This is a genomic window from Sphingobium yanoikuyae (assembly GCF_013001025.1).
GTDB lineage: Bacteria > Pseudomonadota > Alphaproteobacteria > Sphingomonadales > Sphingomonadaceae > Sphingobium > Sphingobium yanoikuyae_A.
Map to the genome: position 1 here is coordinate 114,747 of NZ_CP053022.1, position 57,411 is coordinate 172,157.

At 63.3% G+C, this 57,411-nt stretch carries 51 protein-coding genes and 3 pseudogenes (1 of these 54 cut by a window edge); 16 read left to right on the forward strand and 38 right to left on the reverse strand.

Going from position 1 to position 57,411, the window contains the following annotated elements; genetic code table 11:
• Positions 1–374, reverse strand: the 5' portion of a protein-coding gene (locus tag HH800_RS25770) for a TM0106 family RecB-like putative nuclease (protein ID WP_328805881.1). It extends 823 nt beyond the left edge of the window; the window shows 374 of its 1,197 coding nt (coding positions 1–374); it begins with the start codon at positions 372–374; its stop codon lies off the left edge, out of view.
• Between the two features lie 32 nt (positions 375–406).
• Here HH800_RS25770 and HH800_RS25775 point away from each other — a divergent pair, with 32 nt between their 5' ends.
• Genes HH800_RS25775 through HH800_RS25785 form a run of 3 tightly spaced genes read left to right on the forward strand, consistent with a single transcriptional unit; the run spans position 407 to position 2,063 of the window.
• Entirely contained in the window at positions 407–1,390 is a 984-nt protein-coding gene (locus tag HH800_RS25775) for a helix-turn-helix transcriptional regulator (RefSeq protein ID WP_017503349.1), read from the forward strand.
• A gap of 26 nt (positions 1,391–1,416) precedes the next feature.
• Positions 1,417–1,689, forward strand: coding sequence for a 5'-nucleotidase (locus HH800_RS29640; RefSeq protein WP_051035837.1), 273 nt, complete (start codon positions 1,417–1,419; stop codon positions 1,687–1,689).
• Positions 1,611–2,063 (forward strand): 5'-nucleotidase, encoded by a 453-nt coding sequence (locus HH800_RS25785; protein ID WP_235682151.1) that lies wholly within the window; start codon positions 1,611–1,613, stop codon positions 2,061–2,063. Before HH800_RS29640 ends, HH800_RS25785 begins: the two co-directional genes overlap by 79 nt.
• Before the next feature lie 300 nt (positions 2,064–2,363).
• Here HH800_RS25785 and HH800_RS25790 read toward each other — a convergent pair whose 3' ends face one another.
• Positions 2,364–3,848 (reverse strand): DUF2779 domain-containing protein, encoded by a 1,485-nt coding sequence (locus HH800_RS25790; protein WP_169863456.1) that lies wholly within the window; start codon positions 3,846–3,848, stop codon positions 2,364–2,366.
• Between the two features lie 35 nt (positions 3,849–3,883).
• Positions 3,884–4,402 carry a WYL domain-containing protein gene (locus tag HH800_RS25795; protein WP_169863457.1) on the reverse strand — a complete coding sequence of 173 codons (519 nt, stop codon included), beginning with the start codon at positions 4,400–4,402 and terminating at the stop codon, positions 3,884–3,886.
• Positions 4,403–4,422: 20 nt separating this feature from the next.
• Here HH800_RS25795 and HH800_RS25800 point away from each other — a divergent pair, with 20 nt between their 5' ends.
• The 4 genes and pseudogenes from HH800_RS25800 to HH800_RS25815 all read left to right on the forward strand — a co-directional run.
• The gene (locus HH800_RS25800) at positions 4,423–6,345 is read left to right on the forward strand and encodes an AAA family ATPase (protein ID WP_169863458.1); all 1,923 of its coding nucleotides are present in this window, start codon (positions 4,423–4,425) and stop codon (positions 6,343–6,345) included.
• On the forward strand, positions 6,342–6,548 hold the full coding sequence (locus tag HH800_RS25805; RefSeq protein WP_026109688.1) for a hypothetical protein: 207 nt from the start codon (positions 6,342–6,344) through the stop codon (positions 6,546–6,548). Before HH800_RS25800 ends, HH800_RS25805 begins: the two co-directional genes overlap by 4 nt.
• Positions 6,549–6,701: 153 nt before the next feature.
• A complete protein-coding gene (locus tag HH800_RS25810) occupies positions 6,702–7,988 on the forward strand; it encodes a PD-(D/E)XK nuclease family protein (RefSeq protein ID WP_017503506.1) in 1,287 nt (428 codons plus the stop codon).
• Positions 7,989–7,995: 7 nt separating this feature from the next.
• Positions 7,996–8,727 (forward strand): annotated as a pseudogene (locus tag HH800_RS25815) (integrase); the annotation flags it as partial.
• Between the two features lie 478 nt (positions 8,728–9,205).
• Here the strand turns inward: HH800_RS25815 and HH800_RS25820 are convergent.
• The 5 genes and pseudogenes from HH800_RS25820 to HH800_RS25840 form a co-directional block, all read right to left on the reverse strand.
• Positions 9,206–9,520 (reverse strand): hypothetical protein, encoded by a 315-nt coding sequence (locus HH800_RS25820; protein ID WP_169863459.1) that lies wholly within the window; start codon positions 9,518–9,520, stop codon positions 9,206–9,208.
• Positions 9,521–9,596: 76 nt separating this feature from the next.
• Positions 9,597–11,948, reverse strand: a pseudogene (locus HH800_RS25825) (Tn3 family transposase); the annotation flags it as partial.
• A gap of 91 nt (positions 11,949–12,039) precedes the next feature.
• Positions 12,040–13,458 carry a mercury(II) reductase gene (merA, locus tag HH800_RS25830; RefSeq protein ID WP_026109686.1) on the reverse strand — a complete coding sequence of 473 codons (1,419 nt, stop codon included), beginning with the start codon at positions 13,456–13,458 and terminating at the stop codon, positions 12,040–12,042.
• A 37-nt stretch (positions 13,459–13,495) separates the two neighbouring features.
• Positions 13,496–13,825 (reverse strand): heavy-metal-associated domain-containing protein, encoded by a 330-nt coding sequence (locus HH800_RS25835; protein WP_004213249.1) that lies wholly within the window; start codon positions 13,823–13,825, stop codon positions 13,496–13,498.
• 12 nt (positions 13,826–13,837) lie between these two features.
• Positions 13,838–14,233 carry a mercuric transporter MerT family protein gene (locus HH800_RS25840; RefSeq protein WP_014072602.1) on the reverse strand — a complete coding sequence of 132 codons (396 nt, stop codon included), beginning with the start codon at positions 14,231–14,233 and terminating at the stop codon, positions 13,838–13,840.
• 76 nt (positions 14,234–14,309) lie between these two features.
• Here HH800_RS25840 and HH800_RS25845 point away from each other — a divergent pair, with 76 nt between their 5' ends.
• Complete coding sequence (locus HH800_RS25845) at positions 14,310–14,732, forward strand: MerR family transcriptional regulator (protein WP_014072603.1); 423 nt, start codon at positions 14,310–14,312, stop codon at positions 14,730–14,732.
• A 167-nt stretch (positions 14,733–14,899) separates the two neighbouring features.
• Entirely contained in the window at positions 14,900–15,460 is a 561-nt protein-coding gene (locus HH800_RS25850; RefSeq protein WP_017184234.1) for a recombinase family protein, read from the forward strand.
• 84 nt (positions 15,461–15,544) lie between these two features.
• Here HH800_RS25850 and HH800_RS25855 read toward each other — a convergent pair whose 3' ends face one another.
• The 4 genes from HH800_RS25855 to HH800_RS25870 form a co-directional block, all read right to left on the reverse strand.
• On the reverse strand, positions 15,545–16,624 hold the full coding sequence (locus HH800_RS25855) for a Cj0069 family protein (protein ID WP_169863460.1): 1,080 nt from the start codon (positions 16,622–16,624) through the stop codon (positions 15,545–15,547).
• Positions 16,625–16,712: 88 nt separating this feature from the next.
• Positions 16,713–17,381: a superoxide dismutase gene (locus HH800_RS25860; RefSeq protein WP_017184236.1), complete on the reverse strand. Its 669-nt coding sequence runs from the start codon at positions 17,379–17,381 to the stop codon at positions 16,713–16,715.
• 74 nt (positions 17,382–17,455) lie between these two features.
• Positions 17,456–18,853: a chromate efflux transporter gene (gene chrA, locus HH800_RS25865; RefSeq protein WP_017184237.1), complete on the reverse strand. Its 1,398-nt coding sequence runs from the start codon at positions 18,851–18,853 to the stop codon at positions 17,456–17,458.
• 2 nt (positions 18,854–18,855) lie between these two features.
• Complete coding sequence (locus tag HH800_RS25870; RefSeq protein ID WP_025160483.1) at positions 18,856–19,806, reverse strand: chromate resistance protein ChrB domain-containing protein; 951 nt, start codon at positions 19,804–19,806, stop codon at positions 18,856–18,858.
• Between the two features lie 168 nt (positions 19,807–19,974).
• Between HH800_RS25870 and HH800_RS25875 the strand changes: the two genes are divergently transcribed.
• From HH800_RS25875 to HH800_RS29645, 3 genes are all read left to right on the forward strand, one after another.
• On the forward strand, positions 19,975–20,865 hold the full coding sequence (locus HH800_RS25875) for a DUF1259 domain-containing protein (RefSeq protein WP_169863461.1): 891 nt from the start codon (positions 19,975–19,977) through the stop codon (positions 20,863–20,865).
• A complete protein-coding gene (locus HH800_RS25880; RefSeq protein ID WP_235682153.1) occupies positions 20,862–21,266 on the forward strand; it encodes a PepSY domain-containing protein in 405 nt (134 codons plus the stop codon). The genes HH800_RS25875 and HH800_RS25880 overlap by 4 nt, the downstream gene beginning before the upstream one ends.
• A 75-nt stretch (positions 21,267–21,341) precedes the next feature.
• The gene (locus HH800_RS29645; RefSeq protein ID WP_223178489.1) at positions 21,342–21,668 is read left to right on the forward strand and encodes a Rap1a/Tai family immunity protein; all 327 of its coding nucleotides are present in this window, start codon (positions 21,342–21,344) and stop codon (positions 21,666–21,668) included.
• A gap of 326 nt (positions 21,669–21,994) precedes the next feature.
• On the opposite strand, the gene HH800_RS25885 is transcribed toward HH800_RS29645, so the two are convergent.
• On the reverse strand, positions 21,995–23,098 hold the full coding sequence (locus HH800_RS25885; RefSeq protein ID WP_169863462.1) for an IS110 family transposase: 1,104 nt from the start codon (positions 23,096–23,098) through the stop codon (positions 21,995–21,997).
• A gap of 76 nt (positions 23,099–23,174) precedes the next feature.
• Positions 23,175–26,144, reverse strand: coding sequence for a Tn3 family transposase (locus HH800_RS25890; protein ID WP_169863463.1), 2,970 nt, complete (start codon positions 26,142–26,144; stop codon positions 23,175–23,177).
• A 129-nt stretch (positions 26,145–26,273) separates the two neighbouring features.
• On the opposite strand from HH800_RS25890, the gene HH800_RS25895 reads away from it, so the two are divergent.
• Complete coding sequence (locus tag HH800_RS25895) at positions 26,274–26,918, forward strand: recombinase family protein (RefSeq protein ID WP_169863464.1); 645 nt, start codon at positions 26,274–26,276, stop codon at positions 26,916–26,918.
• Positions 26,919–26,959: 41 nt separating this feature from the next.
• On the opposite strand, the gene HH800_RS25900 is transcribed toward HH800_RS25895, so the two are convergent.
• The 3 genes from HH800_RS25900 to HH800_RS25910 all read right to left on the reverse strand — a co-directional run bounded on the left by HH800_RS25900 (position 26,960) and on the right by HH800_RS25910 (position 28,949).
• The gene (locus tag HH800_RS25900) at positions 26,960–27,682 is read right to left on the reverse strand and encodes an alpha/beta fold hydrolase (protein WP_169863465.1); all 723 of its coding nucleotides are present in this window, start codon (positions 27,680–27,682) and stop codon (positions 26,960–26,962) included.
• 119 nt (positions 27,683–27,801) lie between these two features.
• Positions 27,802–28,332, reverse strand: coding sequence for a GNAT family N-acetyltransferase (locus HH800_RS25905; protein WP_007686150.1), 531 nt, complete (start codon positions 28,330–28,332; stop codon positions 27,802–27,804).
• Positions 28,329–28,949 (reverse strand): recombinase family protein, encoded by a 621-nt coding sequence (locus tag HH800_RS25910; RefSeq protein ID WP_008832583.1) that lies wholly within the window; start codon positions 28,947–28,949, stop codon positions 28,329–28,331. Before HH800_RS25910 ends, HH800_RS25905 begins: the two co-directional genes overlap by 4 nt.
• 125 nt (positions 28,950–29,074) lie before the next feature.
• On the opposite strand from HH800_RS25910, the pseudogene HH800_RS25915 reads away from it, so the two are divergent.
• Positions 29,075–31,954: pseudogene (locus tag HH800_RS25915) on the forward strand (Tn3 family transposase); the annotation flags it as partial.
• A gap of 83 nt (positions 31,955–32,037) precedes the next feature.
• A complete protein-coding gene (locus HH800_RS25920) occupies positions 32,038–33,141 on the forward strand; it encodes an IS110 family transposase (RefSeq protein WP_015063481.1) in 1,104 nt (367 codons plus the stop codon).
• 493 nt (positions 33,142–33,634) lie between these two features.
• Here the strand turns inward: HH800_RS25920 and HH800_RS25925 are convergent, their stop codons facing one another.
• The 13 genes from HH800_RS25925 to HH800_RS25985 form a co-directional block, all read right to left on the reverse strand.
• Positions 33,635–34,384, reverse strand: coding sequence for an HAD-IIB family hydrolase (locus HH800_RS25925; RefSeq protein ID WP_004212890.1), 750 nt, complete (start codon positions 34,382–34,384; stop codon positions 33,635–33,637).
• The gene (locus tag HH800_RS25930; RefSeq protein WP_004212886.1) at positions 34,381–36,882 is read right to left on the reverse strand and encodes a heavy metal translocating P-type ATPase; all 2,502 of its coding nucleotides are present in this window, start codon (positions 36,880–36,882) and stop codon (positions 34,381–34,383) included. Before HH800_RS25930 ends, HH800_RS25925 begins: the two co-directional genes overlap by 4 nt.
• On the reverse strand, positions 36,879–37,487 hold the full coding sequence (locus HH800_RS25935) for a cation transporter (protein WP_004212885.1): 609 nt from the start codon (positions 37,485–37,487) through the stop codon (positions 36,879–36,881). Before HH800_RS25935 ends, HH800_RS25930 begins: the two co-directional genes overlap by 4 nt.
• A complete protein-coding gene (locus tag HH800_RS25940; RefSeq protein WP_004212882.1) occupies positions 37,484–38,170 on the reverse strand; it encodes a ZIP family metal transporter in 687 nt (228 codons plus the stop codon). Before HH800_RS25940 ends, HH800_RS25935 begins: the two co-directional genes overlap by 4 nt.
• A gap of 3 nt (positions 38,171–38,173) precedes the next feature.
• Positions 38,174–38,587 carry a hypothetical protein gene (locus HH800_RS25945; protein WP_169863466.1) on the reverse strand — a complete coding sequence of 138 codons (414 nt, stop codon included), beginning with the start codon at positions 38,585–38,587 and terminating at the stop codon, positions 38,174–38,176.
• A 47-nt stretch (positions 38,588–38,634) separates the two neighbouring features.
• On the reverse strand, positions 38,635–39,012 hold the full coding sequence (locus tag HH800_RS25950; RefSeq protein WP_169863467.1) for a hypothetical protein: 378 nt from the start codon (positions 39,010–39,012) through the stop codon (positions 38,635–38,637).
• A complete protein-coding gene (locus HH800_RS25955) occupies positions 39,009–39,497 on the reverse strand; it encodes an SRPBCC domain-containing protein (RefSeq protein ID WP_004212879.1) in 489 nt (162 codons plus the stop codon). Before HH800_RS25955 ends, HH800_RS25950 begins: the two co-directional genes overlap by 4 nt.
• A gap of 53 nt (positions 39,498–39,550) precedes the next feature.
• Positions 39,551–42,796, reverse strand: coding sequence for an efflux RND transporter permease subunit (locus tag HH800_RS25960; RefSeq protein WP_004212878.1), 3,246 nt, complete (start codon positions 42,794–42,796; stop codon positions 39,551–39,553).
• 3 nt (positions 42,797–42,799) lie between these two features.
• Positions 42,800–43,978 carry an efflux RND transporter periplasmic adaptor subunit gene (locus HH800_RS25965; protein ID WP_004212877.1) on the reverse strand — a complete coding sequence of 393 codons (1,179 nt, stop codon included), beginning with the start codon at positions 43,976–43,978 and terminating at the stop codon, positions 42,800–42,802.
• Positions 43,978–45,255 carry a TolC family protein gene (locus tag HH800_RS25970; RefSeq protein WP_004212875.1) on the reverse strand — a complete coding sequence of 426 codons (1,278 nt, stop codon included), beginning with the start codon at positions 45,253–45,255 and terminating at the stop codon, positions 43,978–43,980. The genes HH800_RS25965 and HH800_RS25970 overlap by 1 nt, the downstream gene beginning before the upstream one ends.
• A 60-nt stretch (positions 45,256–45,315) precedes the next feature.
• The gene (locus HH800_RS25975; protein ID WP_007406840.1) at positions 45,316–45,612 is read right to left on the reverse strand and encodes a hypothetical protein; all 297 of its coding nucleotides are present in this window, start codon (positions 45,610–45,612) and stop codon (positions 45,316–45,318) included.
• Positions 45,613–45,685: 73 nt separating this feature from the next.
• Positions 45,686–47,653, reverse strand: a complete 1,968-nt coding sequence (locus HH800_RS25980; RefSeq protein WP_004212871.1) for a cytochrome c/FTR1 family iron permease — start codon at positions 47,651–47,653, stop codon at positions 45,686–45,688.
• A complete protein-coding gene (locus HH800_RS25985; protein ID WP_004212870.1) occupies positions 47,653–48,279 on the reverse strand; it encodes a cation transporter in 627 nt (208 codons plus the stop codon). Before HH800_RS25985 ends, HH800_RS25980 begins: the two co-directional genes overlap by 1 nt.
• Positions 48,280–48,354: 75 nt before the next feature.
• On the opposite strand from HH800_RS25985, the gene HH800_RS25990 reads away from it, so the two are divergent.
• The gene (locus HH800_RS25990; RefSeq protein ID WP_169863468.1) at positions 48,355–48,774 is read left to right on the forward strand and encodes a MerR family transcriptional regulator; all 420 of its coding nucleotides are present in this window, start codon (positions 48,355–48,357) and stop codon (positions 48,772–48,774) included.
• Here HH800_RS25990 and HH800_RS25995 read toward each other — a convergent pair.
• The 8 genes from HH800_RS25995 to HH800_RS29525 form a co-directional block, all read right to left on the reverse strand.
• Positions 48,768–49,571, reverse strand: coding sequence for a PDZ domain-containing protein (locus HH800_RS25995; RefSeq protein ID WP_017503485.1), 804 nt, complete (start codon positions 49,569–49,571; stop codon positions 48,768–48,770). The genes HH800_RS25990 and HH800_RS25995 overlap by 7 nt on opposite strands.
• Positions 49,572–49,713: 142 nt before the next feature.
• Positions 49,714–50,274, reverse strand: a complete 561-nt coding sequence (locus tag HH800_RS26000) for a recombinase family protein (protein WP_004213255.1) — start codon at positions 50,272–50,274, stop codon at positions 49,714–49,716.
• Positions 50,275–50,927: 653 nt separating this feature from the next.
• Positions 50,928–52,469: a flagellin gene (locus HH800_RS26005; protein ID WP_169863469.1), complete on the reverse strand. Its 1,542-nt coding sequence runs from the start codon at positions 52,467–52,469 to the stop codon at positions 50,928–50,930.
• A complete protein-coding gene (locus HH800_RS26010) occupies positions 52,447–52,605 on the reverse strand; it encodes a hypothetical protein (protein ID WP_169863444.1) in 159 nt (52 codons plus the stop codon). Before HH800_RS26010 ends, HH800_RS26005 begins: the two co-directional genes overlap by 23 nt.
• Before the next feature lie 103 nt (positions 52,606–52,708).
• Positions 52,709–52,987: a WGR domain-containing protein gene (locus HH800_RS26015; protein ID WP_169863470.1), complete on the reverse strand. Its 279-nt coding sequence runs from the start codon at positions 52,985–52,987 to the stop codon at positions 52,709–52,711.
• 261 nt (positions 52,988–53,248) lie between these two features.
• Positions 53,249–55,888, reverse strand: a complete 2,640-nt coding sequence (locus tag HH800_RS26020; RefSeq protein ID WP_169863471.1) for an AAA family ATPase — start codon at positions 55,886–55,888, stop codon at positions 53,249–53,251.
• Positions 55,885–57,003 (reverse strand): metallophosphoesterase family protein, encoded by a 1,119-nt coding sequence (locus HH800_RS26025; RefSeq protein WP_169863472.1) that lies wholly within the window; start codon positions 57,001–57,003, stop codon positions 55,885–55,887. The genes HH800_RS26020 and HH800_RS26025 overlap by 4 nt, the downstream gene beginning before the upstream one ends.
• A gap of 15 nt (positions 57,004–57,018) precedes the next feature.
• Positions 57,019–57,303, reverse strand: coding sequence for a hypothetical protein (locus HH800_RS29525; protein ID WP_169863473.1), 285 nt, complete (start codon positions 57,301–57,303; stop codon positions 57,019–57,021).
• Positions 57,304–57,411 lie beyond the last annotated feature (108 nt).

A 57,411-nucleotide genomic window follows, 5' to 3' on the forward strand; every position in this document is an offset into this window, starting at 1 on the left:
GCCCCTTGAAAGATGATCTGCGAGCCTTGCGCCAAGGCCGCTCGCGTCTCGTCTGCATTCTGTGCAAGATCGCCACGCGCAATCTCGACTACCCCGTTGCCCGCGTCTTTCAGCTTCTCCAAATGGGCGGCCTCATGGGCATCGCCTTGTTTCTGAAGCAGGGCTGCATCCTCGGTATCTTCCCGGGGAGTGAGCGGCTCGCCGCGCATATAGGCAAGGTCGAGCGCTGTCGCATGCGCGCAGCCGACGAACCGCATCAGGTCCGTCGCTGAAAACAGGATGGTGTTCCCGATCGTCCTCACTTGGCCCCCTTGATTGCCCAACGCCACCCACGAGGGAATCACCTCGACAGGCGTTACCCTGATCCTTAGCATGCGAGGGTGTCAATCTGTGACATGGACATGCAATGACTTTCGCCAAGGCCAACGATCTTCTGCGCCTCGCTAAACTCGCCGCCTCGCGGCGTTTGGGTATCAGCCTTGAGGAGATCTCTCAGGAATTCGGCATTTCGCACCGCACGGCGCAGCGCATGACGAGCGCGCTGGAGGATAATTTCGCGAATGTCGTTGTTGTGGAAGATGATGATCGCCGCCGGCGCTGGCGCATCGAAAGTCCGATGCCCGAACGGCTGCAACCACGCCAAGAAAACACCATCGAGGCGCTGGAAATCGCCGCCCGCGCGGCCCGCGATGAGAACCGGCTTCGCCACGCCCGCGCCCTGGAAGATCTAAGAGACAGCCTGATCACGCGCCTCTCCCCACGTGATGCGCTGCGCTCCGAAGCCGATGCGGAAGCGGTGCTATCCGCTTTAGGCCAAGTGGCAAGGCCAGGCCCAAAAGTCGCGATGAGACCCGAGGTCACCGACGTTTTGATCGAGGCTCTGCGCGGACCGTTCAAGATGCGCATGGTCTATGGTGACACCGACGCGGAAACCCGGACTGTCGAGCCGCATGGGCTCTTGCTGGGCCTGCGCAGTTATCTCGTGGCGCGTCAGGCCGATAAAGACGAAAATCTGCGCCATTTCCGCTTGGACCGGGTTCACAGCGCTGAATGTCTCGATGAAAGCTTCCCGATCCAGTCTGGCTTTTCCTTGAACGACCATGCCGCTCAGGCTTTCGGCGCCTATCAGGATCCGGGCCAGTATGGTGAGGTCGTCTGGCGCTTCCTTCCCGAAGCCGCCGCTCGCGCGGCGGAGTTTCAATTCCATCCCCATCAGACCGCAGACCAACAGGCGGATGGCAGTCTAATCATCCGGTTCAAGGCCGCCGGCTGGTTGGAAATGGCTTGGCACCTCTATCAATGGGGCGATAAGGTCGAAGTGCTTGAACCGGCAGCGCTGAGGGCGCTGGTTCAAGATTATGCGCGTCCAGACTTTTCGGCCCTGCCTTGAGGTCGGTTCGAGCTAACATCCCGCCTGTGGCATGGGCGGCTGTCGGCCACACCGCTGGTTTCGTTCTACCCTGCGTCACGACGAACGACGATCTCGACACTCAGCTTCGCATAGCGTTAGATTTCGACGGCGTGCTGTTGGATGACGAAGCCAAGAGTCAATATGCGGACGGCGGGCTGCCGCTATTTCATCATCATGAGACGACGAACAAGGATCGTCCGTGGAAGGGCGGACCGCTTATGCCGCTACTCCAGAAGATTTCGAACATTCAGGAGATCAAGAAGCGGTCGGGGCGGTGAACGACGCCATGAAAGCGGCGCGGGTATCGATCGTCACCGCTCGCAATGCCCCGGCGCACGAGCGCATGATGAACACGCTCAAACACGAGGGCATCGAGGTCGACGAACTCTTCCTGACCGGCGGCATCGAGAAGAAGAACATCCTCGACGTGCTCAAGCCAAAAAATTCTTTGACGATCAGCTTGGTCGCCTGGAGCCCGCCGCAAAAAGCACCCAATGTGTCCACATCCCTTTTGCATCAGGAAACCAGGGCGAATTGGTCCGGGGGGATGCGGTATGAAAGGCTGCATATTCAGAATCGAAACCATCAATCTCGTCTGCACATGAAGGGCACTCAGCGCGATATTCTGTTGGTCATGAGAGGCCCATGTTAAACCAGCGCGCGCGGATGCGGCCGGCTGGTTCCGTCGAAGCAATCCCCTCGGGAGCATCCCTTATTGCGTTCGACGTGCTCCACGTGTGCCTTCTGTCCATTGCTTCCCGCACCGTGCGAGCGAACCCTGCCATGACATTCGGGACATCGCATTCTGCGCGTGCGTGGCATCTTCAGTGCCAACGCTATGTCTATGGGCTCCCATCGTCCATTGGCATGAAGTTCTGCAACGACGTCGGACATTAATATCGCCTTTGTTATGAGGTGGGAAAGTTTGCGGCATCGGTCTCACAAGCCGGGGCTATTGCTGGGGTGCCGCCGGGATGCATTTGCCCCTACTGGTTAAGGCTCTCGCCACGAGAATCATGGCCCAGGTATCCTGCTCACAATAGGTGCGAAGCACCTCGTCGAGGATGGATCTGCGGCCGTCGGTGGTCTGTAGGGAGATCGCTTCCAGATAGGCCGCCTGCGCCTCCCCGCCGTCTTTGACCTCGAGTACCGAGTAATCGAGCGCGCTGATGGTGGGCAGGACCTGCTTGATCGACCAACTACCGCGCTGGTCGCGGTGATACCAGTGCTCGCGAGTAATCGGCAGGAGATCGACTGTCCGGGCAGCGATACCGTTCAGGCCGTGGGCCAGATCGGGAAAGGCGAGGGCCAGATCGCGCACGACGCCTTTCTCAAACGACGCGTGATATGCGATTACCGTCGCCTCGGCCGGGATCATGTCCAGCAAGGCTCGCGCGCAGGCTTCGCGCGGATCGGTTCCTGTCAGATCGAGAAACTCATGATGCGTGATCGTTCCATCCTCTGCTTCCACGTGCAGCGAGAACTGAAACGGAATCTGCTGGTACGGGCTCGTTCCCAGCCAACGCGGCACGGCGAACGCGATCGTCTCGAAATCGAGCCAGGCGCGTGGCCAAGTCCAGGCCTCCATCGCGCGCGACGCGCCTACCGCATCATGGAACGGCACGCCGGTCCGCGTAGCGCTGACGATGTCCGCATGCTTACGCGACAGCACCGCCTCGTCGAGATGGAGCAGGTCGTCGATACCCTGCTTCTGCCATTTTTCACCGCCCCGCCTGGGCAGGATCGTCACCGGCCATTCCGGCGCTGCGGGCTCGGTGCTGGCGCACCAAGCGATGAACTCGCACGAAACCGGCTTCTTGCAGTGCCGTCCGGTAGCGCAGACCGGTTCGTCGGAAGTGAGCATGTCGCGGGCCCGTATCGCAAGCTCGTCGCGGCTCGCGACGATATCGCGGATGTAGTCCGACAATTCCGCGCGCTTGAAAAGGCCATTGTAGTCGCCCGGCCGGGTCAGCACGAAGTCTCCATCGAGATGCTGTATTGCGGCGCTGGTGATCTTGAGGCCCGCCTGCTCCATGACCCAGACCTGGGTTGCGAGGTCGCCGCAGTAGTGGTCCTTAACCTGCGAGCTGCTTTTCACTTCGATCACCTGCCATCCGCCCGTGCCATCGGGCAGCAGGATATCCGCCCGCACGACGACGCCCTCATGGGCGAAGGTCGCCTCGAAGATCGGGCCGCCATGATCGGCCTCGATCAACTCGCGCGTCTGCCGGACGGCTGCCGCAAGATTCGGAACGGCTTCCACCATTATGCCGCCGGGATATTGCGCGCAGGCCAAGTCGCCCACGTCGTGTCCGGCCTGCTGGATTCGCTCTTGCACTGCACCGATCTCACCAGCCTCTGGGCTATGCACCTTCAGCCACAAGCGGCGGGGGCATTGCTCGAAGGCAGCAATGCGCGATTTGGACAGGCCGGTCATAGACAACGATATCCTCGGGTTAAGGCTGCAAACGCTTAGAGGGCGGATGCCGCCAGGGCGATGCGCTCACGCATTGTCGCTTGGAGAGCCGCGGGCGCTTCGATGCGGATGCCATCGCCCCAGGTGAACAGGTGCTCGGCAAGCTCACGAAGGCCCCCCGCCCGGAAACGGACGACGAGTTCGTCGCCATCTCGCTCGATGAGCTGACGGGAATGAAAGCGCCAGCGCAGCGCGCGTTCGACCGCCGATGGACGGACACGCAGGACGATGTCGTGCGCATCGCCGTGGAACACGCCGATGCTGTCGGTCATCCAGCGATCGAGATCCCAGTCTTCAGGGACAACCGCCGGTTGTGAGGACAACGCGGCTTGCGCGATCCGATCGACGCGGTAATTGCGCAGCGTCCGTGCCTCACCAACCGGTTTGGCAACGAGATAGGCCAGCGGCCCAGTAGCCAGACCCCAGGGCTCGACGCGCCGGAGGCGCGGCGTGGTTTCGCTTTGACTCTGATAGGCAATGTCAAGGCAACACGAGCGGAGCAGGGCCTCCTGCAAGGTGCCGATGAGCCGGCTCCGTGTTGTCTTTCGTCCAGGAGCGCCAATCAATCCTGGAAATTCCGGCAACCCTGCTGGAAGGCGCCGAACCGCAACCTGCCTCCTTGCGTAAGCTGGCAGCCGATATCGCCATTCGCGCGCCGCGCCCTACGGACCTCGACAAACGCCTGGCATGGCTGGTGGCAGCGATCGGCCTTGATCGCGTCGAACTGGCGATCCTGAGCGTGATGGCCCGACGCGAGATCTTCACCAGCTGGCGCGAATTGTTGGACCTGTTGCCGATCCGATCGAGCAATCCCAATGTCGCTGTACTCGCAGCCGCCACCGGTCACCCCCTGGCCGAGATCGACCGGCGCCTTGCTCCCGGGGCGTCGCTGCTGCGCGCACGGCTTCTGCGCGACGACCGTGATGGAGAGTTCGACGCCTGCAACCTGCTCAAGCGGCTCGCGCGCTCGCATGTCCGCAGCGCCGATGAGATGATGGCCTGGCTGGCTCCTTCCGCCCCAGTCAGCACGCTGTCTTATGAGGACTTCGATCATCTTGGCTCGCGGCGGGATCTGGCACTGCGCTTGGTTGCGGAGGGGCGGCCAATCTCGATCCTGCTGCATGGCGAGCCTGGCACGGGAAAGACGGAGTTCGCGCGCCTGCTCGCCGATCGCTGCGGGCGCCGTGCCACCTTCGTTGGCCTTGCCGATGAGGATGGTAAGGAGCCGGACCGACGCGAGCGGCTCGCACATCTGGCGCTGCTGCGCACCCTTTGCGTCGCGAGTGGTGACCGCCTGCTGGTGGTGGACGAGGCCGATGACGTGCTGTCCCTGAACCGGCGTCGGGATGCGTCGAAACAGTGGTTGCACCGCGCCATCGAGGCGCCGGTCGTGCCCACGGTGTGGATTCTCAACGATGCGCGCGAACTGGGCCGGACCCTGCTGCGCCGCATTTCCCTGGCGATCCGCTTCGATCTGCCGCCGCTCAGAGTGCGCGAGCGCATCGTCGCGCGACAGGCCGAACGTCTCGGCCTGCCGCTCTCGCAAGGTCCGTTGCGGCGCTTGGCGGCGGTCCCTGCAAGCCCCGCGCAGCTGACGATCGGCCTCGACGTGGCGAAGTGCGGCGGCGGCATCTCCGACTCGAGCGATGCGATCGCGAGCGTGATCGAAGCCATGGGCGGCAAAGCCCGGCCGGAACGCGTACCAGATGCGCATTACGATCCACGCTGGTCCTGCGCCGACGTAGATTTGACTGGCCTTGCCGGAAGGTTGCGGGCGGCGACCGATCGTAGCTGGAACGTGCTGCTCTCCGGGCCCTCGGGGACCGGCAAGACCGCCTATGCGCGCCATCTTGCCCACGAACTCGGTCTTGATGTTGAGGAATGCCGCAGTGCCGACCTGCTCGGTCCCTACATTGGCGAGACGGAGGGCAAGATCGCCGCCGCTTTTGCTCGCGCCGAAGCGCGAGGCGCGCTGTTGCTGATCGACGAGGCCGACAGTTTCCTGTTTCGACGGGAGGCCGGGCAGCGATCCTGGGAAACTGGTCTCGTCAATGAGATGCTGCGGCAGATGGAAGACCGGCGGTCGCCCTTCATCGCGACGACGAATATGGCCGACCAGCTCGATCCGGCCGCGCAGCGGCGATTCACCTTCCGCATCGGTTTTTCGGCGCTCGATCCAGTCAGAGCACGTGGTTTGTTTCACGACCATTTCGGAACTGAATGGCCGGCGCGGTACGGTTGCATCGATGGCCTTGTGCCAAGTGATTTTGCCCTGGTCGCCAGGCGCGCCCGCCTGATGGACGAAAATGATCCAATCAGACTGGTCGATTGGCTGACCGAAGAGGCTCACGCCCGGGGAGAGGGCGCCGAGCGGCGAATTGGTTTCCACCTACCCACGGGCAGCACCTATCCCAGCCAGAGGCGCCCCCTCACTGCGAACGCAAGGAGTGATGCATGAACATCCAGTATTATCGTGACCGGCACGGCAACCGGATCGGCCACAGCATTCCGATCGGAATCATCGAAGTCGGCTATCTCAAGAACGGGCAACGGGTAGGGTATTACGATCCCAGGGTGGATGTGACGTACACGCCGTGCGGTTCACGCGTTGGGTTCGGAAATTTGCTGGTGGGCCTAATAATGCGGCAAAGCTGCTCCTAGAAAATTAATCAAGCCCCTCTGGGCTAACGCTCAATCACCGTATCTACACCGATAATTAACAGTGGGCGGCTAACCGGTCCCCCGCCAATTCGACAATAGCGCCCAAAAGAACTGGGCCTAATTACTTCGGCGAGGAAAGTGTAGGAACGCGCAATGATCAATATCAAGTTATTCTATGACAACAATCAACCTGCGATCGATTTCCTGCTCGACAATTTTGCCAAATGGCAGCCTGATTCCATCGCAAGCGCAGCGCCCGATGGCGCATTGGCGGCATTGGCCGGTGATCCGGCGTTCCAGGCAATCGCCGCGGCTACGGTGCGGCCCAACATGTTCGTCGCCACGGGCAACATGACCCGCGAATCGCATCACAGCAATTTCCTCGCCTGGCTGCTATCCCCGCGCGAAAACCATGGCTTCGGCACCGATATCTTGCGCACACTGTTTCCGATCTTCGAGCATTCGCGCGCTGAGGACATCGTCGTGCTGCGCGAACACGTCGCCGACCTGTTCGAGGACGAGGAGACCGCTGAGAAGGCCAGCGGTCCGCGCGGTTCACGACCTGACGTGCTCGTCTATGATCCGGTGGCACGCGCGATCGCCGTCATCGAGGTCAAGTTTGCGGCTAAGGAGGGTGATCGCCAGCTCGAACGCTATTTCACCTGGGCGACGCGGCATTTCGCATCCTACCATGGTGATGCACGCGGCTGGGAACAACAGCTCGTATTCCTAACCCGCCGCATCCCTGAGGCCGCGAATTGCGACAGCACCGGGGACTCGCTCGTCGTGACCAATCTCGTTTACGAGACGCTCTCGAAACAACTGGCACCGTTCGCACACAGCGGCGCCGCGGGCGCCAGCGCGGTGCAGGACTACATCGATTTCCTGGCGTTGCACGCGTGTCCGCTCGAAAGCATCCACAGCAAAGGCGCGACCTCGCTCGTCGTGGAGCACGAACCCGTGTTGCGCGCGTTGCATCGTCGTCGGCATGCGCTGCGCCGCGAAGCCCTCGGCGCGCTGGCCCCCGATCTCGCCGCACTAGGATGGGTAATCGATGCGGCGGCACTGGCCACCAATACCACTAAGGTTCGGCTTCAGTATCTCCCCGCGGATCGGGATTCGAGTTGCTGGCATGCCGAATGCGGTGAACTGGAATGGGGCATGGGCGTTTTCGTCAACGGGCCGCCTGCACTCACCGGCGAATTGCGGGCGGCTTCGTCCGCCCGGCGCGCGCAATGGGTGACCCGACTGGGCCAAGTGGTCAGCAATTCCGATCATAAAAAGCGGGTGCTTACCGTCAAACTGGCGCTGCCCGCGCAGCAACGGCCGTTCCCGTTGACCACCCATACGTTGCCGATGCTGGTCGATCACCTGCGGGTGCGGCTGCGCACCCAGGTGGCCGAGCACGTCCAGCGGATCCGCACTGATCGGCCTCACTGAGGGGTCCGGTTTGATTGTTAGTGGATTGCTCGAAAGCTGTGGTGGTGACCTGCCGGGTTTGCGGGATAGGGCGCTGCTGTCGGTCGCCTACGATACCGGCCTGCGGGCCTCCGAACTGGTGGCGGTTGAATTTTCTCACATCATTGAGGCGATAGACCCTGAGGCGCGCCTGCTGATGATTGCGCGCAGCGAAGGCGATCAGGAAGGGGAGGGGGCGACGGCCTATCTCTCACCGCGATCCGTGCGGGCGATCGCGGCCTGGCGGGCGGCAGCGCGGATCGAGGTAGGGACGATCTTCAGCCGTGTGCAGGTGCGGCGTTACAAGGCGCGCAAAGCCGTGCCGGGGCGGCGGATCGAGAGCATTTCTGGGCGCGAGGCATGGGATCTGCGCAAGACGCTGCCCAGGCCCGCCGTAGCGGCAAGGATCGAATATGATGTAGGGCAGGGGGCGCTGCATCCTGGCTCGATCGGGCCGATTTACCGGGCGATCATTCAGCGCGCGTTTGATGCTGGGGTGCTGCCCGATCTAACGAAGGATGACCTGGACCGGCTCCTGAAGGGGGTGAGCGCGCATTCCACGCGTGTGGGGCTGAATCAGGATCTGTTCACCAGCGGCGAGGATCTCGCTGGCATCATGGATGCACTGCGGTGGAAATCCCCTCGCATGCCGCTTGCCTATTACCGTAACCTTGCCGCCGAGCATGGCGCGGCAGGACGCTTGATGACGAAGATGGAATGACTTGGCCTGCGACTTTGCTGCCGTTCGCAAGCGATGGATCGGAGGGCAGCTCTTGTCAGAACCCGATATTCATCGATCGTTTGGCCGGCAGGATGACCAGGGGCCGACAATCCGCAGGGGTTCGCAGCCGGTGGCAACCGGCAAACGGGCCGTCGTTGACCCCATAAGCTATATAGTAAAACGATCCGACACTAGGAGGCCGAAAAAGGTCAGCATCGACTTCTCGTGCCGCGCCGCCCTGAAAGCGATCATGCCGATCAGCCCGGCGGGCAATCGCTCGATTATGATGATAGCAATGGCCGCCGCCCATTAGGCCGAGCCAAGCGGCGAGAGGAGGCCATGGACCAGCGAATCGCCGAACAGGATGAGCACGACTATCATCGCACCGGCGCAGTTCGAGGTACTGCTTCACTCCCCGCGAACCACTGGCCGCGAGTATCGTTGTCACGGTTGCAAGGAGAGAGCGATGGCGCAGGATTCAGCTTGGGTGGCAGTCTCGGAGTTTGTGCGCAATCCCGGCATGGTCGGCTCGGCCGTACCGGCGAGCGCGCGCATGGTTCGCCGCATGCTCGCCCCGCTCGACTGGCAGCGCATCAGCATTCTGGTCGAATATGGTCCGGGCACGGGGCGTTTTACCTTCGAAGCGCTGGAGCGCATGCGGCGCGATGCCGTTCTTCTGGCGATTGAGACCGGCGAAAGATTCGTCAAAACTTTGCGGCAGCGCTGCGACGATCGCCGGCTCATCGTCGTTCAAGGAACGGCGCAGGACGTCAATCGCCACCTTGCCGAGCATGGACTGGGCGAGGCCGACTGTATTTTAACGGGCTTGCCCTTCTCGACGCTCGAGCCGGGCGACGCCGATGCGATCAAGCGATCGAACCCAGCTTGCGGTCGCCAATATCGCGCAGCCGGGGCGCGAAGCGGAACCCGAGTAGGTGGCAGAGTGCGAAAACATGATCGGTGGCGCCGCCGGTATCGGTATAGTGCTCATGCAACGGAAGGTTGCCGGCGCCCAGGACAAGCCCGTCGAGCACGTAAGGCGCTTCACCTGCCGTCGCGGACATGATCCGTGATCCGAATGATGCGAAGTGATCGGAAAGGTGAGAATAGATTTTCACGCCAGGTTCGGCGCCATATTTGGCATTGACGTCCGCCGCCCCTGAACGGCTCCGCCCCGACCGGAAGAACTGGCCATCGGATGACGAACTGGTGCCAGCGCCCCAATGCCGCGCGAAGGGTAATTCGTGATGGGCTGAGATGATCATGGCCAGCGCGGCCTGATAGTTCTCGGGTGAAAGATACCAGTTGTGGGTCCATGCGAGTTGGGCATAGCTGACGCCTTCGCTGGCATTGGCCATCCGCTCCAGCCCGAGGTTGGTGCCATCAGCCAGAATTGCGGCGAGTACCGTGCTGGGGTTGTCGTGCTCCTTGCCTGAGCGCAGGTCACGGAATGCGTTCAAAAAACCAGTGCGTTCGGCGACTTCAAGCAGCAGCTCGGTGATGCGCACGCGGGGAAGCAGGGTATCGAGCTTGCGATCGAGGGCTTCAGCTTCCGGTGGGGTGACAGGCGGCATTTGCTGAAGCTTGAGCCGGTCTCGTTCGAGCGACACTCCCTCAAGCTTGTTTGTTTTCAACTGCTTGGCAAATCGGCGCAGCCGCCAGTCAAGATTTCGTGCCCGGTCAGCGAGGTAGGATGCAGCATTTGAATCGAACGGAAGCACATCCGCCACTTTGGCGGCGTCGCGCCGACCCAGCAAATAGGCATCGAAGCGCTGATAGTTGCGGGTTCCCTCGATCCATACATCACCGGCGCGCAAACGATCACGCAAGGTTGCCATGATCGCAATTTCATAACGTCGGCGGTCGATACGGCCGCTTTCGGTGATGAGACGCTTCCACTGCCGATTGGGGAATGGCAGTGGAACGCCATCGGGAAGGTCGCGCGACTTTCGTGTGTTCGCATCGCGAATGACATCGATGGCTTTGATCAGTGCCGTCCCTGTTCCAGACGCCTTGAAGGTGAAGGCGTCCAGAAATGCCGGGCTGAAACGCCGTAGCGTGGCGTAACGCTCGGTTGCCGTTACCAGTGCGTCCTCGCCGGCAAGATCAGCAAGGGCATCTACTTGGGCCTTTGCCGCAACAAGCCGGTGCCAGCCCACCGCTTCGTCAATCAATTCGAGCGGATCGCCGCCATTCTGGACAGCCTCATCAAGTGCTGTAATCGTGGCGCCAAACAGCCGCATGAGTTGCCCCACCGACTGAATACTATCTTGGTAGCGACGCTCGCGCCCACGCCGCGCGCGCGTGAACATGCCGCCGATAAGTCGGTCAAACATTTGGATCGCGGCATCGGCAAGTCTGGCCTCAAGGTCGATCACTGCGGCCGTCAACGTCGCCCGCCTGCGATTGACGCTGTAATCCGAAAGCAGGAATGCCGGTGCCACGCCGCCCTCGCGGACAAATTGGGCAAAGCGGAATTCCGGAATGGCGCCCCCAACTACCGGGTGGATACCTATGCCGCGAACATAGCGCAGGCGCTCAAGCAAGCCATTGATATTGGCCGCAGTCGGGGCTTCTTCGAAATTACGCAACCACGCCAGCGGTGTCATGCCGAAATCCGGGTTGTTGATTACGAGTTCGTCTAGCCGTGTCAGTTCAGCAGAGCTGAGGCCTTCGACGATTGCGGCTGCGGCAGCTTTGCGTGCGCGTGCCCGGCCAGCAAGACCGGCGCGTTCCAGTGTGTCGCCTGACGGAAGAATGAACCGCTCACCCTTCAGGCCAACCATGAGGGCGCGAACAATCGGTTCACCTCTGTCTGTATACTCGGCGGCTTGCGCGGCAAGATTCAGGGCAAGTGCCAGGTCGCCGCGTCGAAACGGGCGTATGCCAAGATAACGCGCCACGAGATCGGCATGATCGGTACGGGTTTGCGCGCGCTGACCATATGCAGAGAAGGAGGAAGGATCGACGAATAACTGTGCCGCGAGGTACTGAAGAATGACGTCGGGAAGCCCGATCTCGGGTTGCAGACCAAAGCCGGGATGTCGCATCAAAGCGATTTGTGCAGCCAGACCGAGGCGATTTGCTGGACCATAGCGGCGCCCAACCAATTCAACATCTTCCGCAGAAAGGGTATAATGCCCAATGATCGCGGTTTCTTGGACAGGAGGATCGAACAGGCGCCGGCGCTCGTCTCCGGTCAGAAGTCGGCGTCGTGCCATTTTGCTCTCCCGCTGAGGCGAATAACAAAATTGACACCAAAGCGGCTTGCACTGGAGGGAGGCCATTCGTTGCCGGTTGATCCCCGAGCAATCACCCGGCGCAGCAAGACAGTTTGGCGACATCCTTATCAAACGTTTGGGCCGCCAGTTTGAGGCCTTCCACAGTGGTCAGGTAAGGAAATATCGTTGCACCCAATTCCAGGGTGGTCATGCCGTGTTTGATCGCCAGCACCAGTGTCTGGATCGAATCCGCGCCTTCGGGTGCCATGATCTGGCCGCCCAGCAAACGGTCGTTCGCCTTGTCGGCAATCAGTTTGATGAGACCCCGCGTATCGCGTGCTGCCAGTGCCCTTGGCACAGCATCGAGCGGGAGCAGCGAAACCTTGATGTCCAGGCCTTGCGCCCGTGCTGTCGTTTCAGTGAGGCCGGCGCTGGCGACTTGCGGGTCGGTGAAGACGACGGATGGCATGGAGGAATTGTCGTAGCGGTATTGGTTGCCCGTCACCGCGTTGCGCGCGGCCAGTTTTGCGCCATAGGCGGCCATGTAGACGAACTGGTCCCGTCCCGTTACATCGCCCGCCGCGTAAATGCCTGGAACCGACGTTTCGAGGTGGTCATCGACGACGATTCCACCATTACGGGCAAGCACTATGCCGCGCTCCTCCAGCCCAAGCCCGTCGCTATTGGGTCGGCGTCCGGTGGCGATGAGCACCTGTTCCGCCGCGACGGTGTCACAATGCCCCTCGCAGGTCAATTCGACCCCGCTCTGTGTTTGGGCGATACGCTGATAGCCGACACCTGCGCAAACCCGCACGCCCTCGGCTTCCAAATAGTTTTTCAGCGCGGCACTCACTTCCGGGTCCATTTCGGGGAGCAGGCGGCTTCGGCAGCAGATGGTGACATCAACGCCCAGACGCGAAAACATCTGTCCCAGTTCTACCCCGATCACCCCGCCACCGATCACCAGCAGCGATTTGGGCAAGCGATCCAGCGCCAGCGCCGATGTGCTGGTTAGGTAGGGCACGCTGTCCATCCCCGGAATCGGCGGCACGGCGGCGTGCGCACCCATCGCCAATATGACCTTGCCGACCTTCATGGGCGCATCGCCGACAATCAGCGCACCATCGGCAAAGCGTGCCTTGCCCTCGATATAGCTCACACCGTCATAGGCGGGCAGCAGATCGACATATTTTTTTTGGCGCAGCGTCGTGACAAGATCGTCCTTCGACGCCGCCAATACGGACCAGTCATCCATCTGGACAGCGCCCCCAAGGCCGGGAAAGCGCGCGGCGGCAAGCCCACCATGCACCGCTTCGGCGGCGCGGATCAGCGTCTTGGAAGGAACGCAGCCAACATTGACACAGGTGCCGCCAATCGTGCCGTGACCGACGAGCGCCACTTTCGCGCCCAGATCGGCAGCGGCGATCGCGGCGGAGTACCCGGCAGAACCCGCGCCGATGACGGCCACGTCAAATCCTTCCTGCCCGGGGCGGTTGCAACAGTCGTTCATTGCTTATCGCTTTCTTGAGGCGCTGGCGGCGCCCCGCTCAGTTTTGAATAGCGCGCGCCGGATAACCCGCGTTGGTTGATGCAGCGGCAATCGCAGCAGCATTGGTGCGGCGCGGGTTATAGGTTGCGCGCGCGGTCTTGGCTGCGAAATCGACCGTGACCGCCGTTACCCCGGCGACGCCTTCCATCGCCTTCTTCACGGTGATCGGGCAGGTGGCGCAGGTCATGTTCTCTATGGCAAAGGTGGTTTGCTTCTGAGCGGTTGCGGTAGCCGCGGGGCGATCTTGCGCCGTGCCACTAACTGCATAGGCGACCCCGCCGCCAGCCATAGCCAGCACGGCCATAGCGATACATACTGTCTTTTTCATGGGTATTTCCTTTCAATAGAACCAGGGTGCCCACCAGTCGATGGTGAGCGCCAGGATGGCGACGGCAAGGCCCAGCCACAGCACCGCCTTGGTGGTCCAAGCCGATTGTGGACGAGCGCAGTAGGAACCGTCTTCACAGGGCGGTTTCGGCTTGAAATAGACATGCCAGAAGCCGTAGCCGAGCAGCGCGAGCGTTACGCCTGCGACATAGGGCTTGTAAGGTTCGAGCGCCGTCAGGTTGGCGATCCACGCGCCGGAAATTCCGAGCATAACCAACAGTAGCGGGACGACGCAGCAAGCCGAGGCGAGCCCCGCGCCGATCAATGCGCCCGCCGCAACCCAGTTTGCCTGCTTCGGCTCGTGGTTTTCGGTGAGGGCTGGCTGTCCCGCTTCCGGCGTTGAGACCATGGCTTGAATCCCTTGTTCCAACTGAGTGATTCGCAGTGTAGGCTCTGTAGCCACTACAGACTCAAGAGGTATTTTCATGGAGCAACAGGTCGGCATCTTGCGTGCCCAGCTTGCCCGGAAAACAGGCTGCAATCTCGAAACCATCCGCTATTACGAGAAGGTGGGATTGCTGCCGGGGCCGCCTCGCAGTTCCAACGGCTACCGCGTCTATTCGCCGGAACTGGTGCAAAGGTTGCAGTTCATCCTGCGCGCGCGCGACCTTGGCTATGCAATGGATGAGATACGGTCATTGTTGTCGCTCACCGATACCGGTGCACAAACCTGCGCGGAGGTTATGGCGAGAACCGAACTCCACCTTGAAGATGTCCGCCGCCGCATTGCAGATTTGCAGAAGATAGAGGTGACGCTGGCGACCACGTTAGCCAGATGCACTGGAGATGACGTTGCCGAATGTCCCATCCTGGAAGCACTCCAGTTTTTACCCCATCAAGGCAATTGACGCCATCTTTGAGGGATTTGATTTTGTGATGTCAGCTTGGAGTATAGCCTAACCGGACGTCAGGATGCAGCGGCGGTTTCTGTCAGGATAGGGTTATGGCAAGCATTTATTGACGCATGTTCCGCCGTGTCATAGAATTCAACCTGACATTTTGACCGGAGGCGGCGATGAAAGGCCAGAGGATCGGTTACGTCCGGGTGAGCACATTCGATCAGAATGTCGATCGCCAGTTGGACGGGCAGTCGCTCGACCGGATTTTCACCGACAAGGCATCGGGCAAGGACATCAACCGCCCCGAACTCGATGCCATGCTCGCCTTCGCCCGCGAGGGTGACACCGTCGTGGTCCACAGCATGGATCGATTGGCGCGTAATCTCGACGATCTGCGCAAACTGGTTCAGTCCCTCACCAAAAGAGGCGTCCGGATCGAGTTCGTGAAGGAAAGCCTGGCCTTCTCGGGCGAGGATTCTCCGATGGCCAACCTGATGCTCTCGGTCATGGGTGCGTTCGCCGAATTCGAGCGCGCCCTGATCCGGGAGCGGCAGCGCGAAGGCATTGCGGTCGCCAGACAACGCGGTGCTTATCGCGGGCGGAAACGTTCCCTCTCCGACGAAATGGTCGCCGAGCTGCACCGCCGTGTTGATGACGGCGAGCGCAAGGCCGTCATCGCCCGTGACCTGGGGATCAGTCGCGAAACCCTCTACCAGTATCTCCGCGCTGCCACCTGAGCCGGTTTCACCCAGCCTCGCTCACCCTTAGGCTTGTCTGATTGATACGACCAATGTCACGTCTCTTGAATTGCTTGAATCATATCAATGAGGATTGGAGGTCTCCTTCGTCAAACGAATGGCAAGAGCGCGACCGATTGCCGCTGCGGCGACTGGCTGGACGGCGCTTGGCGGAAATGGTGCAACCGAACTAGCATTGATCTCGCAAAGCGCATAGGAGCCATCGCTGATGGCTTCACCAAGGCGAAATAGGAAGTCGGCGTCCCAAAGAAGCGGAAGATCGTGGTCGGCGATCGACAGCAACCTTTGCATCTCTGGAATCCAGCGATCCTCCATCGCTTTCCGTAAGGCTGCGAAGCGCGTCACCTCCGGTCCGAACATGGCGCGGCCCATCGGCTGTGGGGTTGACGACGTTGTATCAATGGCCGTTGGCGTCATCAGCGCAGTGATCAGGTTGTGCCCAAAGCCAACCACTCGGTGCCCGCACACGTAGCAGCGGACCATGCCCTCGGACGACTGCGGCTGATAAGCCTGATCGATCAGCACGCCGCCGTCGTTTAGAAACGGCACCCACCTTTCCAAGCACTCGGCTAGGCTGATGCGCTCCGATTTGCTTCCTTGGCGGGCCTCTTGAACTTTCACCGACGTTTTCAAAGCCGGAGCGTTTCCCGCTTCGTCTAGTTGGACACGCCATACATTCCTGCCGCCGTTGCCGTAGTTCGGCTTCAGCACGCGCGGGCCTGCGGCAAGATGTTCGGGGAAACGAGCGCGAAGGCCTTCAGCGTCCACGTATCGATTGACATCGCTGCCCCATTCCATGGATCGCGTTGTGTAGAGCACTTCCTTGACGCCGATTTTGGCGATCACGTCAGGATGCGCGCTGACGACAACGCCGCACCCCGCGACTTCGCGCAGCATTGGATCGAGCTGCGAGCGGTCGCCTGAAATGTCCAACGGATTCACCCAGACCAGCACTGCGTCGCACGACAGCAGCTCGTCCCGAATCTCGCGAACCGCCTCGTCCCTGTACAGTACAGGCCTTGCGGTCGCCCCGAGCGCCCGCAAGGCCTGCATTATCGGCCACTGCCGGGCTTCATGAAAGCGATGCGTCCACTCGGCTGCTTGCCCACGCCAAAGAAGAGCGATGTTCGGGCCGGATGTCATTGTTGCATCTCCCCATCGGACCTGTCCCCTTTGTGGTCGCGAACTCAGGTGTCGCGCAGCAGTGGGTGTTAAGCCACGGCGGTCGGGTTCAGCCGCCGCCGCGCAAAGCCGCGGCATAGCGCCGGTCGACCACTTCCCAGTCGATGTTGCGGAAGAAGGCGTCGACATATTTGGCGGCGGCGGTGCCGTAATCCATGTGGAAACTGTGCTCGTACATATCGAGCGCGAGCAGCGGCACGCCGGCAATCGCACCGTGCATATGATCCCACGCCCAATGGTTGTGCAGCGAGCGCGTGTGGAGATTGTAGACGAGCACGCACCAGCCCGATCCGCCGGCAAGGCTCATCCCGGTACGGCGGAAGTCGGCTTCCCAGCGGTCGAACGAGCCGAACGCCGCGCCCAGCGCGTCGCGGATGGAACCGGCTGCCTGGCCGTTGCCGCCGAGCCCGTCGAAATAGACCTCATGGAGCACGACCGAGCCGGTGCGGTGCAGCTCCTCGCGCTTCAATCCGCCATAGACCACCGGCGGCAGGTCCGTGTCAGCGAGCGCGGCGGCAAGTCGTGTCTCGATCATATTCAGGGCCTTGACCGAGCCCGCATAATTGTTCTCGTGGTGCGATGTGATCAGCCTTTCGGAGAGGCCGTGAAGCCTGGCGGGATTGAACCTGAGCGGCTTGACCTGATGATTTCCGGCAAAGGCGGGGACAGCCGCCGGCGCTGCGGCCGGCGTCTGCGCAGAGGCTTCGTTGATAGTCATGGCGGCGGCTCCGATGCCAAGAGTTGCGATTGCACTGCGTCGGGAAAGATGGTCGATCGTCACGCGTCACTCCTTCAGATGATCATTACATATGCGGCCCCGAGGACCGAGCAGACGCCGAGCACCGGCAGCATGCCGGCCTTGAACCGGAACATGGCGAGTATCGCACCCACCGCGAGCGCCAGCGCCGGCCAGTTGACGGACGTTAGGACTGGGAGATCGATGGTGCCGGCTGCGAACGGCACTTCGCGGACTTGCTCGAACAGAGTGTGGATACCAAACCAGACCGCCAGATTGAGGATCACGCCGACCACTGCGGCGGTGATCGCCGAAAGCGCGGCCGACAATGCGCGGTTGCCGCGCAGCCGCTCGATGAATGGCGCGCCGGCGAAGATCCACAGGAAGCATGGCAGGAAGGTAACCCAGGTGGTGAGGATTGCGCCGAAGGTCGCGGCGACGAGCGGCGGCAGCCCGGTCGCTTCGCGGAAGGCCGCGAGGAAGCCGACGAACTGCGTCACCATGATCAGCGGCCCGGGCGTGGTCTCGGCCATGCCGAGCCCGTCGAGCATCTCGCCGGGCTGGAGCCAGCCATAGGTCTCGACTGCCTCCTGCGCGACATAGGCGAGCACCGCATAGGCGCCGCCGAAGGTCACCACCGCCATCTGGCTGAAGAAGGTGGCGATGCGGCTGAACACGTCGTCGGGGCCGAACGCGAACAGCAGCGCTGCGACCGGCCCGAGCCAGAGCAGCAGCAGGACGCCGGAGATGCGCAGCGACCAAGAGAGGTTCGGCCGGGCATGGTCGGGAAGGCCCTCGCCAAGAGCGGTGTCGCGGTCGTGGATTATCTCAGCGCCGGCGGGACCATGTCCGCCGCCGCCCTTGAATGCGGCGTAACCAGCGCGGCCACTGAAGAAGCCGATCAGCGCGGCGGCAAGCACGATCAGCGGGAAGGGCACGTCGAGCACGAAGATCGCGACGAACGCCAGCGCGGCAAAACCGCGCATGACGTTGTTCTTCAAGGCACGCGAACCCACCCGGACCACCGCCTGTAGCACCACCGCCAGCACGGCGGCCTTCAATCCGAAGAACAATCCCTCGACCAGCGGCACTTCGCCGAGCAGCACATAGACATAGCTGAGCCCTAAAATCGCGAGGAAGCCGGGCAGCACGAATAGCGCGCCCGCGACCAGGCCGCCCTTGGTCTTATGGAGCAACCAGCCAATATAGACAGCTAGCTGTTGCGCTTCAGGGCCGGGCAGCAGCATGCAATAGTTGAGCGCGTGGAGGAACCGCTCCTCGCCGATCCAGCGCTTCTCCTCGACCAGGATGCGATGCATCACCGCTATCTGGCCCGCCGGTCCGCCGAAGCTGAGCAGCGCGACCCTGATCCAGACGCGCACCGCCTCGCCAAAGCTGATGCCGTGCTCGTGCAGCGTCTCGACTGCGATTTCAGCGCGTGCGCTGGCCTCCATCTTTAGTCCTCTTTTCGCCGGGTGAAGTGAGCATAGAATCCGTCGAGCGCGGTCGATCCGCGCGCGATCCGCTCCTCGTCGTCGTCGGTGCCGGCACAGATGCCGGCGATAAGCGCGCTCACTCCCGGAGTTTCCGGGCGCTCGAACCGAGCATCGGCAATATCAAGGTCGTGAACAATTTCGCCGAGCGCCCGCAGCGCGGGGTCGGTCTCGAGACCGGTGAGGAACACCAAGGTCTCGAAGGAGCAGCGGTCGCCTTCGTGGGTGAACTCAGCGTCCGCCATGTCGAACCTCAGTTCGTCAGGCTCCGGCACATATCCTTTGCCCTCGACGAACTTGAAGCTCGCCTCGGGGTCGATGAAGCGGCGAATGAGCCAGGCGGACGCGATGCGATCGACATGGACATGGCGGCGCGTCACCCAAACGCGGCGCTTTAGCTCCGCCGGGGTCAGCTCGGGCGCACCGGGGCCGCTCACATCGGGATGTTGGTGAGAGCGGCGGTCCGCCTCGGTGATGGCGGCCTGTGCCGCCTGCCGACCATGCGCACCGAAAAAGTCGATCGCGGCGACCTCGTTCAGGCGTTTGCGCAGGCGGCCCACATCCGCCGCCGCGACATACTCGCCCTCACACAGCGCGCGCGCCTCGCGTGCCAACTCCTCATAGTCGGCGTCACGCGCAGCGTCGAACACTCCGCGCAGCTCCGCATCGCCCATGCCGCCGACAAGGCGCGCTTCGAGGATCAGCGCCTCGCCGCCATTTTCGGTGATCTCGCGATGCAGTTCTTCGAACAGCGCGCGCGTGTCCTCGCGATTGGGGAGCGCATGGACGGCGTTCTTGAGCGGCGCGGCCCCGATCGCCTGCAAACGCCGCCAGACCTTCACCCGCAAATAGGCAGGCTTAGCCGGAAGCTGCGGGATCAGGAGCAACCAAGGGGAAGCTTGTGTGTTTGTCATAGTTGTATCGTCACTAGCCTACAAGTGTAAGGGTTGCATCACAAGCCTCATGAGCATAGGACTGCTTATCCCGAAGAAAGAAACCGGAGCGTAATGTCGCGGCTCGCCGGCGGCGCGCTCGCATGACGTGAGGCTTTCCGTGTCGAGTGCGCTGATGAAGGATCAATTATGCTGAAAAAGACCATCGCCTTGGGATTCGCCAGCCTCCTGCTGGCAAGCCCGGCATGGGCAGCGCCGGACTGGTCGGCTGTCGACCGGGCGATAGGACGAGCGGGGGCCGAACAGCCGGGGGGCGTTCACCGCTACAGCTTCCCGCGTTCGGACCTGAGCGTCACGCTGGATGGGGTGACGATCAAGCCCTCCCTCGCGCTCGGCTCTTGGGCGGCGTTTCAGCCGATGGGCGACGAGGCGATGGTGATGGGCGATCTCGTGCTGACCCACGACGAGGTGAACCCCGTTTTGAGCCGCCTGCTCGCAAGCGGTTTTACGATCACCGCGCTCCACAATCACCTGCTCCGCCCTTCGCCTGCGACCATGTACATGCACATTGCCGGCCACGGCGACCCGGTGAAGCTCGCGGCCGCGCTCCGGCAAGCGCTATCAGCCAGTCGGACCCCGCTCGCCGCGCCGCAATCGCCTTCGGCCAGCGCAGCCGCATCGCGGCTCGACCTCGATGTGGCCGCGCTCAACCGGTTGATGGGCGGTGAGGGCAAGACGGCCGGTGGCATCCTCCAATACAGCTTTCCGCGCGCCGAGCGGCTGATGGACGGCGATATGGAGACTCCGCCGACGATGGGCACGGCGACCGCGATCAACTTTCAGCCAACCGGGGACGGCCGAGCCGCCATCACCGGCGATTTCGTACTTGTCGCAAACGAGGTCGATCCGGTCCTGCGCGTGCTGCGGACGAACGGGATCGAGGTCACGGCGCTGCATAATCATATGCTAAACGACGAGCCGCGGCTGTTCTTCATGCACTTCTGGGCCAACGACGACGCAGCCAAGCTCGCCCGTGGGCTGCGCGCGGCGCTCGACAGGATGAACAATCAGAGGAGTTGAACTCGGACGACGGCTCATTGGGCCGTAACCGCCGCCCGCCCGACCCCACGGCCCTTATGCAGGAAGTGGAATGGAACATGGGTAGCAAACGAACTCTCACTGTTGTCGCAGGCGTGGGCGCGGCCGCGCTGGCGATCGCGGGCGTGGCGATCGCGCAAAACCACGAGGCGAACGAAAACCGGATAATCGGCAAGCACAGCGAACGAGACATCCCGCTTGCTCAGGTGCCCGAGGCCGCGATGAACGCGGCACGCGCGCAACTCGCGTCAATAAGCAAAGCGGAGCAAGTCACCCGAAAGGCGGACGGAAGCACGCTCTATGAAATCAAGGGCAAGAACAGCGACGGAAAGACGATCGAACTGTTCGTCACGCCCGAAGGCCAGGTGCTCGGCCGCGAATGATGGATCAGCACGGGGCGCCGGCCGTCGAGGGCCGTGCGCCCCTTCCGAAATGATACTGCGGAATAGGAGACGAAAATGCGGCCAAGGCGATGGATATTGTTATGCGCCGCTTTGGCCGCCCTGCCTGATAGTGCGATCGGCCAAACCGAACCCGCGTCGGCGACGGGCTCGGCGTTGTTCGTAAGCTGTCAAGCGAATGAGCCGCGATGCGGCGCTTACCTCCAAGGCGTGCTCGACATGATGATCGTCGCGCGAAAAGCGGAATGCCGCGCTCCACGCTATGACCGATCGGCGCTGCGCGCGGCATATTTACGCTGGGCGGAGCAGAATAGCTATTTTATGAGTGTTCATATGGTGGCCGGAGCTGAACGCTCGTTAGCGAAGGCTTGGCCATGTCAGTAGCATCGTACCCCGCGGCGTAGCCTGCCCGGCGGCTGCCTTTGAGGGCAGGCGGAGCGTCCGCCTGGCGGTGAATTCCGCCAGCTCAACGATCCCATGTCGCGCCTCAAGCTCGCTAATTAGCCGATGTTCGCATTATGTCTGCCAAATCGTTGTCTGGCGCACAAACCTTGAGGTGACGCCTACCGCATTTCCCATTTCCGTCGTGGGCCTTCCTCTCTCTAAGCACGGGCATCGGTCGAAACCTGCCCCAACGTACGCCGAGGGTTACCCATCTTGCCTGGTCTTCGCGGCACGCCCATCAGGTCCAATAACTTGAGATGCCGTCGTCATGCGGGCTGCATACGTCGCCCGATGTCCCAGACAAATCCCACCAATTCGCGAGCGATCGCCGTGATGAGCTTCGGCAAGGGCTTCCCGGACGCAGCCAACATCCGGTAGCGCTGGCACAGTCGGACTTGTGCTTTCCAGGCGATGGCTTTGACTTCATCCGGCAGTCCCTCGACCCGGGCTCGATAGCGGCGTTCTTCCCGCGCTGGCAGTCGATAGGACCAGGCCGCCTCCACCAACATTGCTCGCGCTTCGCGGTTGCCGGTCTTCGTTATTGCGCCTCGGCGCGTCCGGGCACCACTCGACGCTTCAGACGGGACCAGCCCCAGCCAACCCATGAGCTGTTTTGGGGTATCGAACCGACCAAGGTCGCCTATTTCTGCAACTAAGGTGGCGGCGACAATCAAGCCGACACCCCGCAAGGCCTGCAGAGCCTGAACCAACGGCGCCAGCGACCAATAGGGCAATGCCTCCACCAGCATTGCATCCAGTCGGTCGCAGCGCTGCTGTGCTTCCTCGATCCGGCGGATGCTCTCGCCGAATACGAATTGCTGGTGAGGTGCATCAAACGCCTGCTCACCGAGCCAGCGCCAGTGCGCCTTGGTCCAATTGGATCGACCGGCGAACTTGCGCCCATGGCGCAGAAGGAAGCTCAACAACATCTGCCGGCCAGCAACCAAATCGTGTTTCGCCTGGCGTCGCCCACGAATCAGATCACGGATAGCCTCGTGTGCCTCGTCCGGGACCCAGATCGCCGTCAATTCACCAGACCGTAGCAATCGGGCGAGCGTCATCGCGTCACGTCGGTCGGTCTTTATCCGGTCCGCAGGTTTGCGCGGCATGACCGATGGCGCAATCACGCTACATTCCGCCCCCAGATCGACTAACTGACGATGAATTCCGTAGCCACAGCCGCCTGCTTCATAACAGAAATGCAGCGCGACATCCGGGCTGCTCAGTCGGGCCACCAGACGCCGGATCGAATCCTGCGTGTTGGGTATGGTCCCGTAGAACCGGATTTCTCCAGTCCGACCGTCATCGGCGAGCGCAACTGCAATCGTCTCTTTATGGACATCGAGACCGACAAACTTGCTGATCGACATTGTCCTTCTCCTTCCTGACAAGCTGAGCTTACGCCCCACCTGCCTCGAAGCGCGAGGCGAATGACGGTCATTGGGTCTAAGCGTCGCGGCCGGTCTGGTGGAGGCGCAAGGGCCTGAACCGTTCGCGGGGTTTGTCCATCTCACTCCACAAATAATCGCCGGTGAGGCCAATGTGCTCCCAGCCCAGCGGCGCGACATGGGCGAGCAGTTCGTCCGGCACCTCGACACCGCTGGCGCGCAAATACCGGACGGCGCGGTCGAGATAGACGGTGTTCCAGAGCGTTACGGCAGCGGTGAGAAGGGTTAGCCCGGAGGCACGATGGCGCTGGTTCTCGAATGTGCGGTCGCGCAATTCGCCGAGGCGGTTGAAGAAGATGGCACGGGCGAGCGCGTTGCGGGCCTCACCCTTGTTGAGGATGCTGCCGGTGCGACGCCGCTGTTCGGGATCGTCGAACCAGTCGAGCATGAACAGGGTGCGCTCGATCCGCCCGATCTCGCGCAACGCGCGGGCGACCGGGTTTTGACGTGGGAATCCGGCCAGCTTGCGGAGCATGACCGAGGCGCTGACGGTGCCTGCGCGGATGGAGGCGGCGAGCCGCAGCGTCTCGTCCCAGTTCTCCTCGATCGCGCGGACGTTAACCGGGCCGGCGACGAGCGGGCGTATTGTCGGCCACGGATCGAGCGGCGAAAGTCCGTACAGCCTGCGCTCGTTGAGGTCGCGGATGCGCGGTGCGAAGCGGAAGCCGAGCAAATGGCACAGGCCGAAGACATGATCGACCGCCCCGGCGGTATCGGTCGCATGTTCGCGGATTACCAGTTCGCTCTCATGGTCGAGCAGGCCGTCGAGGACGTGCGCGGCCTCGCCGACGTTGGCGGCAATGACCTTGGTGTGGAACGGCGTGAAGCGGTCGGTGACGTGGGTGTAGAACAGCACGCCGGGTTCGGTGCCGTAGCGGGCGTTGCGATCGGCGCGCGCCTCGCCCTGACCGCCGGCACGGAAGAACTGCCCGTCCGATGACGATGTGTCGCCTGGTCCCCAAACCGCAGCGAGTGGATGCGCGGTGTGGCAATCGACGATCGCCGCCAGTGCCGACAGATAGGTTTCGTCACGGACATGCCATTCCGCCGTCCAGCGCAGACGGGACAGCGTCAGCCCACGCGAACTTTCCGCCATGCGGCCCAGCCCGAGGTTGGTCGCATCGGCGAGGATCGCACCCATCAGCGCGGACTGGTCGGAGGCCGGCTCGCCGCTGCGGGCATGGACCAACTGGTCGGCGAAGCCCGACCAGGCGGCGACCTCGACCAGCAGATCGGTGATCCGCACACGTGGCAGCATCGCGTAGAGCCGCGCCTTCAGCGCCTCGACATCGTCAGACGGTGCTCGCCGGATTGGCGAGATCACCAACTGCCCGCGCTCGATCGTAACATCGACCAGCTCGCCCGTCGCGGCTGCGCGCTCCACCTCGGTCATACGCCGGGTCAGCAGGGTGCGACGATCCTCGTACCATTCAGCAAAACCAGACGTCACGGCCAGGCGAAGGCTGCCATCGGCTCGCATCGTGGCAAACGCAGGGGTCGGCAGCAGGTAATCGTCCAGCGTGCGATAGGCGCGACTGCCGTCCACCCAAATGCTGCCCGAGCCGAGCCGTTCGCGCAGGTGGACGATCACTGCGATCTCGTAGGCGCGGCGGTCGATCATCCCTTGGGACGGCTCCACGACCTTGCGCCAGCGCGGCTTGATGAAGCTGGTCGGCACCCGCTTCGACAGGACCGAGCGGCCGTCGCGGTACATCGTCCGCAGCGCCTCGATCGCGCTGAGCAGCGGATCACCCGACCGCGCGGTGCGGAAGGTGAAGGCGGCGAGGAATGTTGGGGCGAACCGCCGCACGGCGGGATAGCGCTCGATCACTTCCGCCAAACCGTCGTCGGCCGACCGGGTGAGATCCTCGGCGAAGCGGATGCTGCGTTCGAGCTGATCCCAGCCCACCCGGTCGTCGATCGCGTGGAAGGCGTCGCGTCCGGTCGCGCGGGCTTCGATCAGCAGGCGACCGAGCCGCGCATGGAAGCGGGCGGTGTCCTTCAGCATCCGTGCCTGCCCGAGCAGACGGTCCGAGCGTGTGCGATCGGCGCGGCGGAACAGGGCCCCCACCATCTTCTCGACCATGACCAAGGCGGCATCGGTCAGCGCCGCCTCCATCTCGATCATGGAGGCGACCAGCATCGCGAGCCGACGCGGGCGTTCGAGACGCCGGAGGTGCTGCGCGGTGACGATGCCGGCCGTCCGTGCGATGACGGCGTAGCGGGCGGCATGGATGCGGCGCGCCCGATCGGCTGCGATTCCGATGCCGCGCACCGTGTCGAGCCGCTCGACGATGCCTTTCAGGTTCGACGCCGATGGTGCTTCCGGCCACGCCCGTATCCAACCAAGCCGGGTGCGACCATTGTCATCGGATATGATCAGGCGTTCGAGCGCCGCTATTTGTTCGGTCGAGCAGTCGCGGATCAGCCCCGCATGCGCCGCCTTGCGTGCCTGCGCCCGTACAATGAGGGCGAGCCGTTCCAGCGTCGATGCCGCCGGCAGCACGATCCGGTCGAGCCGTAGGCGATCGACCATGCCGGCGACGATCGCCTCGCCCCGATCGGTCGAGGTGGCGATCTCCGATCCCAGCGCCAGCATCGATCGCACGTCGATCCGGTCGAAGGCGCGCAGACCGAGTTGGGCTTCGATCTCGGCGCGATGCTCGCGCAGCGTCGTTGCGCGCGCAGAATAGTCGGCGAAGTCGTCGGTTCGACAACCGATCTGGTCGGCGAGCAGCGACAGCATGGCGGCAGGCACCGGCTCACCCGGCAGCAGGCTGCGTCCCGGATGATGCAGGTAGCAGAGCTGCACCGCATAGCCGAGCCGGTTCGGTCCGCGCCGGCGCCGCGCCACCTGTCCGAGGTCATCGGGGCCAAGCGTATAGAGCCGTTCGATCGTCGCCCGGTCGGCAGGCGGATCGAAGATCGCGCTACGCTGCGCGGGCGACAATATGGTCCTGGACGGCATCGGCTTCCTGTTTGTCACGCAATAGGCAAGCGCCCCTGTTCACGGAGCATAGACCACAAGACGGGTTATGTGACATCATGGCGATCGATTGACGGGCAATGCCGCTCCGTCACGCAGACGGACGTATATGTGACAACGCAGATTGGTTACGCACGGGTGTCCAAGGCGGACGGCAGCCAGGTCCACGATCTCCAGCGCGACGCGCTCATCGCAGCCGGCGTCGATCCCGAGCATATTTATGAGGACGCCGCGTCGGGCCGACTGGATAAGCGACCGGGGCTTGATGCCTGCCTGAAGGCGCTGCGCCGCGACGACACGCTGGTCATATGGAAGCTCGACCGGCTCGGCCGCGATCTGCGCCACCTCGTCAACACGGTGGGCGACCTGACGAAGCGCGGTATCGGCCTCAAGGTGCTTGCCGGCGAAGGCGCATCAATCGACACCACGACTGCCAACGGCCGGCTGATCTTTGCGATCTTCGCCGGCCTCGCCGAGTTCGAGCGCGAGCTGATCGTCGAGCGCACCAAGGCGGGGCTGGCATCCGCTCGCGCTCGCGGCCGCAATGGCGGGCGGCCATTCAAGATGACACCTGCCAAGCTCAGGCTTGCGCAAGCCGCGATGGGCAAGCCCGAAACCAAGGTCGGCGAGCTGTGCCTCGAACTCGGCGTGACGCGCCAGACCCTATACCGGCATGTCACGCCCAACGGGCAGATCCGGCCTGATGGCGAGAAGCTGCTCGGTCGCAGAATTGTAAAACGCAACGTGCCGACCTGATCGGCAGCAATCGCTTGTAAGCAGGCACTGCTGGATCAGTGTTACGTCGGCGCCACCAGGCCCTCCAGAGCCGACACGAGCAACTCCGGCGCCGAGTAGAACGGCGAATGATCCGTTTCCAAGGTGATCACGCTGTTACAGGGCAAGTCGGCCTGGAAGGCGCGCTGGAGTTCGAGCGGGACGGCGCGGTCTTCCGTGCATTCGATGTAAGCGCGCGGTATTTTTCCGTATCGCTTCTCAGTGACGTGAACAGGGGTAACCAGTCCGCTGAGCGGCTCGGCCGAAACCTGCGCTTCAGCGCGCGCGACCCACTCGCTGGGCGTCGTATTGTAAAAGGTCGAACCCACCGCTTCCTGCCGGATCACCGTCGTGTTGTCGGGCCTGCGCTCCATCACGTCGGCCTGATGGGTGTGGGGAACGCGCGACGACGCCTGCGCAACCGACACGCCATCGGCCAACATGAAGGCCGACAAGTAGACCAGGCGATCGATGTGCTCAGGAACCCGCTCGCCCACCTCGCTGATGACAATGCCGCCACGGCTGTGGCCGACGAGGATCACAGGCTCGTCCTGCTCCCGGACAAGCTGAGCCACCTGATCAGCCCAGTCAGCCAAGGTGACAGTGGAGACGGGGGTCGGGTCGGGGCCCATGCCGAGGAGGTCCGGCGCAACGACCTTGTGACCCGATGTCCGAAGCAGAGGCGCAATGCGCTCCCAGCACCAGGAAGCGTGCCAAGCGCCCGATATCAGTAAAAAAGTGGCCACATCGTCGCTCCAAATCGTTCTTCCGAGCGATAGGATAGATGCTGTGGATCGACAAGGGGGCGTTTGCGGGAGGGGGCGGAATCCTACGCCAAGCTCGCCCAGATAGCCGGCGCGAGATCTTACTTGTTGCTGCCTTCTACGGTCGCGCCAGAAAGGCGACGGCTCAGTTCTATCCGGCGATGGCTACGCATTTTGAAGGTGTCTGGCCCAACGCGCCGATACTCAATGAAGCCGAGAGAACGCCAAAATCGCTCTGCCGCTTCATTCGCTTCCAGCACGGCCAACCGAATCTCTGTGGCACCTCTCGCAGCGGCCCAGCTTTCGACCGTCGAGTAAATTGAGCGTCCGACGCCACGACCACGCTGTGCGGCATCTACGATCATGAAGCCGAGATACCATGTGCCATCACGCGGATAATCGCGGAGGATGGCCGCGATTGCATATAGGCCGCCAGGCCCCTTCCATCCCAGGACAGCTTGATTGTGGGCGCTCTTTTCGGGCGGCACATCGGAGAAAAGCTCGCGAGCATCGTCCAGCGTGGGCGCGGCCCCGTCCTGCAACAGGAAATAGTCGCTGCAACGGTTGTACAGGTCTGCAACGTCTGCGGCGTCCGCTTGGGTAAGTTTGATCGGGGCTCCCGTCATCATCATCGCGTTTTGGCAGCAAGCACGCGCTGACCGTAATCCCGGAGTTCCCCGTTGGGACCGACATAGCGGTAGAGAGTGACGCGCTCGATCCCGAGTTCCTTGCAGAGGTCGGAAACGGACGTGTCGCGTTGGGCCATAGCAGCCTGAGCGAGCCGCACCTGGGCCTTGGAGAGGGCGAACTTGCGGCCACCCTTGCGTCCCCGCGCGCGGGCAGCGGCCAGGCCAGCCATGGTGCGCTCGCGGATCATATCCCGCTCAAACTCCGCCAGTGTGGCAAAAATGCCGAACACCATCCGGCCCGATGGCGTCGTGGTGTCGATCTGCGCGCCCTTGCCGGTGAGCACCCGCAGACCGATACCGCGATCCGACAGATTCTGCACCGTGCTGACCAGGTGGGTGAGCGTTCGGCCGAGCCGGTCGAGCTTCCAAACGATGAGGACATCGCCGTCGCGCAACGATTTCAGGCAGGCGGCAAGACCGGGGCGATCATCACGGCTACCGGATGCACGATCATCATAGATATTGCCTGGCTCGACACCGGCAGCGCGAAGGGCATCGTGCTGCAGGTCGAGCGACTGCGAGCCGTCGGCTTTGGACACGCGGGCGTAGCCGATCAGCATGGATCACAAACGAAGGTTTGAGGCGGTGACGAACATGAGCACATAAGATTGGGCTATTGTGTATCTTAACCAGCATCTCAATCAAGCTATCTCAAACCGTAGCTCGGAAAGAATAAGGAGCATGTATGCCGCGTCGCGTGACCCTGACCGATCGACAGCGCGAGGCGCTGCTTCACTTGCCGGTCGATCAAGGTGAGCTGCTGCGGCACTATACCCTCAGCGATGAGGATCTCGGGCATATCCGCCAGCGCCGGCGCGCCCACAATCGTTTTGGCTTCGCGCTGCAACTGTGCGTCCTGCGCTACCCGGGCCGGGTGCTCGCTCCTGGCGAGTTGATCCCGGCGCAGGTATCGGATTTCATCGCGGCCCAGCTCGGCCTGACCAGCGACGATCTACTCCTCTATGCCGCGCGCGAGGAGACCCGGCACGAGCATCTGGCGGACCTTCGCCGAATCTACGGCTATCGCTCCTTTTCGGGGCGGGGCGCACGGGATTTGCGCGAATGGATCGCTCGGGAAGCCGAGGCGGCGACATCGAATGAGGATCTTGCCCGTCGCTTCGTTGCGGAGTGTCGCCGCACCCGCACGATCCTTCCCGGCTCCTCGACGATCGAGCGCCTTTGCGCCGATGCGCTGGTTGAGGCCGAGCGCCGGATCGAGGATCTTATCGCCCATCGCATCACGCCAACCCTGAGCGAGAATTTGGCTCACCTGTTGGAGGATACGGTGGATGGTCGCGTCACGCGCTTCGTATGGCTGCGACAGTTCGAGGTTGGCGCAAATTCAGCAGCCGCTAACCGGCTGATGGATCGACTGGAATATCTTCAAAGGTTCGATCTTCCGGCGGATTTGCTGGACGGCGTGCCGGCGCATCGTGTGACCCGGCTTCGCCGGCAGGGCGAGCGCTATTACGCCGACGGCATGCGTGATCTGCCCGAAGACAGGCGGCTTGCGATCCTCGCTGTCTGCACCCTGGAATGGCGGTCATCGCTGGCCGATGTCATCGTGGAGACCCACGATCGCATCGTAGGCCGTCTCTATCGGGCCTCCGAACGCCTTTGCAACACCAGGATCGCCGACGAAAAGGCGGCCGTTCGGGACACGCTGAAGTCCTTTGCCGAAATCGGTGGTGCTTTGCTTGGAGCGCAGGACGATGGCACGGCCCTGGACGGGATAATCGCCACCGGGCCTGGCTGGGAACGGTTCAGAACCCTTGTCGCCACGGCCTCCGCGCTGACCAACGTGCTCGCGGCCGACCCGCTCAGCCGTGTGCTGGACGGCTATCACCGTTTCCGCCTCTACGCGCCCAGGATGCTGCGCCTGCTCGACATGCAGGCGGCGCCGATCGCCACGCCTCTTCTGGCGGCCGTTGCGATGCTGCGTAACGGGATCAAGGTCGATCCGCCGGTGGATTTTCTACGTCCCAACTCGAAATGGCATCGTCATCTTCGCGCTGAGCCCAGCGGCGACCACCGGCTTTGGGAAATCGCGGTGCTGTTCCACATCCGCGACGCCTTCCGGTCCGGTGACATATGGTTGGCGGGATCGCGCCGCTATGGCGACCTCAAGCAGCTTCTGGTCCCGCCACAGGCGATAGAGCAGACCGCGCGGCTCGCCGTGCCGCTGCGACCCGGCGAATGGCTGGCCGAGCGCAGGGCTCGACTGGATACACGGCTGAAGGAGTTTGGCCGCGCGGCGCGAACCGGCACGATCCCAGGCGGCATCATCGAGAACGGCAAGCTGCACATCGACAAGCTGAGGGCCGACACGCCCGAAGGGGCCGAGGATCTCGTGCTCGATCTCTATCAACAGCTCCCGCCCGCGAGGATCACCGATCTGTTGCTGGAAGTCGATGAGCGAACCGGATTTTCCGAGGCGTTCACGCATCTGCGCACCGGCGCGCCCTGCAGCGACCGGATCGGCCTGATGAACGTGTTGCTGGCGGAAGGCGTCAATCTCGGTTTGCGCAAGATGGCGGCGGCGACCAACACGCACAGCTTCTGGGAATTGCTGCGGATCGCGCGCTGGCATGTCGAAGGCAGCGCCTATGATCGGGCGCTCGCCATGATCGTGGAGGCCCACGCCGCCCTGCCCATGGCCGCCTTCTGGGGACAAGGGCAATCGGCATCCAGCGACGGGCAGTTCTTCCTTGCTACCGAGCAGGGCGAGGCGATGAATCTGATCAACGCGAAATATGGCAACGTCCCGGGCCTCAAGGGATACAGCCATGTGTCCGATCAATATGCGCCGTTCGCAACCCAGGTGATCCCGGCAACGGTCAGCGAGGCTCCCTATATCCTGGACGGGCTGCTCATGAATGACGCGGGCCGCCGCGTTCGCCAGCATTTTGCCGACACGGGCGGCTTCACCGATCATGTGTTCGCCGCCTGCGCCTTGCTCGGCTACAGGTTCGCCCCCCGTATCCGCGATCTCCCTCAGAAAAGACTCTATGCCTTCACGCCCAACGCGACGCCGGCCAATGTGCGAGCGCTGGTCGGAGGTAAGATCAATGAACCGCTCATCGAGCGCAACTGGCCCGACATCCTGCGCATCATGGCGACGATCGCAGCGGGGATCGTCGCCCCCAGCCAGATTCTTCGCAAGCTCGCCTCTTACCCGCGCCAGAATGAGCTGGCCCTCGCATTGCGAGAGGTGGGCCGCATCGAGCGAACCCTGTTCATGATCGACTGGATTCTTGATGCCGGCCTCCAGCGCCAGGCTCAGATCGGCCTCAACAAGGGTGAGGCCCACCACGCCCTAAAGCGCGCCATCAGCTTCCACCGCCGAGGTGAAATCCGGGATCGATCCGGCGAAGGCCAGCACTATCGCATCGCCGGAATGAACCTGCTCGCCGCCATCATCATATTCTGGAACACCATGAAGCTCGGCGAGGTCGTCAATACCCGGGCCGCCAGCGGTACCCATATCGCGCCTGATCTACTCGCCCACGTCTCGCCGTTGGGATGGGAACACATCAATCTAACCGGGGAATATCGCTGGCCCAAATCCTTAGACCCAATGACCGTCATTCGCCTCGCGCTTCGAGGCAGGTGGGGCGTAAGCTCAGCTTGTCAGGAAGGAGAAGGACAATGTCGATCAGCAAGTTTGTCGGTCTCGATGTCCATAAAGAGACGATTGCAGTTGCGCTCGCCGATGACGGTCGGACTGGAGAAATCCGGTTCTACGGGACCATACCCAACACGCAGGATTCGATCCGGCGTCTGGTGGCCCGACTGAGCAGCCCGGATGTCGCGCTGCATTTCTGTTATGAAGCAGGCGGCTGTGGCTACGGAATTCATCGTCAGTTAGTCGATCTGGGGGCGGAATGTAGCGTGATTGCGCCATCGGTCATGCCGCGCAAACCTGCGGACCGGATAAAGACCGACCGACGTGACGCGATGACGCTCGCCCGATTGCTACGGTCTGGTGAATTGACGGCGATCTGGGTCCCGGACGAGGCACACGAGGCTATCCGTGATCTGATTCGTGGGCGACGCCAGGCGAAACACGATTTGGTTGCTGGCCGGCAGATGTTGTTGAGCTTCCTTCTGCGCCATGGGCGCAAGTTCGCCGGTCGATCCAATTGGACCAAGGCGCACTGGCGCTGGCTCGGTGAGCAGGCGTTTGATGCACCTCACCAGCAATTCGTATTCGGCGAGAGCATCCGCCGGATCGAGGAAGCACAGCAGCGCTGCGACCGACTGGATGCAATGCTGGTGGAGGCATTGCCCTATTGGTCGCTGGCGCCGTTGGTTCAGGCTCTGCAGGCCTTGCGGGGTGTCGGCTTGATTGTCGCCGCCACCTTAGTTGCAGAAATAGGCGACCTTGGTCGGTTCGATACCCCAAAACAGCTCATGGGTTGGCTGGGGCTGGTCCCGTCTGAAGCGTCGAGTGGTGCCCGGACGCGCCGAGGCGCAATAACGAAGACCGGCAACCGCGAAGCGCGAGCAATGTTGGTGGAGGCGGCCTGGTCCTATCGACTGCCAGCGCGGGAAGAACGCCGCTATCGAGCCCGGGTCGAGGGACTGCCGGATGAAGTCAAAGCCATCGCCTGGAAAGCACAAGTCCGACTGTGCCAGCGCTACCGGATGTTGGCTGCGTCCGGGAAGCCCTTGCCGAAGGTCATCACGGCGATCGCTCGCGAATTGGTGGGATTTGTCTGGGACATCGGGCGACGTATGCAGCCCGCATGACGACGGCATCTCAAGTTATTGGACCTGATGGGCGTGCCGCGAAGACCAGGCAAGATGGGTAACCCTCGGCGTACGTTGGGGCAGGTTTCGACCGATGCCCGTGCTTAGAGAGAGGAAGGCCCACGACGGAAATGGGAAATGCGGTAGTCAATCCGCGGATGAGAGCATGATCAATCGTCGTCGATCGGCTCGCGGCACACCCATCAGGTGCATCATCAGTTTCAATTACACCGGACCTCAGTTTTGGTGTAGGTTCTGTGCGGCTCCGCTTCCAAAATGACGGTCATGAGAGCGTAGGATTCCGCCCCCTCCCGCAAACGCCCCCTACGATTGAGAAGCGCGGCGGAATCTCTTAGATTGATCGCTGGAGGCTTTGTTCGCGGAGACGCGCACATTGCCTTCTTTTCGTTTTAGGAAGCGCTGCCCTAAGCGACAGAAGCCAGAGCTTTGACAATGCGGCATTCCGCGATGGAGCCGACCATGTATCTTGATCCTATCGGTGCAGACACGCGATGATGGCGGTCACGACGGCGGTGGTTTCCGCGACGTCGCGCACCCTCACTGTGTCGAGGCCGATTTCAGCAGCGGGATAGTCATTCCCACCGGGGAATATCGCATCCCCAATGAACAGCATCCCGTCGAGCGGGACACCGCTCTCGGCACTCAGGCGCTTCAGGCCATAGCCCTTGTCGATCCCTGCTCTGGTCACGTCGATCGATGTCGTGCCACCGAGATTGATCGAGAGCTCCGGCAGCTTCGCGCGCAACGTGGCCTGCAACGCGGTCCTCTTCTTTCGGTCAGGATCCCACGCTTCCTTTTCCTTCAGCGGCGCTGCCTGCCCCAGGCCCGAAAAGGTGATCTGGCTGCCCCGGTCCTCGATCCGTTCGCCCCAGATACGTTCGTCGGCGAGACCGGCATCGGTCAGCGCCTGATCGAAGGCCGTGCGGATCTTCGCCTTCTCCGCGTCGTCGAACAGTTCGGCATAGACCGCGCGCCAAGCGCCATTGATGAACCGATAGAGTTTCGTGCCTGTGGTCGGCATCAACCAGAGACGGTCGAGCGCGACGCCGGCAGGAAGGCGCGAGGCGATCTGCTTTTCGAACTGCGGCCAGTCCCCGCCCGAGATCACCGCCACATCCGTGATGGCGAGCAATCGGGCGAGGATTGCGGCCATATCCTCCGATAACGGCCGCTTGCTCTCGGCAAGCGTGCCGTCGAGGTCGAAGGCGATCAGCCACTTCATGCCGCCTTCCCTGCCGGATCGCGGTAGGCGAGCAGCCTGAGCGCATTGATGACGACGAGCAGCGTCGATCCCTCATGAACCGCCACCGCTGGCCCAATGCCGAGGCCGAGGATGGTAGCAGGCACCAGGAAGGCGACGACACCCAGGCTGACGAAGACGTTCTGCCGGATGATTCCACGGGTATGGCGGCTAAGACCGACTGCGAATGGCAGGTGCGCCAGATCGTCGGCCATCAGCGCCACGTCGGCTGTCTCCAGCGCAACGTCCGACCCCGCCGCGCCCATCGCGATGCCGACCGTGGCGCTTGCCATCGCCGGCGCATCGTTCACGCCGTCGCCCACCATCGCGACCTTGTCTTCGCCGGCGAGCTTCTTGATCGCGGCAACCTTGTCTTCGGGCATGAGGTCGCCCCACGCTTCGTCGATCCCGACTTCGTCGGCGATCGCTTCGGCGACTTTCTGGTGATCGCCGGAGATCATTATCATCCGCGACACGCCCATCTCGTGCAGCCGACGCAACGCGGTCTTGGCAGCTTCGCGAGGCGTGTCCATCAGGCCGATCGCGCCCAGGTCGCGGTCCCCCTTGCGGACCACCATTGTCGTGCGGCCGTTCTCGCGCAGCTTCGCGATTGCGTCCTGCGCGCCCTGCCCCAGCGCCGGAATGCCCTCACTTCCGAACATCTCGGCCTTGCCGATCCACACCGTCTCGCCATCCACGCTCGCGGTGACGCCCCGACCGGTCAGGCTCTTGAGGTCGCCGGCAGTCGGCACGGCACGATCGTTCAGACGTTCGCGGCCGTCCTTGACGATCGCTTGGGCCAGGGGATGGTCGCTCAACGCTTCGACGGCGACAGCCAGCGCCAGCAACTCGCCTTCATCGGCGCCATCGACGGGCACGACATCAGTGATGCGCGGACGACCTTCGGTCAGCGTGCCCGTCTTGTCGAAAGCGATCGCTTTGAGCGACCCGAGGTTTTCGAGCGGTGCACCGCCCTTCACGAGCACGCCGCCCCGCGCTGCACGGGCAACGCCCGACAGGACCGCGCTCGGCGTTGCGATCGCGAGCGCGCACGGGCTTGCCGCCACCAGCACCGCCATCGCGCGATAGAAGCTGTCGCGGAACGGCTCGTCGACGACCACCCATGCGAACAGCAGGAGCACTGACAGGACCAGGACGGCGGGCACGAAGATCCGTTCGAACCGGTCGGTGAAGCGCTGCGTCGGCGACTTCTGCGTCTCCGCTTCGCTCACCATCTTCACGACCTTGGCAAGCGCGCTTTCATTGGAACGGCGTGTCACCTCGATCTCGATCGCGCCGCCGCCGTTGATCGTACCAGCAAAAACCCGGCTTTCCGCGTCGACTGCATCGGGCTTGGCGCGTGCCGCTGCGGCATCTGCGACCGGCACCTTGTCGACCGGGATGCTTTCACCCGTGACCGGGGCCTGGTTGATCGCGCTGGTGCCCTTGATGACGAAGCCGTCGGCAGGCAGGCGCTCGTTCGGGCGGACGATGGCAATGTCCCCGACGACCATCTGCTCGACCGGGATTTCGCTGGTCTGCCCGCCGCGTCGCACGGTCGCGGTTTCGGGCGCGAGCTTCGCCAGCGCCTCGATCGCCTTCTTGGCGCGGCCCATTGCATAATGCTCAAGCGCATGGCCGAGGCTGAACAGGAACAGCAGCAGCGCACCTTCGGCCCATGCGCCCAGCGCAGCGGCGCCGGCCGCAGCGACCAACATCAGCGTGTCGATCTCGAACTTCTTCATCCGGAGGTTGTCGATCGCCTCGCGCAGCGTGAAGAATCCGCCGAAGAAATAGGCTGCGATATAGCAGGCGGTCGGCAGCCATTCGGGCGCGCCAGCGACCAGCCTCTCGATCGCGTAGCCGATCCCCAGCAGCGCGCCACAGGCGAGCGCGAAGATCAGCTCGGTATTGGGGCCGAGAAATTCGGCGTGGCTATGGTCGTGGCCATCGCCGGGGCCGTGCTTCTCTTCGCCCGCGCCGTGGCCCCCGGGGCCGTGGTCGTGGCCGGCATGTTCATCGGCAGCGACCCGCTTGCCCACCCTCACCTTCAGCTTGCGAAGCGCAGCGCGCACCTCCTCTTCGGTGGTTTCGCGGCGATCATATTCGACCCGGACAGACCCGCTGGTGCTGGCGCTTGCCTGGACCACGCCGGGCAAGGCGCACAGCGCATCGCTGACCGTGCGCGCCCGACGTTCGTGGTTGATCCCCGTCACCTGCCAGATCGCATGGCCGTAGCGCTCGGTGATTTCGGCACCTGCGGCGCGCACCATTTCGCGCAACCGTGGCAGCGGCAGCTTGGCGGCATCGAAATGGATGCACAGCGCCGCTGGCGTGTTGCCGTCGAGACAGATCACATGCGCCCGCTCGACACCTTCGCGCTTTGACAGGGTTGATACGAGACGGTCCAGGCAGGCATCGGCCGCGTCAGGAAGGTCCGGCAACAACACTGGAATGTCGAGTTCGAGCTTGTCGTTCATGACGACCTCCTTTCGCTTTTCTTGGTTTCGGCGCGCGCGTCGCGCAGGATTTCGACACCGCCCTTGATGGCGATGATGGCGGTGGCGAAGCCGACCAGCAGGTCCGGCCAATTGGTACCCAACCACAGCACCAGCACGCCGGCGATCAGGATGCCGCCGTTGGAAATGAAGTCGTTGAAGCTGAAGGTGGTTGCGGCCCGGAGATTGACGTCCGGATCCTTGAGGCGCTGGAGCAGCCGCAGGCAGAGGTAATTCACGACGCCGGCGATCGCGGACATGACCATCATGGTAGGTCCGATGGGCTCGCTGCCCTGCACGTAGCGCCGTCCGACATCGATCAAGATGCCGCCCGCGAAGATCAGCAGCATGACGCCCGAAGCGACCGCGGCGCGTGTCTTCCATGTCTGGCCCCGGGTGAGCGCCACAAGGCTCAGCGCATACACAGCCGTATCGGACAGGTTGTCGACGCCGTTGGCGATCAGCGCGCTCGAGTCCGCGAAGAAGCCGGAAACGAAGAAGCCCGCAGCGATCGCCGCGTTCAGCAGCAGGACGATCCACAGTGTGCGGCGCTCCTGCCCGCCATTGTTGTCGTTGCCCGGGATCATCCCATCATCTCCTCAAGTGTCAGCAGGGCCAGGAAGCCGACGAAAAACATCGAGCTGATGAGCGGGGTGTCGGGTTTCTCGTGCGCCTCGACCAGCAACTCCTCCGTGACGAGGTAGAGCAGCGCCATCAGCCCGAAGCTGAGGAAGCCGGCGATCATCACCGGCGACAGCGCGGCGACCGGCACGGCAGCGAGCGCGCCGATCGGCAGCAGCAGGGCCAATGCCGAGACGATCACGATGATGCGCAAGCGCGAGCGATAGGTTTCCGCCAGCTCGTCGGTCAGCGTCAGTCCCAGAAATAACACTTCCAGAGTGAGCGCGATCGTCAGCAGGAGACCTGCCTTCTCGCCCGCCACGAAAGCGAGGCCGAGCACCAGGCCGTCGACCAGAATGTCGATGCCGATCGCGGCGAGTAGCGCCATCGGCCCCTTGAAGCGGGCCTCAAGAGCCTTGAGCCCCAGCATGGTCGCGACGCCCGCCGCCCCGCCGATCAACGTCGCGCTGGGCGATGCCTCATGCTTGACCTGCGGCAGGATTTCGGTCGCTGCCGCCGCGAACACGACGCCGGCAGCGAGATGCTGTAGGCCCGCCACGAGGCCAGGTTTCAACTTGGTGCGGCTCGCGACAATCGCGCCGAGCACGACCGCCAGCACAGGCGCAAGCGTATAGAGCAGTGCCTGCATTTCCTAGGACTCCTCCGGGGTTCGGTGGCAGACGCGGATCTTCCCGCGTCGCGTGAACGCGATCGATCCGCCCGCCACGACAGCCCGCGAATGGTCGCCGCGAAACTCGTCACCGGTTCGCTGCGCGCGCAGGATCTCGGTCCTGCCCTTCGGCAGCCAGGTGAAGGCCATTTTCAAGCCGTCATCGATGAAGTCGACATCGGCGCGTGTGCCGTCGTCGCAGTACATGATGCGCTGCGCGATTAGTTTCGACGTCAGATGCTTTTCATGCGCCGGCTCGGTAGGCTGGGTCGGCGCTGGATTACACGCCCCTATAACCGCCCCGGAGACGAGAACGACGCCGAGGCGCGCGATCGCCAGACCGGCCCGATTCAGGCCGCACAAGGTTGTCACATTTGAAATCGACGTGTCAGACATCGGTCTCTTCCGACGAAGCGCCCTGTGGCGTTCGAAGGCAGGGCAGTTCATCGCGTGCCTTCCCGCTCGCAGATCCGGGTACGGCCATCGCCTTCCACGATGGTGAGCTGCGACCCCTTGAAGGTCGCGGTGGCTGTTTCGCCGACATATTGCAGGCCCTGCGCTGGCGCGGTCAGCATCATCGGCGGCCCCCCGTTGGAGCGCCGCAAATCGATCTGCAGGCCGTTGTCCTTGTAATCGACGAACAGCGGTTCCCCGTCGGAACAGCGATATCTATGCCGCCCCATTTCCTCGGTCGCCACGGCGCTGTCGGACGAATGGATCTGCTGCTCCGTTGGCGGGGCTGGCGGCTTTCTTTCCGAGCACGCCGCGAGCCCGACAACGAGGATGACGGCGGGCAGCACCCGCTTACAGTGCATCATCATCGCGCCTTCCTCCTGTAGCGGAAGGGGACGCGCTGACGATTGATAGCCCGGGCAGGCTGACCTACCCGCCAGCGGAGATAGGTTGCGAGGCGATCGTCAGATTCGACCATCAGGGATCGCAGGCGGCGCAACATCATCGCCGCGAACGGCAGGGAGAGCGCCCCGCGCAGCGTGCAGCTATGCGTTAGCCTGGTGCCGCCATCGTCCCCCGCCAGCTCGTACCGCTCTTCGAGCGTGAACAGATAGGGGATGCCGCAGGACCAAGCGAAGGCGTGCGGTTTATCGAATCGATCAATCCGTGCTGGCGTCCGAATTGGCCGGGTGATGCCCTGGATCGCAAAGGTGCATTCTGTGTCGCCGAGCCGGGACGGATCATCGAGAAATACGAGCGGACTCCACGCCCGGCGATGATCCGGATCGGTGAGTGCCGACCAGATGCGCAGTGGCCCGCCGTGAAGCATCGAGCTGGTTATGGTGCGAGGCATATCCCCATCTCCCAGAGATGGGCGGGGCGATCGCGGATCGCCCCGCCCATCCATCAGGCCAAGTTGTTCACGAAGGTCTGACCGTGGTCGTCCCCTTCATGCTCCTCATTGTAGTGCTCGGGTTTCTCGATCACTTTCTGCCCGAACCGGGCATAGAGTGTCGGCAGCACGAACAGCGTAAGAAGCGTCGCCGAGATCAGACCGCCGATGACGACCGTCGCCAAAGGCTTTTGAACCTCTGCGCCGGCGCCTTCGCCCAGCGCCATCGGCACGAAGCCGAGGCTGGCGACTAGCGCGGTCATGATGACGGGTCGCAGACGCTGCATCGCGCCAACATGCGCGGCTTCCTCGCGGCTCATCCCTGATCGGATCAGATCTTGGATCGAGCTGACCATGACGAGGCCGTTGAGGACCGCGATGCCCGAGAGGGCGATGAAGCCCACTGCCGCCGAGATCGAGAAGTCCATGCCCCGCAGGAACAGCAACAGGACGCCGCCCACCAGCGCGAAAGGCACGCCGGTGAACACGATCGCGGCGTCGCGGACCGATCCCAACGCCCCGTAGAGGAGCAGCAGGATCAAGATGAAGCAAGCCGGAATGACCAGCTTCAGCCGTTCGCTTGCCGATTGGAGGTTCTCGAACTGGCCGCCCCATTCGAGATAGGTGCCGGCAGGCAGCCGGAGTTGGCTGCCGATCGCCGCCTGCGCATCCGCCACGACGGATCCGACGTCGCGGCCACGCACGTTGGCTTGCACCACCACGCGCCGCTTGCCGTTCTCGCGGCTGATCTGGTTCGGACCATCGACCACCTTGATCTCGGCGACGCTGGACAGCGGTACATAGCCGCCGCCTGCCACCGGCACCTGCACCTGTTGGAGCAGGCCGATGTCGGCACGCTGCGCCTCCGACAGGCGGATCACCACGGGGAAGCGACGGTCGCCCTCGAAGATCTGGCCCGATGTTCGCCCGCCGATCGTCGCAGTCACGGTGTCCTGCACATCCTGAGCCGTAACGCCCAACCGCGCCATCGCGTCGCGGTTGACGCGAATGTCGAGCATGGGAAGACCGGTCGTCTGCTCCACCTTCACGTCCGCTGCGCCTTGCGTTCTGCGCAGCACCGCCGCGATTTGCTCGGCCGTCCGGTTCATCTGGTTGAAGTCGTCCCCGAACACCTTCACCGCGATGTCGCCGCGCACGCCGGCGATCAGCTCGTTGAAGCGCATCTGGATGGGCTGGGTGATCTCGTAGGCATTTCCCGGAATCTTCGCGAGATTACCCTCGATCCGGCTGACCAGCTCCTCCTTGGGAAGCTCAGGATCCGGCCAATCCTTGCGCGGCTTCAGGATGACGAACATGTCGGTCGCGTTCGGCGGCATCGGGTCGGCCGCCAGCTCGGCGGTGCCCGTCTTGGAATAGACGAATTGCACCTCCGGCTGCTTCGACATCATCCGCTCGATCGGCACCTGCATCGCCTGGCTCTGCTGGACCGACGTTGCCGGAATGCGGAGCGACTGGATCAGCAAATCGCCTTCGTCGAGCTGCGGCAGGAACACCGAGCCGAGCGTAGTGAAAGCAAGCGCCGCCACCACAAGGCTTCCCACACCCGCACCGATCGTCAGCGTCGGGCGCTTCATGGCCCGGTCGAGACCGGGTTCGTAGCGCTTCTTCAGCCACGTGATGATGCGGCCGTCCTTCTCCTCGACCTTCTTCGACAGCCAGATCGCAATCATCGCCGGCACGAAGGTGAGAGAGAGGATGAAGGCGAAGGCGAGCGCGATGATGACGGTCAGCGCCATCGGTCCGAACGTTTTACCCTCCACGCCGGTCAGCGTGAGCAGCGGTACGTAGACGAGGATGATGATTGCCTGCCCGTACACAGAGGGACGGATCATCTCACGCGCAGCGGCTGCCACGGTCGCGAGCCGTTCCTTGACGCTGAGCAATCGGCCTTCATGATGCTGTTGCTCGGCAAGCCGGCGCAGCGCGTTTTCGACAATGATGACGGCGCCGTCGACGATCAGACCGAAGTCCAAAGCCCCAAGGCTCATCAGATTGGCCGAGACCCCAGCGCGCAGCATACCAAAGCCTGTCAGCATCATGGTGATCGGGATGACCAACGCCGCGATCAGGGCCGCACGGAAGTTGCCGAGCAGCAGGAAGAGCACGACGATGACCAGCACCGCGCCTTCGGACAGGTTTTTCGCGACCGTCTTGATCGTCGAATTGACCAGCTCGGTGCGGTTCAGCACCGGCTGAATTACGACGTCAGGAGGCAGCGAAGCGTTGATCGTCTTCAGTTTCTCAGCGACCGCGGTCGACACGATGCGGCTGTTCTCGCCGATCCGCATGATCGCCGTGCCGACGACGACTTCGGTACCGTTCTCCGATGCCGAACCCATGCGGATCGCCTGACCCGTCTTCACAGTCGCAACTTGTTCGACCGTGATCGGCACGCCGTTACGTGTCGCGATCACGGTCCTGGCCAACTCGCTGGCATTGCGAACGAGCGCATCCGAGCGAACAGCCAGACCTTCGCCATTGCGATTGACGAAGCCACCGCCGACGCTGGTGTTATTGCGCTCCAGCGCATTTCCCAGGTCCGTCAGCGTGATGCCGAGCGAGGCCAGCTTCTGCACGTCGGGCACGACGAGGAACTGCTTGGCGTAACCGCCAATCGAGTCGACACCGGCGAGGCCCGGTGTGGTCTTCAGAAGCGGCGTCACGATCCAGTCCTGCGCGGTGCGCAGGTAGGTCGCCTTGTCCTCTTCGGTCGTCAGTCGCTCGCCCTCTGGCGTGATGTAGCTGCCATCGGGCTGTTGGCCCGGTTCACCGGGCTTGTGCTTGTCGTCCTCGCGATGATCGAGACGAACGGTGTACATGTACACCTCGCCCAGGCCTGTCGCGATCGGACCCATTTCAGGGTTCACGCCGTCGGGCAGATTCTCTTGCACGCCCCGCAGACGCTCGCCCACCTGCTGGCGGGCGAAATAGATGTCCGTCGCGTCCGAAAAGACCGCCGTGATCTGCGCGAAGCCGTTGCGGCTCAACGAGCGCGTATATTCCAGGCCGGGGGTGCCGGCGAGCGCGGTTTCGATTGGAAACGACACCTGCTTCTCGACCAGCTCGGGCGAGAGGGCAGGCGCGCGGACGTTGATCTGGACCTGATTGTTGGTGATGTCCGGCACCGCGTCGATCGGTAGCCGGTAGAGGGAAAAGGCGCCGATGGCGGCGACGATGACGGTGAGGAGCAGGACTAGCCAGCGCTTCTCGACCGCCCAGGTTACGATACGGGCGATCATGGCTTAATCCTCGTGGCTCGCTTCGCCCTTGCCGATCTCGGCCTTGAGCGTGAAACTTCCGGTGGTGGCGATCTGTTCGTTGCCGGTCAGGCCCGACCGGACGATCACCGTGTCGCCCGACGCATCGCCGAGCTGGACCGGGGTCGCCTTGAAGCCGGTGGGCGTGCGCACGAACACGACCGACTTGCCCTCGAAACTCTGGACCGCCGTCGTCGGCACGCGGACCGCCCCGCTCCCGCCGCTGCCCGTGAGCTGCACGGCTGCCGTCACAGGCTCGCCGACCCGCCATTCGCCACCGCGATTGTCGAGGGTGGCGAGCGCAGGCACGAGCCGCGTCTGCGGATCAAGCGCCGGCGACACGAAGGTCACGCGGGCGGTCGCCTGACGGCCTGCCGCCTTCACCAGCACCGTATTGCCGGGACGCACCCGGCCCGCATCCTCGGGCTTGAGATTAAGCGCGATCGACACCTGGCTCAGGTTGGCGATGCGATAGAGTTCGGCATCCGCCGCGACCGTTTGTCCCAGCGTCACGGGGCGCGCAATGATCTGGCCCGAGATCGGCGCGGCAATGCCGAGCCGGTTGAGCCCGCCGCCGCCGACACCCGCCGCCGAAACCATGCTCTGCGCCTGCGTCAGGGCGATCCGCGCCTCCGTCGCCGCTGTGCGGGCGGCGATCAGATCCTGTTCAGGGGAGACTCTCTGCGCGAACAGCCGCTGTTCGCGCGCGAGGTTCGAATTAGCGAGCTGAAGCCGCGCCCGCGCCGCCTCGACCTCGCCCTTGATCTGCGCCGCCTCGCGGCTTTCGATGACCGCAATGGTCTGGCCGCGTCCGACCGATTGGCCGAGGTTACGGGTGAGCGCGACCACGCGTCCCGCAATTGCGGCCGAGACGACCTGCGTTCCCTGTGGGTCGCCCTCGATGATCGCGGGCAGCTCGATCGTCCCGGCCCCGCCGATGATCGGCCGTCCGACCTGGACGCCCGCTGTGGCGATCTGGTCGGCACCCAATGTGACGACGCCTTCACCGGCATGACCGCCTTCAGCACCGCCCTTTTCCGTGCCCGCTGCCGTCTCATTGGCAGCTGCGCCTTCGGCAGTTGCCTCGTTTCCGCCATCCTTGCCGCCGCAGGCAGCCAAGAGCAGGGCGAGCGACGCCGCGCCCGCGAGATAAAAGCTCTTCATCACTGATTCCCCCCATTGGGCGCACGAGCGGTCAGTCGCTCCACTTGCGCGCGGGCATTCTGGTAATTGGCAAGCGCGTCGATCGCGGCGACCCGCGTTTCGGCGAGCGTGCGTTCAGCATCGAGCAATTCGAGCTGGCCGAACTTGCCCTCGCGATAGCCGATCCGCGCGATGCGGGCGGCCTCCTGTGCAGCCGCCAGCGCCGGCCCCGACGCCGCACGAGCCGTCGTTGCGGCATTGGCCGCCTGCGCCTGCGCGTCCGTGATCGCCTGTTCGATGTCGAGCGCGGTCACGCGGCGCTGCGCATCCGCCTGGGTCCGCTGCGCGGTCGCCTGCGCAATCGCGGCGCGACCATTGTTGAACACCGGGATCGGGATCGACACGCTGAACACCGCCGCCATGTCGTTGGTCGCTTCCAGGCGGCGGATCGACGGCCCGACGTTCAGGTCAGGCACGCGATTGGCGCGCGCGAGCCGCACGCCGGCTTCGGCAATGGAGAAATCCGCGTTGGCTGCCGCCAGCGCGAGTGTGCCGGTCGTGTTGACCGGTGCCAACGGCCCATAGACGTTCACACCGGGAAGGCGATCGAGCAGCGTGTCATCGAGCAGGCCGTCGATCGGCCGTCCGATCCGACGCGCCAGATTGGCGCGGGCCGCCTCGGCCAAGCGAAGCTGCCGCTCCACATTGGCGTCGGCATTGATACGCGCGACATCCGCGCGCTGTTGCTCGAGTGGCGATGCCCGCCCTGCCTGCACGCGAACGCTCGCGGCCCGCAGCGCATCGCTGGCGATCCGGGCCTGATCGCGGGCTGTCATTACCCGGCGATCGGCCGCGACCGCTTCGACATAGAGCTGCGTTACCTGAAGCCGGACATCCGCCGCGATGATCGCGGCCTGGATCTCGGCCCGGGACAATTGCGCATTGGCGACCGCGACGCGGGCGCCGCGCTTGCCGCCTAGCTCGATCGGGATCGCAAAGCCGACCGTGGTTTCCGCGCTGCGGACCCCCCGATACGGCCCGGAGCCGATGACATTCTCGACTTGGCCTTGAACCACCGGATTGGGCCGCAAGCCGGCGACTGTGCGACCTGCACGGGCCGCGTCGATTCCAGCTGTCGCCGCTTCCGCAGCAGGGGCCGAACCGCCCGCTGCACTGACCGCTTGGTCAAGCGTGTAGACCGGCGCATCCTGCGCAACAGGCGCGGACGGTCCGACCTGCGCCTGCGCCATCGTGGCGCAAGACGCTGCGGCCAGCATGGCCGCGAGGATACGATTCATGAAAATAGGACTCCTGACGATGATCGACAGGGGCGCGCCAACGCACGCCCAAATCGGACGTCAGGCTTGGGGGGGCCTCAAATGGACCATGCCGGTGCGGCCGTCGAGCGACGCAGAGGCGGAGATTGTCGGCTTGGGCACTGTGAGGACGGGGGTATATTCCATCGTCGTGCGCGCAGGCGCGCCGACGTCGTGTCCGTGACAATAATTGTGATGATGCGGGACATTCTTGTCCGAGTCCGATGGCACCTGATCGATGTCACCGGCGGTATGGACCGTGAACTCAACGCCCGCGATGCTTCCCCCCGCCAGATCGGCGGCATGGGCCATGCCGGAGAAGCTGGTCAGGACCAGCATCAGGCATGTCAGGAAAGGCAAAAAGGCTCGCACTAGCTTGCCTCTATCACGGAAGGGTTTTCATGTCATTGCACTAATTCGAACCAAGGGTCACTGAGCCGGAACCCGAGCGGGATCGGTCGCGCCCGTTCCAGGCGAACCCGACCGCAATGGCGACCGCCATCAGGAGTTGCGCCAGCACCGATTGCCAAGTGGGAAACACGCCGAGCATCGACAGCCGTGGCACGTCCGCGAGCGGTGCGATGTTGATAAGGCCGGCTTCCTGGAGCGCGGCGACGCCTTTACCCGCCAGCACGACGGTCAGGACCGCCATGAGCCAGGAGCTATAGCGGAAGAACTGCGCGATCGGCAGCTTGCGACTGTAGCGAAGCATGGCCCAAGCGATCAGGCTGAGCAGTCCAATCGCCGACCCGGCCCCCGCGAGAAGCATCCCGTTGTCACCTTGCGCCGAAAGCGCGGCATAGAACAGGATCGTCTCGAAGACCTCGCGATAAACTACGACGAACGCCAGCCCGAACAGGAACCAGCCCGACCCGCCCGAGAGCGCCCGCGACATCTTCTCGCGAATATAGCGCTGCCACTGATCGGCCTGCGCCTTGCCGTGCATCCAAATCCCGACCGAGAGCAGCACGACCGCGGCGAACAGCGAGCCAAACCCTTCCGTCAGCTCCCGGCTCGCACCGCTGATCCCGATCGCATAGGTGGCGACCGCCCAGGTGATCCCGCCCGCGATGATCGCGCTGACCCAGCCGCCATGCACGTACCGCAGCGCCTCGCCGCGCTCGGCTTTACGCAGGAACGCGATCATGGCGACAACGATGAGCAGGGCTTCGAGCCCTTCACGCAGCAGGATCGTGAACGCGCCCAGGAACGTGGACGCTTCGGTGGCGGCATCAGGCGCGAGCGCCGCTTCCGCATCGTCGAAAAGGCCGCCCAGTACTGCGACCTTCTCCGCGAGATCATCGGGCGACGCGCCCCGGTCGATCGAGGCGCGGAACTCCCCCATCGCGCCCTCGATTCGACCCATCAGCGTCGCGTCGCGCGCGGTGAGTGTTGGCTCGATCGGCTCGAACCCATCGAGATAGGCCGACAGCGCCAGCTCTTTCGCCATGCGCGCATCGCCGCGCCGCGCAGCCGCCACGCTTTCGGCGAGTTTGGCGCGGGCGACCGCGAGCGAGCCGGGAGCCTGTTGTATCACCTGTTCGGGATGACGACGCAGGAACGCGAGCACTGGGTCAGCCTTGGCGTCGCCGATCGCCGCGCCGAGCGCGGCCGGGGTGAGCGCGACCAGGGTTTTCAGGTCCGGAATGCGCCGGCGAAGGGTCGGGTCGGATTTCCAAAGCCGCTCGCCTTCGCGCGCCTGCGCATCCGTGAAGGCGAAGCTCCCGGCTCGGAATGCTAACGCCCAGCGCTGATCGTTGGGCAGATCGGCGAAGCTCTGCATCGCGGTCCCGTCGATGCCTTGCGTCACCACCTGATAGAGCGCGAACACGCTGCGCTGGCGCGCGCGCTCGGCATCGGTGAAAGCAATCGGGGGCGTAGCGAGCTTGGCGGCGTCAGGGCCACGGCCGTTGCCCGTCATCCCGTGGCAGGACGCGCAGGATTGTCGGAACAGGGCATCGCTGGAGACGAGGTTCGGAGCCTTATCGGGCGCGAGCGGCACCGGGTAGGCGCGCAACAGATCGGCCGCGAGCCCGTGCGCCAATGTTGCCACCTGTTCAGTCGGTCCCTTTTCCGCGATCACCGCCTGGAGGTTGGCAGCCCGCTGGATGAGGGCTTGACGCTCCGGCTTCGCCGGCAGGCCCTGAAGCCGTGTCGAGACCGACGCGGCGAACTCCGTCATCTCGGCATATTCCGACGTGCTCTTGATCCGACCGTTGGCGACCGCGCCGCCATAATCGACGGCCATATAGTCGAGCAGCCGCCATGCGGTTTGCACGTCGCCGGGTTCGGCGATTGCCGCAGCAGGGATCAGCAGCGCCGCGAGCGCGGAGAGCAGCCGCAACGAGAGCATTGCCCGGATCAACGCGAGCAGACGCACTACCGCTCTCCCAATTCGCGCCGAGCGCCAGTGACGATTTCATAAGCGGAGTGGAGGAACAGGAGGGCGATGAGGCCGGCGACGGCGAGGTCCGGCCAGGCGCTTCCTGTCCACGCCACCAGACCGGCCGCGGCGATCACCGCCACGTTGGCGAGCGCGTCGTTGCGGCTGAACAGCCAGATCGCGCGAACATTGGCGTCCCCTTCCCGGAAACGCGCAAGCACCAAGGCGGACACGACATTGATCGCGAGCGCGACAACGCCGATTGTGCCCATCAGTTCGGCATCGGGCGCGGTTGCGTTCAGGGCGCGCCAAATCGCGAAACCGATTACGCCCACGCCAAGCGCACCGAGAAACAACCCCTGCGTCAGCGCGACCTTTGCCCTCGCCCGTGCGGACCAGGCAAGCGCGAGAAGACCGATAAGGCTGATCGACCCGTCCCCGAGAAAATCGAGGGAATCCGCTTTCAGCGCTTGGCTATCGGCGATGAACCCGCCGAACAGCTCGGCGACTCCGAAGCCGAGGTTGAGCACCACGACGGTCAGCAGCGCACGGCGATAGGCCGGATCGGTTTGCGCGCGCGCGGGCTCCCCGTGGCACCCGCAGCTTTCGGTAGAAGCATTCATGCGGCCTTCCTTACCACCTCCAGTCGCTGTAGAAGCAAGCGAAATGTGCGACACGTTCGCATAAGCAAGGATGGCATGATGAAGCCGGTGATGATTGGGCAGCTCGCCAGCGAGACCTCGACGAAGGTGACGACGATCCGCTTTTATGAGTCGATCGGGTTGCTCCGATCCGCCCCTCGCACGGCGTCGGATCGCAGAACCTACGATGCCAGTGACATTGAGCGTTTGCACTTCATCCGCAACGGTCGCCGGCTTGGCTTCTCCGTCGACGAGATCCGTTCGTTGATGGGGCTGGCGCAGAACCCGGACCAGGATTGTGGTGCCGCCTCAGCTATCGCTGCTCAGCACCTCAAGGATGTGGAGGAGAGACTGGCGCAACTCGCGGTGTTGCGGGATGAGTTGGCAATGCTCAGCCAGAGCTGCACCAAGGCGCGCATGGCCGATTGTCGGATCATGAAGGCGATCGGCAAAGGCCACCCTCAAGCCGATCAATAATAATCGGCCAGCCTGAGCTCGCGCACATCACCCGAGGCCATCGTCAGCTTTACGAGGGTGCCAGCAGGCCGGGAGCGCACTTGCCAGAGCTCCCCACGCGTATAGTTCGCATCGATCGAATGGCCGTTCACCGCCACGATCCGGTCGCCGACCGCCCAGCCAGCCTTTTCCGCGGGACTGTTCGCCGCCACATGAACAACGGTGAGCGCCGTTGGTGAGGCTGCGAGGCCAAGGCCGCTACGGTCCTTCAGCATCGGCAGGCGACGACGAGGACCGAGTGGCCGGAGCCACACGAATCCGGCGGTCACGTCGAACACCACGTCGAATTGAGCGATCAGCGGTAGGCCGACATTGCCAACCGTGCTGGTGGAGAGCCAAGCTCTCATCCCGAGTGTGGGGACGTTCGAGACGCCAAGCCCTTCGATGTTGATGTTCTGGATCGTGAAAGCATCGTTGATACGCACACCATCGACGCCGCCGATCGCCGCGGTCGAGACGAGCTTCCCGTTCAACAGCCCTTGATCGCGGGCATAGGCCGACGAGAGCATCAGCGCGGCCGAGCTGCCAAGATCGATCATCAAGGGCACGGGAGGCAAACCCGAGACGGAAGCTCGAATGAACAGCTCCTGCTTGGCACCGCGCCCGAGCGCGACAGCGCGCCAGTCGGGACCGGCGAGAAACGTGCCTGACTTGACGACCGCCATACGCCTTTTCGCGAAATCGAGCGCGATGCAGCTACCCGTGAACATATCGGCACCGAGGAGGATATCGATCGGTCGTCCGAAGGCCGCCGACACTGAACTCAGATCACCAACGACGGCAAAGGGTAAGCGACGGGTTTCGCGGGCGAGCTGTACGTCGATGTCGCGGACCAGCAGGCGTCACCTCAAGCTTTGTACGCTGAACAACGATTTTCCGGACATAATGTGAACATTGGTGTCAGGCAGCGGCGCGAAGGTACTGGTAGAGGGTTTCGCGGCTGATGCCCATGTCGCGCGCTATGGTCGCCTTGCGTTCACCGGCGGCAACGCGGCGGTGCAGATCGGCAATCATCTCATCCGAGAGCGACCGTTTCCGCCCCCGATAGGCGCCGCGCTGCCGAGCGATCGCAATGCCTTCGCGTTGCCGTTCGCGGATCAGAGCGCGCTCGAACTCAGCAAACGCACCCATGACCGAGAGCATCAGATTGGCCATCGGGGAGTCCTCCCCCGAGAAGGACAGGCTTTCCTTCTCAAACTCGATCCGGATACCTCGCTTGGTGAGGCCCTGGACCAGCTTGCGCAGGTCATCCAGATTGCGGGCCAACCGATCCATGCTGTGGACGACGACGGTATCGCCTTCGCGGGCGAAAGTGAGCAGAGCCTCAAGCTGGGGGCGGTTGACGTCCTTGCCCGATGCCTTGTCGGTGAAGGTCCGATCGAGCGACTGACCTTCCAATTGGCGATCCACATTCTGATCGAACGTGCTGACCCGGACATAGCCGATCCGTTGCCCCTTCACTGCGCACTCTCTCCATCAAAATGTCAGGTTGAAATCTATGATACGTAACGAAATTCGTCAACAAATTCCGTTTATCACCCTAATCTGACAGAAACCGCAGTACCGCCCTGACGTCCAGTTAGGCTATACTCCAGATTGACGTTAAAGCTTTACCTTGACTGTCACGAGCGGCGCGCCCGCATCTCCGATATCCCCCAGAGCCGCCTCCACGAACTCCTCCTATGGAATTGGAAGGCGGCAGCGCCTGGATTGACCATGGACAACGCGCCGGATTTTGATCGTTCCATTCCAAGTCCTCCTTTAAAACAGAAGGATATGGGCGATGCTAAACGTCATCTTCGTAACCGGGATCGCCGCAAAACGGCGTCACCACTCTCAAGTACGCAAACACCCACGGGCCACGTTTTTTTTTAACGGGGTATCAAGCCTCCAATAAGCCATCGGCCGCGACCCTCCCGCCCGCACCATAGCACGACCCGTTTCTACTGCGCACAGGCGGACTCAGCCGGCGACGGTTTTTTAGAAAGTCGCTGAACTCCGGCACGCGATCTTTCGTCATGACGGTCGTCACCTTGGCGATTTTGGAGATATCCTCGCACGGATCGTCGTCGATCAGGACGATGGCGGCCAGTGAAGGGCGGATCGCAGCCTCTTCATTCGAGAAGTTTGAGAACCTGTTGTTGAGTCTGATTGGCCTGGGCCAGCATCGCCGTGGCCGCCTGATTGAGAATCTGGGCCTTGGCGAGCGCAGCCGTTTCGGTAGAGAAGTCCGCATCCTCAATCCGGGAGCGGGCATCGGCAAGGTTGGTGACGCCACTCGTGGTCAGGTTCACGGTGGCTTCCAGCCGGTTTTGAAAAGCTCCCAAATTGGTGCGGGCCGTCATCACCTGCGCAAGCGCTGCATCGATGACGTTCAACGCATCCAGCGCGCCCACCTTGACGCCGCCATAGCTCTTGTAGTGCGAATTGGTATATTCGACATAACCCAACGGATCCTCGTCCAGATGACCGTCCTGGTCGGCCATATGTATGTGGCTCGTGGCGACAACATTGCCGTTGCCGTCGTACAGCCGGCGCGGGTCTTCCATGTGAGGTTGGGATGGGTTGCTGCTATTATAGTCTCCGCTCAGGCTAGTGAGCGGGGTGTCTCCATCAGCCCGCCCGGTGGGACGATCCCAGACAGGCACCATGGTGCCAGTGGCATCTTCACATAATGTAAGCGGAGCGCTGCTGACGATGCTATAGCCGCTGACCGTGACAAGGTGTGCGACTTCAGCATAGCCCGTATCATCGCCATAATTGCTATGCGGCACGTCTTGATTGGCTCTAGGGTTCAACGTCAGGTCGATGTTCTGGAGGCCGACAAAGCGGGTCCGACCATTGCCCAGCGTCACGTCCGTGCCCAGCAGGGTGAAACCATCGGACGGGCTGTAGAACGTGGGAATGCCGATGTCGACCATGTCGCTGGCATTGGCGCCGGTCTGGATGCGGATCACGGCCTCTCCGGCCGAGCCTTTCCGATCTGCGGCGTGGGTGTGGGTGCTGACATAATAGGCGACATGGGCGCTGCCGCCGATCGTATCTTCCCAACCTGTGCTGAAGACAGGATCGCTGCCGACATCGAAATGATCGGCGCCGGGAGCCAGATTATAGGCATCCTCCGCGTCGTCATCGCCATCATGGCTGTTGTCATAGCCATGGGTGCCGCCATCGTCATTGCCGCCGACCATGAAGTCGGCGTCATTATTCCCGTCAAACGCCTTCACGCCCTTGCTAGTATCGCTGAACAGGGTGATGCCGTTGAACTGCGTGTTCTTGAGCACATCCTCGATCTGGGTGGTCAATTGCGTGATTTCCGCCTGAATGTTTTTGCGGTCGTCTGCATTGGCGGTGCCGTTCGCCGCCTGGATGGTCAGTTCGCGCATCCGCTGGAGCATGTCGCTGACTTCGCCGAGCGCGCCTTCCGCGACCTGAGCCAGAGAAATGCCGTCATTGGCGTTGCGGATGCCCTGCTTCATGCCAGCGATCTGCGCCGTCATCTTGCTGGATATCGCAAGGCCCGCAGCATCGTCTGCGGCGGAATTTATGCGACGACCGGAGGACAGCCTCTCCATCGCCTGGCTGAGATTCTCGCTCGCCCGGCGAGATGCATTCTGCGCCCGCAAAGCAGCGCTATTCGAATTGATTACCGCCATGCAATGCGTCCCCGTTCATCCCCCTCAGTTTACCTTCGAAAATATGCGTTGCTTTGCGACTGTCCAATCCGGGATAAACCCGGATTACCAGCACAATCTGCTTGTAATGTCCCAAGTCCGCAATCAAGCTCAGCATGATATCGGTCCTTCGTCAACGCCGGGATAAAATTGGGCCACAGCTCACCGTAGCGCAACAGTTGGACCATTAGAATGTTTGTCGGAACCGCAAAGAGGCGAGCTTATGGCACCACCGTCAGTGGCCGATAGGCAACGCCGATCCGATTTTCGGCTGTGCCGCGCCGGCGCAGGATCGCGGCGATATAGCGCTCGGCCGACTCACAGTCGTTGAAGGCACGGACCTGGGCTTGGCCGCGTGCGCCGATCCGGCCCCAGCGGGTTTCAACGACGATCATATCGAATAGGTCGAAGCTGGCGACGATGCTGTAGCGCCGCCAAATATTGCGGCCTTCGTCGAGCGCCTCCAGTTCGATCGGGTCAGGGAGAATCGCGCCTTTCATAGCTCAAAGCCTACAAAATCAGCCCTGCGAAGTCCGACGACTTATCTGAATCAGTGGCGCGTGATTAATTCACCCGCTGAATCAGTGAGGGCAAAGAGAGAAGGATGCAGCGATATAGGACAGCACCGCCTGTTCACATCGGTCACGCGCACCAGTCAAGAAATATGCTAGACCACATGTTCGCCTGAGGCTGGGCCAGCCCATCTCATAATATGACCGCAATTGGGCGAATATCCAAAAAACTGCGGGGCGCGCGCCTCGCTAAATTTTAATCCGCGTTGCCTCGATATGCCGGAACGCGCGTTCGCGGCAGGTCAGTAGGATCACCTGCATCCGCTCTGACGCCTCGACGATAAGGTCGGTCATAGCGTCCAGGCGCACGTCATCGGAATAGACCAGTGGGTCGTCGAGGATCAGCGAGACGGGGTGGCCTTCCTCTAACAACATGTCGGCGAAAGCGAGGCGCGTCAGCATCGCCAGCTGTTCCTGCGTGCCCTTCGATAGCTGCTCGCAGGCCTCGTCCACGCCGGCGCGGCGGATGCTGGACAAGCTTAGGTCATCGCCGAAGGCGGGCTCGGCCCCTGGCAGGATGCGGCCGACATGGCGCGCGGCTCGGTTAGCCACCGGGCCGGTGATTGAGCGTGCCGTTTCCGCCTGCGCTTCGGCCATGGTCGCGCGCAGCAGTTTCAGAATTTCTGCCTCCTCCTCGATGCGCACAAGCGCGGCCCGGGCGGCTTCGTTTTCCTCGCGCGCGGCGGCGGCATGTTCGGCGAGGCCCTTGCCGCCGTCGCTCTCCACTTTTGCCTCGAGGCCAGCGATCTGCGCCTTAAGCTCATTCTGGCGCTCCTCCGCTGTGCGGCGGCGCGCGGCGAAGGTTTCCAGGCGGCGGGTGAGGGCGGTTTGATCGAAGGCCTGGGCATTGATCTCGGCCTGCTGCAGCGCGACCGAAGCGGCAGCAGCGGTTTCGCGTGCCGCTGTCAGCGTGGCAGCAAGGTCAGCGAAGTCGGGATGGGCGGCGAGCAGGGTCAGTTCGTCACCTATGCGGGCGAGGTCGCTGGCTGCAGAGGCCTCGTCGATGGCGAGGGGAACCCGCGCCTTCTCGGCCTCGCGCGCGTCGTCCTCAGCCTGCCGGGCCTGGGCTTCGGCGCGCGTGAAAGCGGCGTCGGCGCGGTCCTGGTCGGCTTCCAGTTCTTTCAACGAACGGGCAGGCGGGAGGGCAGGGGCCTGAGCCTCCCCTACTTCGAGCGGATGCTCAGCGATGAATGCGCGCAAGGTCTGCGCACCAGCGGCAAGGTTAAGATCGCGATCAGCGGGTGCGGCGGCGAGTATCCGCGCGGCCAATGTTTCCAACGCGCGGGTCGCCTCGCGTGCTGCCTCGGCGCGGGCTTGTGCTTCGGCGAGAGTGGCAACCTGCCACTGCGCTAGCAGCGCGGAGTGGCGGGCTTGCGCGCCGTCGAGCGCGGCCTGTGCCCCGGCCAGCGCCTGCGAGGGGCGCAGCACCAGTTCGCCGCCGCCGGGCAATCCGATGCGGGTTTCGCGCGTCAACGTCCATTCGCCGGGTTCGAGCGGGGCGCCATCTCTCGTGACGCCCTGCGCACCGACCAGTTCTACACGGGTACCGTCAGCTTCGAGCAGGGTGAGGTGGCGCACCACCTCGCGCTCGGCGGCGGCGAGGTCTTCGAGAACTTGCGCTGGCACGGCCTGCTTCAACGCCGCATCGAGCGGCGCGCGTTTCGCCTCCAGCTCGGTGACTTGCGCAAGGCGTTCATGTGCGGCCGCGATCTGCGCGCGCCGGCGCATCGCTGATTCCAGCGCGCGGGCCTCGGTGACTGCCGTGCGGGCGGCGTCACGCGACGCGAGCGTAGTGGCAAGGGCACTGCGTGTGGTCTCAGCGTGGGTGCGCGCAGTTTTAAGCCCCTCGGTCAGTTCGGCAAGCTGCTCACGCGTCGTAGCCTGCCGGGCCTGCGCTGAAGCCTGCCGTTCCAGCGCGGCGCCGTGGCGGGTGGACAAGTCCTCCAGCCCGTCGAGCCGCGATGTCGCCGCCGCATTTTCCGCCTTGCGAGTGGCGAGTTGCTGCGCCGCGCCGCGCGCGGTTTCAAGGCGGGCGAGGACGTCGGTACGCTCGGTGGCATCGGGATCGTTCTCTAGTTCGCGGCGCAGGGTCGCTAGCTGGCGGCGCGCAGCGTCGAGGTCGGCGAAGGCGGCTTCGAGCAATTCCTCACGCCGCTCGGCTTCGGCCACCGTTTCCGCTGCAGCGATCGCGCGCTTCTGCGCGGCGGCAAGGCGCTGGGTGGGCGTGCCCGCCCTGCCGGTGAAATAGGCCGAATATTGAGTATCGATGCGCGCACGTATGCGCTCGAAGGCTGCGCCGCCGACCAGCGCGCCCGCCTCGCCCTCCAGCGTCGCGCCGATAAGGTCGCGCAAATTCGAGCTGGGGGCCTCGACTAAAAGCCCGTCGGTCTGCGCCACCCACAACATTCCGAGCGCGCCGTGCAAAGTCTTGTCGAAACCTGCGCCCTGCTGCCCCGCCTCGAAGCCGAGCAGGGCCTGTAGCGCTTGCTCGGCGGCTTCGCCCTGCTGGCGACCAGTGGGCCCGGACAGTTCGACCGAGGCCGACTTGATAAACCGCTTGGTAAGCGACCAGGGGGCACCGGCAACGTCGAAATCCAGCGCGACCTGTGGTCCCACATTGTCGCCGAGTGGCTGGAATGAGCGGATCAGTTTTGTCGTCGAGCTGTGTTTGAGGAACAGCGCCGCGCGGACCGCTTCGAGTAGGGTGGACTTGCCTGTCTCGTTCGGCTCGATGACGATGTTGAGGCCCTGCGTTAGCCCGGCGATTTCGTGGGGCGCGCGGAACTTGCGGAAGTTTTCCAGCGCGATGCGGCGGATCAGCAGGCTCATGCGGCGTCTCCTTGTTCCTTCAGCGCCTCGACGAAGAGGCGTTCCAGCGCACGGCGCGCGCGCGATGCGTCCGGGCCGTCGGCTTCGATTTTAGCGCGAAGCAGCGCCCCGGCGCGGCCGATCATGCCTTCGCTGGAGAGCGCGGCGAGGTCTTCCTCGGTGGGCCGGGCCACCATGTCGGCGTCGCGGACGTCGAGATGGCGCAGGCGGTGGGTTAGATCGTCCTCGATACGAGAGAGCATCGCCACGCGGGCGGTCAGCGGGACGATGCCTGAAAGCGTCAGGCGTAGCAGCGTGGCGGCAGGCTCGCAGGCGGCGAGCAAGTCTTCTGCCAGGGCCGCGAAGCCGGTCGCATCGGCCACCGTCCAGTCGCGCGACAGCCAGCGGAAGCGCCCGGTAGGAAGAGGAGTGACCGTGACTTTTCCGGGGCCCAGATCGACCAGTAGCGCATGCCCGGGATCGTCGCGGCCGGGCTGGAAGCGGTCGGTCTCGGGCGTGCCGGAATACCAGGTACGCGGATCGACCTGCAGCGTGCCGTGCCAGTCGCCCAGCGCAAGATAATCGAGATTGGAGAGCCGAGCACGGTCGGGCGCGATCAGGTTTTTCGTATCGCCCTGCGAGCCGAAGCCTCTGATCGAACCATGCGCCAGCCCGATGCGCAGCCGCGCTCCGGGAGTGTCCATGCGGGCGAACGCCTCGGTCGGATCGTCGAGTGTGTGGCGGTGGAGCAGCGGAGCGGGCAGCAGCCACACGCCGTCCTCCACCTCGTGCGCGGTGGGTTCGGTGAGGACGGTAACATTTGCGGCGGCGCGTTTTCTCACGCGGTCCCACAGGCCGCCGTTTCGCGCGAAATCGTGATTGCCGGGCAGCAGCCACCAGCGGCAGGCGTGGCGCTCCATACGAGTCACGGCTTGAACCACGGTGCGTTCGTCCGGCCCTTCGGTGTCGAACACGTCCCCGGCGACGAGGACATGGCCCGCGCTGTGCTGTGCTGCCGCCTTGCCCAGCGTGTCGATGGCATCGAACCGCGCCTCGGTCAGCGCGGCTCGCGTCTCCGCATCGAAGCGGCCGAAGGGCTTGCCTAGCTGCCAGTCGGCGGTGTGGATGAAGCGCATGAGGTCCAGTGTCGGTTAAGATAAGAAATTGTCGTTTAGCGGGGGCTGTGTGGCAGTGCTACGACAGAAGCGGTCGTGTAGTAGCAGATCGATGATGCTGCCGTTCTTTTCGGCGAAACGCGCTATTTGTGTCTCTAGCCCCTTCGCCATCGCTGCGCGCGCTGCAGGCGTCTGCTGACGCATCAATCCGGCGAGGCTTGCCGTCGGGCAGCCTTGCTCGGGGTGGTCGCGATGCAGCGGGGAGAGATAGGCGTCGGTCCAGGCTTCGAGGTTGGCCATGCCTGTGCCTTCATCGTACATCACATGATCTTGCGTGGTTCAGCATTGGAGGTTTCACGATCTACGTGAAGCTAACCAAACGAACTTTTTTGATTTTAGGCCGAAGAAGTTCTGGATGCGCGGCAGGAA

Bases quoted from the DNA above. Each gene is read 5' to 3' on its own strand.
- HH800_RS25775 (WP_017503349.1), top strand. From the start codon at position 407: ATGACTTTCGCCAAGGCCAACGATCTTCTGCGCCTCGCTAAACTCGCC.
- HH800_RS25790 (WP_169863456.1), bottom strand. From the start codon at position 3,848: ATGACCGGCCTGTCCAAATCGCGCATTGCTGCCTTCGAGCAATGCCCC.
- HH800_RS25805 (WP_026109688.1), top strand. From the start codon at position 6,342: ATGAACATCCAGTATTATCGTGACCGGCACGGCAACCGGATCGGCCAC.
- HH800_RS25810 (WP_017503506.1), top strand. From the start codon at position 6,702: ATGATCAATATCAAGTTATTCTATGACAACAATCAACCTGCGATCGAT.
- HH800_RS25820 (WP_169863459.1), bottom strand. From the start codon at position 9,520: ATGCTCGGCAAGGTGGCGATTGACGTCCTGCGCCGTTCCTTGAACGAC.
- merA (WP_026109686.1), bottom strand. From the start codon at position 13,458: ATGAACGACTGTTGCAACCGCCCCGGGCAGGAAGGATTTGACGTGGCC.
- HH800_RS25835 (WP_004213249.1), bottom strand. From the start codon at position 13,825: ATGAAAAAGACAGTATGTATCGCTATGGCCGTGCTGGCTATGGCTGGC.
- HH800_RS25840 (WP_014072602.1), bottom strand. From the start codon at position 14,233: ATGGTCTCAACGCCGGAAGCGGGACAGCCAGCCCTCACCGAAAACCAC.
- HH800_RS25845 (WP_014072603.1), top strand. From the start codon at position 14,310: ATGGAGCAACAGGTCGGCATCTTGCGTGCCCAGCTTGCCCGGAAAACA.
- HH800_RS25850 (WP_017184234.1), top strand. From the start codon at position 14,900: ATGAAAGGCCAGAGGATCGGTTACGTCCGGGTGAGCACATTCGATCAG.
- HH800_RS25855 (WP_169863460.1), bottom strand. From the start codon at position 16,624: ATGACATCCGGCCCGAACATCGCTCTTCTTTGGCGTGGGCAAGCAGCC.
- HH800_RS25860 (WP_017184236.1), bottom strand. From the start codon at position 17,381: ATGACTATCAACGAAGCCTCTGCGCAGACGCCGGCCGCAGCGCCGGCG.
- chrA (WP_017184237.1), bottom strand. From the start codon at position 18,853: ATGGAGGCCAGCGCACGCGCTGAAATCGCAGTCGAGACGCTGCACGAG.
- HH800_RS25870 (WP_025160483.1), bottom strand. From the start codon at position 19,806: ATGACAAACACACAAGCTTCCCCTTGGTTGCTCCTGATCCCGCAGCTT.
- HH800_RS25875 (WP_169863461.1), top strand. From the start codon at position 19,975: ATGCTGAAAAAGACCATCGCCTTGGGATTCGCCAGCCTCCTGCTGGCA.
- HH800_RS29645 (WP_223178489.1), top strand. From the start codon at position 21,342: ATGCGGCCAAGGCGATGGATATTGTTATGCGCCGCTTTGGCCGCCCTG.
- HH800_RS25885 (WP_169863462.1), bottom strand. From the start codon at position 23,098: ATGTCGATCAGCAAGTTTGTCGGTCTCGATGTCCATAAAGAGACGATT.
- HH800_RS25890 (WP_169863463.1), bottom strand. From the start codon at position 26,144: ATGCCGTCCAGGACCATATTGTCGCCCGCGCAGCGTAGCGCGATCTTC.
- HH800_RS25905 (WP_007686150.1), bottom strand. From the start codon at position 28,332: ATGATGATGACGGGAGCCCCGATCAAACTTACCCAAGCGGACGCCGCA.
- HH800_RS25910 (WP_008832583.1), bottom strand. From the start codon at position 28,949: ATGCTGATCGGCTACGCCCGCGTGTCCAAAGCCGACGGCTCGCAGTCG.
- HH800_RS25920 (WP_015063481.1), top strand. From the start codon at position 32,038: ATGTCGATCAGCAAGTTTGTCGGTCTCGATGTCCATAAAGAGACGATT.
- HH800_RS25925 (WP_004212890.1), bottom strand. From the start codon at position 34,384: ATGAAGTGGCTGATCGCCTTCGACCTCGACGGCACGCTTGCCGAGAGC.
- HH800_RS25930 (WP_004212886.1), bottom strand. From the start codon at position 36,882: ATGAACGACAAGCTCGAACTCGACATTCCAGTGTTGTTGCCGGACCTT.
- HH800_RS25935 (WP_004212885.1), bottom strand. From the start codon at position 37,487: ATGATCCCGGGCAACGACAACAATGGCGGGCAGGAGCGCCGCACACTG.
- HH800_RS25940 (WP_004212882.1), bottom strand. From the start codon at position 38,170: ATGCAGGCACTGCTCTATACGCTTGCGCCTGTGCTGGCGGTCGTGCTC.
- HH800_RS25945 (WP_169863466.1), bottom strand. From the start codon at position 38,587: ATGTCTGACACGTCGATTTCAAATGTGACAACCTTGTGCGGCCTGAAT.
- HH800_RS25950 (WP_169863467.1), bottom strand. From the start codon at position 39,012: ATGATGATGCACTGTAAGCGGGTGCTGCCCGCCGTCATCCTCGTTGTC.
- HH800_RS25955 (WP_004212879.1), bottom strand. From the start codon at position 39,497: ATGCCTCGCACCATAACCAGCTCGATGCTTCACGGCGGGCCACTGCGC.
- HH800_RS25960 (WP_004212878.1), bottom strand. From the start codon at position 42,796: ATGATCGCCCGTATCGTAACCTGGGCGGTCGAGAAGCGCTGGCTAGTC.
- HH800_RS25965 (WP_004212877.1), bottom strand. From the start codon at position 43,978: ATGAAGAGCTTTTATCTCGCGGGCGCGGCGTCGCTCGCCCTGCTCTTG.
- HH800_RS25970 (WP_004212875.1), bottom strand. From the start codon at position 45,255: ATGAATCGTATCCTCGCGGCCATGCTGGCCGCAGCGTCTTGCGCCACG.
- HH800_RS25975 (WP_007406840.1), bottom strand. From the start codon at position 45,612: ATGCTGGTCCTGACCAGCTTCTCCGGCATGGCCCATGCCGCCGATCTG.
- HH800_RS25985 (WP_004212870.1), bottom strand. From the start codon at position 48,279: ATGAATGCTTCTACCGAAAGCTGCGGGTGCCACGGGGAGCCCGCGCGC.
- HH800_RS25990 (WP_169863468.1), top strand. From the start codon at position 48,355: ATGATGAAGCCGGTGATGATTGGGCAGCTCGCCAGCGAGACCTCGACG.
- HH800_RS26005 (WP_169863469.1), bottom strand. From the start codon at position 52,469: ATGGCGGTAATCAATTCGAATAGCGCTGCTTTGCGGGCGCAGAATGCA.
- HH800_RS26010 (WP_169863444.1), bottom strand. From the start codon at position 52,605: ATGCTGAGCTTGATTGCGGACTTGGGACATTACAAGCAGATTGTGCTG.
- HH800_RS26015 (WP_169863470.1), bottom strand. From the start codon at position 52,987: ATGAAAGGCGCGATTCTCCCTGACCCGATCGAACTGGAGGCGCTCGAC.
- HH800_RS26020 (WP_169863471.1), bottom strand. From the start codon at position 55,888: ATGAGCCTGCTGATCCGCCGCATCGCGCTGGAAAACTTCCGCAAGTTC.
- HH800_RS26025 (WP_169863472.1), bottom strand. From the start codon at position 57,003: ATGCGCTTCATCCACACCGCCGACTGGCAGCTAGGCAAGCCCTTCGGC.
- HH800_RS29525 (WP_169863473.1), bottom strand. From the start codon at position 57,303: ATGTACGATGAAGGCACAGGCATGGCCAACCTCGAAGCCTGGACCGAC.